The organism is Blastopirellula sediminis, assembly GCF_020966755.1.
Taxonomy (GTDB): Bacteria; Planctomycetota; Planctomycetia; order Pirellulales; family Pirellulaceae; genus Blastopirellula; species Blastopirellula sediminis.
In genome coordinates, this window is the sequence record NZ_JAJKFT010000002.1 from 692,057 (window position 1) to 749,727 (window position 57,671).

Annotated in this window: 47 protein-coding genes (2 of these 47 running past the window's edge); 27 read left to right on the plus strand and 20 right to left on the minus strand. The window is 59.4% G+C overall.

All coding sequences use genetic code 11. The features are described from left to right. The 4 genes from LOC68_RS03185 to LOC68_RS03200 form a co-directional block, all read left to right on the plus strand. Positions 1 to 770: the 3' portion of a Gfo/Idh/MocA family protein gene (locus LOC68_RS03185; protein WP_230215709.1), read on the plus strand. The gene continues 313 nt to the left of window position 1, outside the view; only the last 770 of its 1,083 coding nucleotides appear in the window; the start codon falls outside the window, past its left edge; its stop codon occupies positions 768 to 770. Positions 771 to 894: 124 nt separating this feature from the next. Continuing rightward, the gene (locus tag LOC68_RS03190) at positions 895 to 1,860 is read left to right on the plus strand and encodes a lysophospholipid acyltransferase family protein (protein WP_230215711.1); all 966 of its coding nucleotides are present in this window, start codon (positions 895 to 897) and stop codon (positions 1,858 to 1,860) included. A 32-nt stretch (positions 1,861 to 1,892) separates the two neighbouring features. After that, positions 1,893 to 2,210, plus strand: a complete 318-nt coding sequence (locus LOC68_RS03195) for a Rieske (2Fe-2S) protein (protein WP_230215713.1) — start codon at positions 1,893 to 1,895, stop codon at positions 2,208 to 2,210. Positions 2,211 to 2,289: 79 nt separating this feature from the next. Next, positions 2,290 to 3,243: a hypothetical protein gene (locus LOC68_RS03200; RefSeq protein WP_230215714.1), complete on the plus strand. Its 954-nt coding sequence runs from the start codon at positions 2,290 to 2,292 to the stop codon at positions 3,241 to 3,243. Here the strand turns inward: LOC68_RS03200 and LOC68_RS03205 are convergent. From LOC68_RS03205 to LOC68_RS03215, 3 genes are all read right to left on the minus strand, one after another. Then, positions 3,240 to 4,037: a DUF1570 domain-containing protein gene (locus LOC68_RS03205; protein ID WP_230215716.1), complete on the minus strand. Its 798-nt coding sequence runs from the start codon at positions 4,035 to 4,037 to the stop codon at positions 3,240 to 3,242. The two genes, LOC68_RS03200 and LOC68_RS03205, sit on opposite strands and share 4 nt — an antisense overlap. A 39-nt stretch (positions 4,038 to 4,076) precedes the next feature. Next, positions 4,077 to 5,222 (minus strand): (E)-4-hydroxy-3-methylbut-2-enyl-diphosphate synthase, encoded by a 1,146-nt coding sequence (gene ispG / locus LOC68_RS03210; protein ID WP_230215718.1) that lies wholly within the window; start codon positions 5,220 to 5,222, stop codon positions 4,077 to 4,079. Positions 5,223 to 5,686: 464 nt separating this feature from the next. Further along, on the minus strand, positions 5,687 to 6,358 hold the full coding sequence (locus LOC68_RS03215; RefSeq protein WP_230215720.1) for a DUF6891 domain-containing protein: 672 nt from the start codon (positions 6,356 to 6,358) through the stop codon (positions 5,687 to 5,689). Positions 6,359 to 6,507: 149 nt separating this feature from the next. Here LOC68_RS03215 and LOC68_RS03220 point away from each other — a divergent pair, with 149 nt between their 5' ends. Beyond that, positions 6,508 to 7,014 carry a tRNA (cytidine(34)-2'-O)-methyltransferase gene (locus LOC68_RS03220; RefSeq protein ID WP_230215722.1) on the plus strand — a complete coding sequence of 169 codons (507 nt, stop codon included), beginning with the start codon at positions 6,508 to 6,510 and terminating at the stop codon, positions 7,012 to 7,014. An 841-nt stretch (positions 7,015 to 7,855) separates the two neighbouring features. On the opposite strand, the gene LOC68_RS03225 is transcribed toward LOC68_RS03220, so the two are convergent. Further along, on the minus strand, positions 7,856 to 8,410 hold the full coding sequence (locus tag LOC68_RS03225) for a hypothetical protein (protein ID WP_230215724.1): 555 nt from the start codon (positions 8,408 to 8,410) through the stop codon (positions 7,856 to 7,858). Positions 8,411 to 8,646: 236 nt separating this feature from the next. Between LOC68_RS03225 and LOC68_RS03230 the strand changes: the two genes are divergently transcribed. From LOC68_RS03230 to LOC68_RS03245, 4 genes are all read left to right on the plus strand, one after another. Then, complete coding sequence (locus LOC68_RS03230; RefSeq protein ID WP_230215726.1) at positions 8,647 to 9,654, plus strand: DUF1559 domain-containing protein; 1,008 nt, start codon at positions 8,647 to 8,649, stop codon at positions 9,652 to 9,654. Then, positions 9,654 to 10,100, plus strand: a complete 447-nt coding sequence (locus LOC68_RS03235) for a DUF4198 domain-containing protein (protein ID WP_230215728.1) — start codon at positions 9,654 to 9,656, stop codon at positions 10,098 to 10,100. The genes LOC68_RS03230 and LOC68_RS03235 overlap by 1 nt, the downstream gene beginning before the upstream one ends. Before the next feature lie 531 nt (positions 10,101 to 10,631). Then, positions 10,632 to 11,639, plus strand: a complete 1,008-nt coding sequence (locus tag LOC68_RS03240; RefSeq protein ID WP_230215730.1) for a DUF1559 domain-containing protein — start codon at positions 10,632 to 10,634, stop codon at positions 11,637 to 11,639. A gap of 3 nt (positions 11,640 to 11,642) precedes the next feature. Further along, entirely contained in the window at positions 11,643 to 12,086 is a 444-nt protein-coding gene (locus tag LOC68_RS03245) for a carboxypeptidase regulatory-like domain-containing protein (protein ID WP_230215732.1), read from the plus strand. A 168-nt stretch (positions 12,087 to 12,254) separates the two neighbouring features. On the opposite strand, the gene LOC68_RS03250 is transcribed toward LOC68_RS03245, so the two are convergent. The 5 genes from LOC68_RS03250 to LOC68_RS03270 form a co-directional block, all read right to left on the minus strand. Further along, a complete protein-coding gene (locus LOC68_RS03250) occupies positions 12,255 to 13,568 on the minus strand; it encodes a PQQ-binding-like beta-propeller repeat protein (protein WP_230215735.1) in 1,314 nt (437 codons plus the stop codon). A gap of 253 nt (positions 13,569 to 13,821) precedes the next feature. Then, positions 13,822 to 14,310, minus strand: a complete 489-nt coding sequence (gene tsaE / locus LOC68_RS03255; RefSeq protein WP_230215737.1) for a tRNA (adenosine(37)-N6)-threonylcarbamoyltransferase complex ATPase subunit type 1 TsaE — start codon at positions 14,308 to 14,310, stop codon at positions 13,822 to 13,824. Beyond that, positions 14,307 to 15,227: a thiamine-phosphate kinase gene (gene thiL / locus LOC68_RS03260; protein ID WP_230215739.1), complete on the minus strand. Its 921-nt coding sequence runs from the start codon at positions 15,225 to 15,227 to the stop codon at positions 14,307 to 14,309. Before thiL ends, tsaE begins: the two co-directional genes overlap by 4 nt. A gap of 33 nt (positions 15,228 to 15,260) precedes the next feature. Continuing rightward, positions 15,261 to 16,241, minus strand: a complete 981-nt coding sequence (locus LOC68_RS03265; protein WP_230215741.1) for a CHAD domain-containing protein — start codon at positions 16,239 to 16,241, stop codon at positions 15,261 to 15,263. Next, positions 16,187 to 17,797 (minus strand): Ppx/GppA phosphatase family protein, encoded by a 1,611-nt coding sequence (locus LOC68_RS03270; RefSeq protein WP_230215743.1) that lies wholly within the window; start codon positions 17,795 to 17,797, stop codon positions 16,187 to 16,189. The genes LOC68_RS03265 and LOC68_RS03270 overlap by 55 nt, the downstream gene beginning before the upstream one ends. Before the next feature lie 200 nt (positions 17,798 to 17,997). Between LOC68_RS03270 and LOC68_RS03275 the strand changes: the two genes are divergently transcribed. From LOC68_RS03275 to LOC68_RS03290, 4 genes are all read left to right on the plus strand, one after another. Next, complete coding sequence (locus LOC68_RS03275) at positions 17,998 to 18,510, plus strand: SixA phosphatase family protein (protein WP_230215744.1); 513 nt, start codon at positions 17,998 to 18,000, stop codon at positions 18,508 to 18,510. Between the two features lie 148 nt (positions 18,511 to 18,658). Further along, the gene (locus LOC68_RS03280; RefSeq protein WP_230215746.1) at positions 18,659 to 21,832 is read left to right on the plus strand and encodes a DUF1549 domain-containing protein; all 3,174 of its coding nucleotides are present in this window, start codon (positions 18,659 to 18,661) and stop codon (positions 21,830 to 21,832) included. Between the two features lie 4 nt (positions 21,833 to 21,836). Next, positions 21,837 to 23,285: a DUF1501 domain-containing protein gene (locus LOC68_RS03285; RefSeq protein WP_230215748.1), complete on the plus strand. Its 1,449-nt coding sequence runs from the start codon at positions 21,837 to 21,839 to the stop codon at positions 23,283 to 23,285. Between the two features lie 347 nt (positions 23,286 to 23,632). Beyond that, positions 23,633 to 24,721 carry an isocitrate/isopropylmalate dehydrogenase family protein gene (locus LOC68_RS03290; RefSeq protein ID WP_230215750.1) on the plus strand — a complete coding sequence of 363 codons (1,089 nt, stop codon included), beginning with the start codon at positions 23,633 to 23,635 and terminating at the stop codon, positions 24,719 to 24,721. Positions 24,722 to 25,170: 449 nt separating this feature from the next. Here LOC68_RS03290 and LOC68_RS03295 read toward each other — a convergent pair whose 3' ends face one another. From LOC68_RS03295 to LOC68_RS28730, 3 genes are all read right to left on the minus strand, one after another. Beyond that, positions 25,171 to 25,512: a hypothetical protein gene (locus tag LOC68_RS03295; protein WP_230215752.1), complete on the minus strand. Its 342-nt coding sequence runs from the start codon at positions 25,510 to 25,512 to the stop codon at positions 25,171 to 25,173. A gap of 534 nt (positions 25,513 to 26,046) precedes the next feature. Continuing rightward, the gene (locus LOC68_RS03300; RefSeq protein ID WP_230215754.1) at positions 26,047 to 26,385 is read right to left on the minus strand and encodes a hypothetical protein; all 339 of its coding nucleotides are present in this window, start codon (positions 26,383 to 26,385) and stop codon (positions 26,047 to 26,049) included. 168 nt (positions 26,386 to 26,553) lie between these two features. After that, complete coding sequence (locus LOC68_RS28730; protein WP_390623336.1) at positions 26,554 to 26,736, minus strand: tyrosine-type recombinase/integrase; 183 nt, start codon at positions 26,734 to 26,736, stop codon at positions 26,554 to 26,556. On the opposite strand from LOC68_RS28730, the gene LOC68_RS03305 reads away from it, so the two are divergent. The 7 genes from LOC68_RS03305 (at position 26,695) to rpsU (ending at position 35,540) form a co-directional block, all read left to right on the plus strand. Further along, positions 26,695 to 27,033: a hypothetical protein gene (locus tag LOC68_RS03305; protein ID WP_230215756.1), complete on the plus strand. Its 339-nt coding sequence runs from the start codon at positions 26,695 to 26,697 to the stop codon at positions 27,031 to 27,033. The genes LOC68_RS28730 and LOC68_RS03305 overlap by 42 nt on opposite strands. A gap of 129 nt (positions 27,034 to 27,162) precedes the next feature. Beyond that, a complete protein-coding gene (locus tag LOC68_RS03310) occupies positions 27,163 to 27,654 on the plus strand; it encodes a fasciclin domain-containing protein (RefSeq protein ID WP_230215758.1) in 492 nt (163 codons plus the stop codon). A gap of 138 nt (positions 27,655 to 27,792) precedes the next feature. Then, entirely contained in the window at positions 27,793 to 29,163 is a 1,371-nt protein-coding gene (locus LOC68_RS03315) for a TIGR01777 family oxidoreductase (protein ID WP_230215759.1), read from the plus strand. A 30-nt stretch (positions 29,164 to 29,193) separates the two neighbouring features. Further along, entirely contained in the window at positions 29,194 to 30,678 is a 1,485-nt protein-coding gene (locus LOC68_RS03320) for a deoxyribodipyrimidine photolyase (RefSeq protein WP_315858812.1), read from the plus strand. A gap of 130 nt (positions 30,679 to 30,808) precedes the next feature. Then, complete coding sequence (locus LOC68_RS03325) at positions 30,809 to 34,603, plus strand: S8 family serine peptidase (protein WP_230215761.1); 3,795 nt, start codon at positions 30,809 to 30,811, stop codon at positions 34,601 to 34,603. An 81-nt stretch (positions 34,604 to 34,684) separates the two neighbouring features. Next, positions 34,685 to 35,155, plus strand: coding sequence for an SET domain-containing protein (locus LOC68_RS28825; RefSeq protein WP_230215763.1), 471 nt, complete (start codon positions 34,685 to 34,687; stop codon positions 35,153 to 35,155). Positions 35,156 to 35,342: 187 nt separating this feature from the next. Then, positions 35,343 to 35,540, plus strand: a complete 198-nt coding sequence (gene rpsU, locus LOC68_RS03335; RefSeq protein WP_002652995.1) for a 30S ribosomal protein S21 — start codon at positions 35,343 to 35,345, stop codon at positions 35,538 to 35,540. Positions 35,541 to 35,770: 230 nt separating this feature from the next. Here rpsU and LOC68_RS03340 read toward each other — a convergent pair whose 3' ends face one another. From LOC68_RS03340 to LOC68_RS03360, 5 genes are all read right to left on the minus strand, one after another. Continuing rightward, the gene (locus tag LOC68_RS03340) at positions 35,771 to 36,430 is read right to left on the minus strand and encodes an SGNH/GDSL hydrolase family protein (RefSeq protein WP_230215765.1); all 660 of its coding nucleotides are present in this window, start codon (positions 36,428 to 36,430) and stop codon (positions 35,771 to 35,773) included. Next, positions 36,430 to 37,701 carry a Gfo/Idh/MocA family protein gene (locus LOC68_RS03345; protein WP_230215767.1) on the minus strand — a complete coding sequence of 424 codons (1,272 nt, stop codon included), beginning with the start codon at positions 37,699 to 37,701 and terminating at the stop codon, positions 36,430 to 36,432. The genes LOC68_RS03340 and LOC68_RS03345 overlap by 1 nt, the downstream gene beginning before the upstream one ends. 160 nt (positions 37,702 to 37,861) lie before the next feature. Continuing rightward, the gene (locus LOC68_RS03350) at positions 37,862 to 39,925 is read right to left on the minus strand and encodes an AAA domain-containing protein (RefSeq protein ID WP_230215769.1); all 2,064 of its coding nucleotides are present in this window, start codon (positions 39,923 to 39,925) and stop codon (positions 37,862 to 37,864) included. Positions 39,926 to 40,133: 208 nt separating this feature from the next. Further along, positions 40,134 to 40,931 (minus strand): alpha/beta fold hydrolase, encoded by a 798-nt coding sequence (locus tag LOC68_RS03355; protein WP_230215771.1) that lies wholly within the window; start codon positions 40,929 to 40,931, stop codon positions 40,134 to 40,136. 166 nt (positions 40,932 to 41,097) lie between these two features. Next, positions 41,098 to 42,474, minus strand: a complete 1,377-nt coding sequence (locus LOC68_RS03360) for an MFS transporter (RefSeq protein ID WP_230215773.1) — start codon at positions 42,472 to 42,474, stop codon at positions 41,098 to 41,100. 248 nt (positions 42,475 to 42,722) lie between these two features. Here LOC68_RS03360 and LOC68_RS03365 point away from each other — a divergent pair, with 248 nt between their 5' ends. Genes LOC68_RS03365 through LOC68_RS03375 form a run of 3 tightly spaced genes read left to right on the plus strand, consistent with a single transcriptional unit; the run spans position 42,723 to position 47,923 of the window. Next, positions 42,723 to 43,274, plus strand: a complete 552-nt coding sequence (locus LOC68_RS03365; RefSeq protein ID WP_230215775.1) for a DUF2760 domain-containing protein — start codon at positions 42,723 to 42,725, stop codon at positions 43,272 to 43,274. 41 nt (positions 43,275 to 43,315) lie between these two features. Continuing rightward, positions 43,316 to 45,094 (plus strand): Hsp70 family protein, encoded by a 1,779-nt coding sequence (locus LOC68_RS03370; protein WP_230215777.1) that lies wholly within the window; start codon positions 43,316 to 43,318, stop codon positions 45,092 to 45,094. A gap of 9 nt (positions 45,095 to 45,103) precedes the next feature. Next, on the plus strand, positions 45,104 to 47,923 hold the full coding sequence (locus tag LOC68_RS03375; RefSeq protein ID WP_230215779.1) for an Hsp70 family protein: 2,820 nt from the start codon (positions 45,104 to 45,106) through the stop codon (positions 47,921 to 47,923). Positions 47,924 to 47,934: 11 nt separating this feature from the next. On the opposite strand, the gene LOC68_RS03380 is transcribed toward LOC68_RS03375, so the two are convergent. Beyond that, positions 47,935 to 48,798, minus strand: coding sequence for a phytanoyl-CoA dioxygenase family protein (locus LOC68_RS03380; protein WP_230215781.1), 864 nt, complete (start codon positions 48,796 to 48,798; stop codon positions 47,935 to 47,937). 191 nt (positions 48,799 to 48,989) lie between these two features. Here LOC68_RS03380 and LOC68_RS03385 point away from each other — a divergent pair, with 191 nt between their 5' ends. From LOC68_RS03385 to LOC68_RS03395, 3 genes are all read left to right on the plus strand, one after another. Continuing rightward, on the plus strand, positions 48,990 to 49,889 hold the full coding sequence (locus LOC68_RS03385) for an alpha/beta hydrolase (protein ID WP_230215783.1): 900 nt from the start codon (positions 48,990 to 48,992) through the stop codon (positions 49,887 to 49,889). A 258-nt stretch (positions 49,890 to 50,147) separates the two neighbouring features. Then, positions 50,148 to 50,984, plus strand: a complete 837-nt coding sequence (locus LOC68_RS03390; RefSeq protein ID WP_230215785.1) for a CBS domain-containing protein — start codon at positions 50,148 to 50,150, stop codon at positions 50,982 to 50,984. A 335-nt stretch (positions 50,985 to 51,319) separates the two neighbouring features. After that, positions 51,320 to 51,991 carry a GNAT family N-acetyltransferase gene (locus tag LOC68_RS03395; RefSeq protein ID WP_230215787.1) on the plus strand — a complete coding sequence of 224 codons (672 nt, stop codon included), beginning with the start codon at positions 51,320 to 51,322 and terminating at the stop codon, positions 51,989 to 51,991. 63 nt (positions 51,992 to 52,054) lie between these two features. On the opposite strand, the gene LOC68_RS03400 is transcribed toward LOC68_RS03395, so the two are convergent. Both LOC68_RS03400 and LOC68_RS03405 read right to left on the minus strand, forming a co-directional pair. Further along, positions 52,055 to 53,341: a hypothetical protein gene (locus tag LOC68_RS03400; protein WP_230215789.1), complete on the minus strand. Its 1,287-nt coding sequence runs from the start codon at positions 53,339 to 53,341 to the stop codon at positions 52,055 to 52,057. A gap of 216 nt (positions 53,342 to 53,557) precedes the next feature. Next, a complete protein-coding gene (locus LOC68_RS03405) occupies positions 53,558 to 54,592 on the minus strand; it encodes a DUF3500 domain-containing protein (protein WP_230215791.1) in 1,035 nt (344 codons plus the stop codon). 801 nt (positions 54,593 to 55,393) lie between these two features. On the opposite strand from LOC68_RS03405, the gene LOC68_RS03410 reads away from it, so the two are divergent. Then, on the plus strand, positions 55,394 to 57,671 hold the start of the coding sequence (locus LOC68_RS03410) for a beta strand repeat-containing protein (RefSeq protein ID WP_230215793.1). 4,313 nt of this gene lie beyond the right edge of the window; only the first 2,278 of its 6,591 coding nucleotides appear in the window; the start codon lies at positions 55,394 to 55,396; its stop codon lies beyond the right edge, outside the window.

Genomic DNA, 57,671 nt, shown 5'->3' on the forward strand with positions numbered 1-57,671 from the left:
AGCTGATCAGCGAATGTGAAAAGGCAGGGGTCAAACTCTCGACGATCTTCCCCTCGCGGTTCCATGGCCCGTCGGTCGAGCTGAAAAAAGCGATCGAAGCGGGGCGTTTCGGGACGCTGACGATGGGGGACGCCTACGTCAAATGGTTCCGCACCCAAGCCTATTACGACAGCGGCGCGTGGCGCGGCACGTGGGCGTTGGACGGCGGCGGCGCCTTGATGAATCAAGCGATTCACAGCGTCGACCTCCTCTGTTGGTTGATGGGGGATGTCGAGGAGATCTCGGCCTACACGTCGTTGCTCGCCCACGAGCGGATTGAAGTCGAAGACGTCGCGGTCGCTTCGCTGAAGTTCAAGAGTGGGGCGCTCGGCGTGATCCAAGCGTCGACGGCGTCGTATCCTGGCTTCCTGAAGCGGATCGAAATCAGCGGCTCGCAAGGCTCGGCCATCATGGAAGAGGAAGACCTGAAAAAGTGGGAATTCGCCAAGATGACCAAGAAGGATCAAGCGATCCAGGAACGTCTGGCCGGCAAAACCCATACCGGCGGCGGGGCGGCTGACCCGAAGGCGATCGGCCACCATGGCCACACCGCCCAGTTCAAGGATTTCGTCGACGCGATCAAAAAGGATCGCGAGCCGCTGATCAACGGCCCGGAAGGTCGCCGAGCGGTCGAAGTGATCCTGGCGATCTACAAAGCGGCCGAGACCGGCAAATCGGTCCAATTGCCGCTGAAATCGGACCCGGTGCTGAAAGCCCGCAGCGGAAAATAGCCGATTCTCTGAACATCCAGTTCCACCAAGGGCATTTTGCCGAATTCGGTAAAATGCCCTTTTCCTATTGGGCGTTTCTCGCCACAATACCGCCGGTTTGATAGCACCAAGCAGGGAAGCGGCGGTGAGTCTAAAGATAGTATTGGATTATCTGGTCTATGTCGCGGTTCGCTTGACGATTTGCATCGTCCAGGCGATTCCGCTCGATCGCTGCGCCGCAATCGCCCGATTTCTGGCCTGGCTGGTCAGCGACGTGTTGAAGATTCGCGCGAAGCTGCTCGACTCGAATCTCCGGCATGCCTTTCCCGAAATGTCGGCCGCTGAGCGGAAGAAGCTCGCTCGCCGAACCTGGCGACATCTGCTGCTGATGGTTTGCGAAATCGCGCATGCCCCGCGCAAGATTCACGAAACGAACTGGCGCGACTACGTCGACCTGAAAAACGCCGACGATAAGATTCGCCTGTTGCTGTCGAAACGTCCGGTGGTGATTCTCTTGGGGCACCTCGGCAACTTCGAGATGATGGGCTACATCGCCGGCATTCTCGGTTTTCCGACCTACACGGTGGCTCGTCCGCTCGATAACCAGTTCCTGCATGATTTCGTCCAACGGTTTCGTGGGGCGACAGGGCAGTTCATCCTGCCGAAGCAGGGAAGCGCCAACTTCATCGAGAAAACGCTGCAATCGGGCGGAACGCTCGGTCTGCTCTGCGATCAAAACGCTGGGCCGAAAGGTTGCTGGGTCGAATTCATGGGACGCCCGGCGTCGTGCCACAAAGCGATCTCGCTCTTCTCGATGGGAAGCGGCGCTCCGCTGGTAATGAGCTACTTCCGCCGCACCGATCGCCCGATGCACTTTGAAATGGGAATCCAAGGAATCTACGATCCCGCCACCGCTGATCCCCAACTGGGGGTCAAAGAGTTGGCGATGTGGTACAATAGTCATCTCGAAGCGATGATTCGTCGCAATCCCGATCAATACTGGTGGATCCACAATCGTTGGCGCGACGACCGTCCGCAAAAGCAGAAGAAAACTCCTGCCGCTGCGACGACCGCCGCTACCGAGACCGAAGGCGCACGCCGCGCCGCCTAGAGCATCTGCACCTCTGTTCTTCGCTGATTCGTATGCCAAATTGGGTTCATGCTGCGCACGTTGACGACGTCCCCGCCGACTGCGGATTGGAATTGGTGATCGCCAGTCGCATCATCGGACTCTATCGCGTGGGAGATCAATTCTTCGCGATGGATGGCATCTGCGCACATCAAGGAGGCCCCGTCGCCAAAGGGGGCATCTGCGGTTCGATCGTCACATGTCCCTGGCATGGCTGGCAATACGACGTAACGACCGGCAAGCATGAGTTGAGCGAAATTCGCCAGCAAACTTTTCCGATCGAACGTCGCGGCGACGAGCTGTTTATTGATATGCAAGTCCCCGGTATCTAGGGCGACATCTTTTGCGCAGGCCCGCGATCGGGTAGCCTGAAAGCATACCCCGACAACAATCCTCATTTGCTGCGCCCCCTTGATCGAAGTTCGCCGCTTTCTCAACTCCGATCCGCCGAAACTGGCGGAAATCTGGAACAGCCAACCGCTGGGCGCTCACCTCGCGCAACCGATGACGGTCGGTTCGCTCGAAACGTACGTATTCGCCAAGCCTTACTTCCGCCCCGAAACGTTCCTGGTCGCCGTTGAACCGGATGGCGCCGTCGCCGGCATGGCTCACGTCGCTCTCTCGCGCGATCTCTCCCCCGATGCGACGCCCAGCGGCGATGCGTTTCTCTCGATGTTGCTGGTCGCGGGACATGCCAACTACGACGCGACGAGCGACGCATTGCTCGACCAGGCCGAAGCCTTGGCGAGAGAATCAGGCGCCGCGCAACTGATCACCGGCGGCGCTCCGCCGCTCGGCCCGTTTTACTTCGGGCTGGCCGGCGGATCGCACAACCTGGGCGTTCCCTCGACGTTTGAAATCCTGCGCAGCCGACTCGTCGAGCGTAGCTATGACACCATCGGCGAATACTGGGCGATGCGGGCCAACATCCGCGGCTTTCGCCCTTCGGTCAGTCGCGACATGATGCAGATTCGCCGCGCTTACTCGGTCGAAGCGAACTTTAATCCGCCGCCGCTCGATTGGCTGCAGTCGTGCATCTACATGCACTTTGAACGCTCGCAGTTCGATCTGATTCCAAAACTGAAATCGGCCGTCGCGGCGACCGCCACCTTTATCGATTTGCCCCACTACAGTCAGCTTTGGGGCGTTCACGCCGCGGCCCTCGTCTCGGTCGAAACGCTCGAAGACGGCGACGAGGCGAAGTCAAGTTATCTGCTCGGCGAAGCGCTGCGGCAACTGTCCGAGACTGGCGTCGGCCGGATCGAAACGCAGGTCGACAAAAACGACCTCGGCGGCTACTCGATGCTGCGAACTCTTGGCTTCGACGAGGTCTACCAGTCGATTCGCATGGCGAAGTCGCTCTAGCGCTGCGAGATCGCGACCAAGTACTGGGTCGCGGCGATCTCCGCATTCGGATTGCCATGGCGGATCCGCAGCGAAATCGGGTCGACCAGTTCATGGCGACTTTCCGCCGCCAACTTCGAAGTGATCAAACCGCGCTGCGGACCGGACAAAAGGTAGTGCGTCCAGAGCCAAGCTTCGGCGTAGTCGAGTCGCGTCATCGCTTCCGGGCGATCAAGCGTCGACAGTCGATCCAGATTCGGACGCCAACCGCCGTTTTGCAGGGCGCCGTTTAAGGTCGGCAGATGTTCTGGATTGATCCGTCCCGGCTGCGGTGGAACTTCAAAGTACTCAGCCAGACCTTCGTCGAGCCACAACGGAATCTGACCGACGTTGGCGTGCAGGTAAGCGTGCGTCAGTTCATGACGCAGATCGGTTACCACATGATCCGACCAGTGAGCGTAAATGTGCGTCCCGCTCGAGTCGTTCACAAAGACCGCGCGGCGGCCGTTCAGTTGCGGAAATCGCTGGGCGATCACCTCGCGGTAGTCGCTTTCGTTGCGATACAAGTGCACCTGGATCGGCACGTCTTCCATCGGCACTTGTAACGTCTGGGCGAGATCTCCCCGGAGCGATTCGACCTGTTGGCGGGCCGCTTCATCTTCGGGAAGCGGGAAGTCGGCGATGATCACCAGGTTGCCCGACGCGATCGTCGGCATCACCAGCGTGCTCGGCGTCGGTCGATTCCAGAGGGCGCAGCCTGCCAGTCCGCAGAATGCGGTAAGCAAACCAAGCCGTAAAATCAGGCCGCACGACACTTCTGGCTTCCCTTCCCAGTGGTGCGAGTTCGGAGTCGGCTAGTTGGCGCCAACCCGAGTCGCAATCAACGCGTCTAGTTCATGTTTCAGCTTGCCGAGGATCTCGTCGTACGGAAACGCTCCCAGCTCTTCGCCGCCGCGTTTCAGATTGACGAAGTTCGGGCCGCACCACAGTCCCAGGTCGGCGTCATCAGTTTCGCCCGGTCCGTTGACGCGGCACCCCATCACGGCGATCGTGATGTCATGTTCTTTGGCGTACTGCGTCATATCCCGAACTTGCTCGGCAAGTTCGACGAACGCTTCGTTTTCGACCCGTGAGCAGCTCGGGCAGCTGATGATGTTCAGGGTGCTGAGGCCGTAATCAACGACGCTTCGCACGCGTCCCGCGGCGATGTCGGCCAGGATCTGCCGTCCGGCGGCGATCTCTTCCGGCTTGCGGGGGTTCGGCACGGTCAGCGAAACGCGAATCGTATCGCCGATGCCGCGGCTGATCAGTTGTTCAAAGGCGATCCGCGTTTTGATGATCCCATCCGGCGGCATACCGGCTTCGGTCACGCCCAGATGGAGCGGCACGTCCGGGCGTTTGTCGGCGAAGAGCTTGTTGACCTCGATCACCTTTTTCGGGTCAGAGTCCTTCAGCGAGACGCAGTAGCGTGTGAAGCCGAGCGAATCGAGGTGGGCGCAATGTTCCAGCGCGCTTTCCAGCATCGGCGTGATCGAATCTTCCGGATCGTACATCAACAGCTTGTCGGGATCGACGCTGCCGCAGTTAACGCCAATCCGCATCGCACAGTCGTTGTCCTTGGCGACGCCGACCAGGTACTCCACCTTTTCCTTCCACGGCTTGGTTCGCTCATGGTGGTATAAGTGACCAGGGTTGTAGCGGACCTTGTCGACGTGGGGAGCGACCAGTTCGGCCAAGCGGTAATTCTCTTGCAGGTCGACCGACAGGTTGGCGGAGGTTTGTTTGCGAATTTCGGCCAGCGCTTCGGCGTCCTTCTTACTGTCGACCGCAATCCGCACCACATCCGCACCGGCGGCCTCGAGCGCCCGGACTTGCGCGACGGTTGCGTCGATGTCCTGCGTCTTGGTGGCGGTCATGCTTTGGACGGCAATCGGATTGCCATCGCCGATGGCGATCGAACCAATCGCGACCCGGCGAGTCGAATTTCGCTGAATTTGCACCGAAAAGGTCTCCTGCGGCGTTATCTAAACTGCACGTATTCTCTTGTACCGCAACAGTTTTGGCAACATCACCATTTTTCCGGCTGTCGCCCCAGGGGCAAGCGGAACAGGACCGTATCGGGATCAAGCGAAGAGCAACTGAACGGCGCCCAGGATCAGCAACAGCGTTTCGACGAGCAGGGGGTACTGTTTCAACATTTTCGGGACTCCGGCAACGAGCAAAAATCGATGGGTCAGTCGATTTCAACTCAGGTCCCATCCGCAACTGCCGTGCCTTTCACGTCTTCGCCGCTCTTGCCTTCATTTGCGCTACTTTTTCGCGCGAATCGTCTCCGATACTGGCTCCGAAGCGATCAAGCTGGCATTTCCTCAGCCGAGCATATCCATCCACCTGTTTTCATTCTTTCGCCGCCGCCATCTACTCATTTCCCCCCCAAGAATTTGGGCACGTCAGGTATCAGCGATCATTCGATTGTCTCGCGGCGTCGCCAATTTAAGGAAACGCCAATCTTACGGGAAAAACTTCCATCCCAATTCGGTTCTAGCCCCTCGTCCTGCAAACAACGACAAACCTCCTGAGCGATGCCGAGGGCGTTCGCTTCGTAGAGATCCGGCGCCACTTCCGCCTGGTCGGTCGAAATCCAACCATAGCCCAAGTAGACCGTCAACTCGGTCTTTTCGGCCAGCATCTCGGGCATCGTTTGATCAATGAAGAAGGCGTATCCCCGTACGCGATCTTTAAAGCCGGGAAATCGACGCTCGATTTCGTCGATCCGATACGACAGTTCGCTGACGGTGCACGAATCGCAGCAAGGGGAGACCTGCCACAGCATGATTCCTTGGTCGCGCAACTTCGATTCAACGCGATCAAGGCGATCGCAGTCGGTCTCGTCGGGCCAGGTCGCCTCTTCCGCCGCAAGTTCAGCTGCGATTCGTTCCAACTCCGCTTCAGCGAACTGCTCGAAATCTTCCTCTTCTTCCTCGGGCGGCCCCTCCTCGACAAACATCTGGCAGCAATTGTCGAGGATTTCTTCGGCGTCATTTCGCTTGAGACGGAGTTGTCCCAGCAGAAACTGGCTGATCGACTCGCGCAGCTCCCGCCGCGTCTGGTCGCTCCACGGTACTTCTTCACTCATCAGCTTTCTCCCGAGCATTGCAGAGCCGGCGCTAGTTGACGGCGGTCCATCCTATCCTGCCTTCTAGCGAAGCGACTGCGGGTCCGGCAGAATAGCGAAGACCCCCAATCCCATCAAAGCCTCCTTGGACCGCTGAAACGCAAAATCCGTTGAAATACTCTCCGCTGCTCCATATCGTTCTCCACAATCCGGAAATCCCCCCCAATACTGGCAACATTGGCCGCACCTGCGTCGCGATTGGGGCCAAGTTATGGCTGGTCAAACCGCTTGGCTTTCGGGTCGACGATCGCGAACTGAAGCGGGCCGGGATGGACTATTGGCAGCACCTGGAATGGGAGGTGGTCGAAGACTGGGCTCATCTGCGGGAACGTCTTCCCAGCAAGCGACTCTTCTACCTCACGAAAACGGCGAAACGATCCTACACGACGGTCGACTTCCAGTTGGAAGACGCAATTGTTCTGGGCGCCGAGTCGAAAGGGCTGCCGCCGGAGTTGCTTAATGAAACGCCGGAAAACAACATCTCGGTCCCGATGCGAACCGAAGTTCGCAGCTTGAACCTGTCCGCCACCGCCGCAACGGTCGCCTACGAAGCGGTCCGCCAACTGACCTTGGCCGGTCAGGCGAAACTTCCGATCGGCGAATCGCCGATTGGTTAACGTCGGTGTGTCATCTCTTCTAACCGCCGGACTGGACTGGATCCGATTTTTTTTGCGAGATCCCAAGTTCGTTTGGTCAGTCCGACCACATTCCCCTCGGCTCGCGCCTCGGGCTACGATTGCCGGGGTGGACTGGACCGCGGCGCATCTTTTTTCCGTCTCCAAAGCTCAATTGATAAACCAGACAATTCTCGCCGCCTCGCATCCTGCCTAGTCCACCCATGATATGGACCGCTGCGCTCCATTTTTTTGATCCACCGACTGGACTGGACCACATTCAATTTTTTTCCGGGTGGCCCGTCCGGTTTTCCCAAACCGGGCGGGTCGCACAGCGACAAGATGCAGCGCCATCCGCGCGACCAACCAATCAACCATCGCCGGTGAGTGGACTGGACCGTTTCTATTTTTTTCCGCCGGCCGGAATGGCCGATTGGACCGGCATAATTCATTTGCGTCCGAACTAGCAGTGGACTGGACCGCGCACTTTTTTTTCTGCGGCGGTCTGGTTTGGACGAACAAACGGGTCAGGATTCCTTTTCGTGGCGACGGTGGTTGATGCGTCATGGTCCACACAGCGGACTTTACGGCGGCGTGGAGCTCCAAGCGGGTCATACGTTCCATCGATTCCGCCAGCGCGAATTGCGTTTTCGGCGGGATTCGATTTCCAATTCGTCATGGGGAAATCGACCACGAGTGCGTGCGCTTTGTCAAGCGACAAAGTTAGGGGCGGTGTGATGAGAAAGATGCTCCAACGCTCTCGTTTTTTTGCACGGTTTATTACTGATTTTCGAGCGTTTTCCCTCGGCTCGCGCCTCGGGTTAGTGTTGCAAAGGCCGCGTCCCTAAAGGCCATTCTCCCGAAACAGCTTCTCGATTTGCGTTTTGGTTTTTTCATCCGCCTGTGGATCGCGATAGTTCTTCTCAATCTCGGCGTCGCTCAGTTCGTAGCTGCCAACGGCATGTTCGATCAGCAACACGCCGCGCTTGGTAGTGAACCTCAAATTGTCACCCAGGGTGACGTATGCTTTCGATCCGGAACACTGAACTGACGCTTTGCCGCTTCCGCCTGACTTGCAGGCAATGATCACGTCCGACTTCACCTGGTGGACGTCGCCGTTGACGCTCGAGTAATTCACGAAGAAGTTCCAGGTGGTTCCTTTCCTCGGCAATTGGAACATTTCCGATCCAACATGCGAGCGATCGTCATCGCTAACTTCGTCCGATCGCGTCGGCGAGACGCCAAAACTTACCCAACCGAGCAGGACAAATAGAACTGTCGCAAACTGTGCATTGGTCATGGGGATGGCAATCACCTCATCGGAACCAGAAATCTCAAAAAAAATATACACGATGGCGGTTGATTTCTTTACCACTTTGAGGGGAATAGCTCCCTCCATCGAAGCAGGTCCCGTTTCGCTTAAATGGCTTATTTTGCCGATTCGTGACGCCTTACCTGCCCTTCATGTCGCAATAGTCCCCATTGCCGCTGCACTATGCACATGGACACCCCCTTAAGTCGGGGTGCAAAATCTAATTTTTCTTAATATATTTTCCCTGATCCATCCACGCCCATTTGTGGGTGCGTAATAGCACTCATTCGCTTTATTCTTCCTTCTTCACACTGGTTACCTACATGCGAAACAAGACCGCTCGTTCATCAGGTTTTACCCTGGTCGAACTCCTCGTTGTGATCGCCATCATCGGCGTTCTCATCGCCCTCTTGCTTCCGGCCGTACAGCAGGCCCGCGAAGCGGCCCGCCGGATGCAGTGCACGAACAATCTGAAGCAGCTTGGCCTGGCTTTCCATAACTATCACGACACCTACGGCAAACTGCCGCCGATGTACATCCAGATCGTGCCCGCCGTTCCGGACAACAAAGGGCACTGGGCTTGGTCGGTCTTCCTGTTGCCGTTCATTGAACAAACCACCACCTACGACGCGCTCTCGCCGAACACGTTAACTCCCAGCCAATCGATGGTGGCCAACAAGACGGTCTTCCAAAACGTCAACAACAGCTTCCGCTGTCCGTCGGCGCCGGGTCCCGATTTCCATGACCCCGCCCTCGACCCGGGCTACGCAATTGAGCCCGATAACAGCACGACCAATACGGGTCTTGGCCTCTCCAACTACATCGTCTCGGTCAATATCGCGAACGTTCGCCAGAGGAAGTCGACCGACGGCCGAACCGGAACGACCGGGAACATCGGTCCGTTCTTTCGCGATAGTGCGACCAAGTTCCGCGACTTTACCGACGGCTTGAGCAACACTTTCCTCGCCGGCGAACGTTCGTGGACGAAGAACGGCGTGCGTAACTCGGCCGGCGTGCTGTACGCCGTTCGTGACGCGAACATGACTGGTCCTTCGGCGCAAGACGTAGGCGCCTCCTGGAACCAAGGAGTGGTCACGATCGCCGGATCGGTTCGCTATCCGATCAACGTCATTCTTCCTTCGCCCAACCAAGAGCAGAATAACGCGTTCAGCAGCCAGCATCCCGGCGGCGCGCAATTCCTGTTTGGCGACGGTTCGACCCACTTTATCGCCGACACCGTTGACCTCAGCAACGACAGCGCCTGGAACACCAACAGCACGCTGGAACGACTGGTCGGCATGGCCGATGGCGACGTGATTGGAGAATACTAATGAAGCGAGCTGCAAGTCTATTTCTCGCCGCGGCGGTAGTCGTTGCGGCGATCGGTTGCGGCGGCGACGCCAATACGCCTCCGCTGGGCAAAGTGACCGGCAACGTCACGTTGAACGGCCAACCGCTGGATGGCGCCACCGTCGAATTTATCCCGCAAGGAGGTCGTCCTTCGACCGGCTTTACCGACGCCAGCGGCAACTACACGTTGCTGTTCCGCGCTGATGCGCCCGGCGCCGTCATCGGCAAGCATTCGGTCCGCATCACGTCGCAGCGCGGTCGTAGCGGCGGCGAAGGGGGAGAACCTCTGGTCGAAGCCCGCGCGGAAACGGTCCCGTCGCAGTACAACGACAAAACGACCCTCGAAGTCGAAGTCACCTCGGGAAGCAACACCTTCGACTTTCCGCTCGAAGGCAAGCGAACCGGAAAGGCTTCGTCGGGGGCGTAAAAGGCAGGGCGCGTAGGTACGCACCATACCTGGCTAACCAAGTGGAAACGAATTAAACGCGTGTCGGCGCAATTGCGTCGACACGCGTTTTTGCGTTCTTGATCGCAGCGTAGGTTCCGGCAGCTTTCTGCGCAACCTTCTTCTCGCCTCCGACTTCTTTGGACCGGCGGCCCGGATTCTCTTGCTTCCGCTGTGAACTAGTTGAAAGAGAAGACGCGATTCACGTATAGGTAAATCTTTAAAAAACCAAAGGTTTTTGTGGTTATTTTCGCCACCCCCTAAGAACCACCAACTCCCCGGTCTGCAGGGCCGACGCTGGACCTTAAGCGGCTGGATCCCGACTTTTTCGCCGCATTACCCGCCGCTCTGATGGCAAAGGAACACATCAGCGCTGAATCATGCAAACATACGCCCCCCTAAGTGCCTGTATAAAAATCTCCTTTTACTTAATATATTTCCCTTTCCTCCCCGGCTCAGGTGGCGAGGAACTCATCCTTTTTCTCTTTATCTTTTCCTTACGGGGTTATCAGCATGCGAAATAAATGCGTCCGCAGACCTGGTTTTACCTTGGTCGAACTTCTCGTCGTCATCGCAATCATTGGCGTACTCATCGCTCTCCTCCTTCCAGCCGTCCAGCAGGCCCGCGAAGCGGCTCGCCGGATGCAATGCAACAACAATCTGAAGCAGCTCGGTCTGGCGTTCCACAACTATCACGACACCTACGGCAAGCTGCCGCCGATGTACATCCAGATCACTCCCAGCGTCGACAACATCGGGCACTGGTCGTGGTCGGCCTTCATCCTGCCGTTCATGGAACAGCAAAACACGTACGATGCGTTGTCGCCCAACACGCGGACCCCTTCGGATGCGATCGTCGCCAACCAGAAGGTATTCCAGAACGTCAACGAAAACTTCCGTTGCCCTTCGGCCCCGGGGCCTGATTTCCATAACCCGAGCGTCGACCCGGGCTACGCGATCTCGAACAGCAGCGGCAGCGGCAACTACGGCTTGGGCCTGACGAACTACGTCGTGTCGGTCAACATCGCGAACGTTCGCCAGAAGCAAGCGTCTGACCTGACCAAAGGAACCACCGGCAACATCGGTCCCTTCTATCGCGACAGTGGGACCAAGTTCCGCGATTTCACCGACGGCTTGAGCAACACGTTTCTCGTCGGCGAACGATCGTGGCTCAGCGGCAAAGTGCGGATGTCGGCCGGAACGCTGTACGCCGTTCGTGACAAAGACACGAAAGGGCCCTCGGCTCAGGATTCAGGCAACGTGGCCTGGAACCAAGGGGTGATGACGATCGCTGGATCGGTTCGCTATCCGATGAACGTTGCGCTCACTTCGCCCAATGGCGAGCGAAGCATGGCGTTCAGCAGTCAACACCCGGGGGGCTGCCAGTTTCTGTTTGGCGACGGTTCCTGCCACTTCATCAGCGATACGGTTGACCTGAGCAACGACGGCTCTTGGACGACCAACAGCACGCTGGAGCGGCTGGTCGGGATGGCTGACGGCGGCGTGATTGGGGAGTACTAATCCATGCGAGCATCTACTCTATTTCTCGCCGCGGCAGTAGTCGTCGCGGCGATCGGTTGCGGTGGAGACGCCAATACGCCGCCGCTGGGCGAAGTGACCGGCCACGTCACCTTGAACGGTGAGCCGCTGGATGGCGCGACGGTCGAATTCATCCCCGAAAACGGCCGACCTTCGATCGGACTGACCGACGGCGGCGGCAACTATTCGTTGCAGTTCCGCGCCGACACGCCCGGCGCCGTGCTCGGGAAGCACTCGGTCCGCATCACCTCTCAGCGCAGCGCCAGCGGCGGCGAAGGGGGAGATGAGTTTGTCGCCGCTCGCAAGGAAACGGTCCCGGTCCAGTACAACGACGAGACGACGCTCTCGGTCGAAGTAAAGTCAGGATCCAATAAGCTTGACTTCCCGCTGGAAGGGAAACGAAGTCGCCGAGCGTCGGCGGGGGCGTAAGACTCGTCCCTGGTAACTAATCAGAAGCGAAACGATCGCGTGGCGATGCAATGGCGCCGCCACGCGATTTTGTTTTCTTGATCGTAATGCAGATAATGATTTCCTGCGGCCGCATTCCCTTGCTGGCGCTGCGGGCTAGTGGAAAGAGAGAGTAGCGAATCGAGTCGGTTATTTGTTCTCGATTCGGTAGAGGGCTTTCTCGGTTCGCAGCAGGATTGCGTTTTTGTCGATGCCGAAGCTGGCCAGCGCCCGTTCTTTCAGGTCGTTCTTGGCGACTTCCTGGTATTCGTCTCCCGCCTTTACGACGGTCGTCATGCCCGCTTCGTCCATCATGTAGATCAGATCGCCGGCGGCCAGCAGCGAGGTCGAGAAGTTGCCGCCGATCCGTTCCTTCCAACGGACATCGCCGGTCGCGCAGTCGAGACAGGAGAGAATCCCGTTGTCCGAGACCATGTAAAGCGCATCGCCAATCACGACCGGCGAAGGATTGTACGGAACGTTGCGATCGACGATGTACTCGACATGCGTTTCGGTCACGTCGCCATGGCCATCCGGACGAATGGCGACCAAGGTTGAGCGGTCGTAGCCGGTGCAGACGTAAACCAGGCCGTTGGCGAAGACCGGTCGCGGAACGATCGAGTAGCCAAGGTCATACTTAACGCGCCAGATCTCTTCGCCGCTGCTAGGATCAACCGACATGATGGCGCCGCTCCCTTGCGAAAGGAGCTGCGTCTGACCGTTCACTTCGATCAATAGCGGCGTGCTGAAGGTAAAGTACTTCGGCAGGTCTGGCACATTCCGCGGCGTTTGCCACGCAACCTTGCCGGTCGCCTTGTCGAGCGCGATCACTTCCTGCTTGTCTTGCCCGTCGATGCCGAAAATCAGCTTATCGCCGAACAGCACCGGCGAGCCGCCGTTGCCGTGCGTCGGCTTGTACGAGTTCTCCTGCGTCTGCCAGACGATCGAGCCATCCTTCTTCCGCAGGCAGGCGGTCCCCATGTGCCCAAAGTGGACATAGACGAATTCCCCTTCCAGAATCGACGTCGGGCTGGCGTGGCTGTTCTTGCTATGAATCTTCGGCGCGGTTTCGCCGGCTTCGAGGAAGACCTCGACGTCCCAGAGGATGTCGCCCGAGTCGGCGCTGAGACAAAGGGCGCGGAGCGATTGATCGGGCTTCTTCTCCTCACCGAGCGGAACGGCCGTCGTCAGGTAGATGCGGCCATCGGCCACCACCGGCGAAGACCAACCGACGCCGGGCAGCTCTTTCCGCCAGGTGACGTTTTTCTCGGCGTCCCACTGGGTCGGCAGCGCATGACCGTCGGCGATCCCTTGTCCGGTCGGCCCCCGGAATTGCGTCCATTCCGCCGACGTTTGCGCGGCGGCTTGGCTAAGGCTAAAGCCCCCGAGAACCAGCAGCGCTAACGTCAGACGCGCGAAGGAGGGGACGATCGATCCACACGAGAGGCGGCGTTTCGTTTTCATGGGATTTCCGCGAGGAAGGGAGGCGGTAGGAAGGGACTGGGTGGGGAGCATTCTAATCTAGTCGAGATTCTGGCGGGGTGATACTAGATTTTGTGCGCGATTGGGGGCGTTCCCGTTTCGTAGGGTGGGTGGAGCCGGGCGCCATGCTCTTATCGCGTCTTCGCGAGAAGAGCATGTCTTCAACGCGTCTTAATTGGGCCAAGACATGCTCATCCGGCGAAGACGCCGCAAGAGCATGGCGCCAGCTAATCGTTTACTGCCACCGGCTGGCTAGCGTCGCCAGCCATTCCGCCGGGGCTTTTCCCTTGGCGGCGATTACGACGCGGCGGTCGGTTTCGCCGGTTACGAAGATTTCGATCTCGACGTAGCTGCGCGGCATGCAGCCGATGACGCGGTCGGCCCATTCGACGAACGTGATCCCCTCGGAGTTGAAGTACTCTTCGGGACCGAGCTCGAGAAACTCGTCGTCATCTTTGATGCGGTAGGCGTCCATGTGGTAGAGCTGCCGCTTGGCGTCGTACTCTTGCACCAGAACGAAGGTCGGGCTGATCACCGCTTGGGGATCGATCTCGCAGGCAGAGGCGATCGCTTTCACCAGCCGCGTCTTGCCGGCGCCAAGCGTGCCGAGCAGCGCCACAGTCGTGCCGTCCGGAAGCAGTTCGGCCAACAGACCGCCGAGCCGATCGGTGTCGGCTTCCGAGGTGAGGGTCAGTTCCAGTTGTCGCGTATCGACGTCGTTCATTGATGCAAAAATCCTTGCGGCTCCAAGCGTTTTCCCCCTACATGATCGGCCCAAATCCCTTCGCCGGCAACAAGGGTTCCGATCACCGTGACCGAAGTCCCGAGCAGCCCTTCCGACGCCAACTTGGCAGCCGCCTCCGGAGACGCCGTAAAGAGCAACTCAAAGTCTTCGCCGTCGCTCAGGGCATGCTGAAGCGGCGTTTTGCCCGAGCTTTCGGCCAACTTCGCCGCGGCCGGCGAAACGGGAACCGCCGGCAGATCGACGACCGCCGAGACGGCGCTTTCTTTCAGCATCCGCGAGAGATCAAGCAACAGCCCGTCGCTGATGTCCATAGCCGCGTGAGCCAATCCCTCGACCGCCAACTTCCGCGCTTCGTTCACCCGCGGCGTGAAATCGAAATGATGTCCCACGATGCTGCCGCCAAGCTGACCGGTGACCAACAAGACGTCTCCTGGTTTCGCCGCGCTGCGGAGCAGGGGAGGCGCTGCGCCGCACGAACCAAACGCGGTGACGCTGATCGCCAGCGGACCGCTCCAGCTGTTGGTATCGCCGCCGGCGACGACGCAATCAAACTGTTCGCAGAGGGGAAGCATTCCTTCGTACAGTTTGGTGGCCAACTCAAGGGTTGTCCCTTGCGGCGGTCGCTTCGGCAGCAGCAGCGACACAACGGCGGCGATCGGCTCGGCGCCCATGGCGGCCAGGTCGCTCAAATTCACCGCCAGCGCCTTGCGGCCGACGCGACGCGGGTCGACTTCGGCGAGGAGAAAATCGATCTCGTCCGAAATCAAATCGGTCGTCACGACCAGGTCTTCTCGATCGTGCCAATGCAGGATCGCCGCGTCGTCTCCCAGGCCGATGCGCAGCCGCGGACTGGAGGCGAGCGAATTGCGCAGATGCTGAATCAGTTCCGGTTCCATGCGTTCTATTATCGCTACTCGCAGCGACCAGCGTTAGTCATTGGGAACGCGGAGATAGCGGTCGAAACGCTGTTTCAGGTCGGAGATCAGCCCCGGCGTCCACCATTGGCGGAACGTTTCGCTGCCGCGGTGATACGACTCTTCTTCGCCGGCGATGGCGGCCTGCAAGAATTCGGCGACGACGGCGTCGTCGGTCTTTTTCGCCCAGGCGCCGATCTTGTTGATGGCGGTCGCATGATCGTTGATCTCGCCGAGCCGTTCCTGGACGTTTTCGAAGTAAGGATAAAGGTCCTGACGAAAGCCGGGCTCAAAGGCGTCCGACATCAATTCCATCGCGTACCGCAACCGCTTCGCTTCGATCCGCAGTTGATGCAGCGTATCGGGCGCCGCCAGCGTTTGTTCGGCCTGGTAAAAGAACTGCAGGACGATCGAGTCGAGATAGAGCGGCGCGATCGTGCGAAGCGATTCTTCCTGGCCCGAGTCGCGCCAGCGCAAACGAGGAACGAACCGCGTGAACTTTTGTCCCAGATCTTTTTGGCTCGCCCACTCGGCGACTTCCAACAGCTGCGTTTGCGCCTCTTTGCGGAGCGACCGCAGAAACTTCAGCGTCCGCTGCGCCCCGTTCGATTCCCCTTTGTTCTTCTTCGCCGCAATCCGGGCGATGAAGACGTCCAGATCACGCGGTTCCCCGGCGGCACGGCGGATCTTTTTCAGACGCTTGCGCAGTTTTTCGCTGCGGCGCAGCGGCGCGAGCGGCTGAAACAGCTCGAGCGCCGCTTGCGAGCGTCGGACCGATACGCGCAGTTGATGAACGTACTCGACGTCTTCGTCGGGGCGTTTGGCGGCCAGCGGAAGATAATAGATCACCAGGCCGAGACGCTCTGCGAGTGCGACGCGCGCAACCTCAGAGATGAGCGTATCGGGTTTGATCCCCTCCAGCCATTTCGCTTTCTTGATCGTCAACTTGCCGGCGCTCCCGCACTTGCGCTCGTCGAAGTCGGCTTTCCTACGCAAACGACGACTTCCAAATTGAAGACCTTCTCAAAGAACTCGGCTCGGCTACGAGCGGCCCAGACGTCAACCTCGGCGTCTCCCTGGGCAGTAAGGATCAATTTGACTTGCGTCAGCGTCGTCTCCGCTTTGACCGCTTTCACATGCTGGCTATGGCTTCGATCGAGGGCGCCAGCCAGGCGCAAGATCGAAGCGAGTGCGCGAACGCGCTCCTGGTCTTCCGGCGACAGTCGCGTGAAGTTGCGATGCTTCCGTTTCGGGTTCGAGCCGCGATGGTACCGCGCGACGTTGGCGACAAGTTCCAGCTCATGCCGCGACAGCCCCGGCAGTTGGCTGTTGAGAATCAGGTTGTAGCTATGCTTGTGATGCTTTTCGTAGTTGATCAGGTAGCCGACGTCCTGCAGCACCGCCGACGCATAGATCAGCCGTGCGTCGGCCGGCGACAGCTTCAGCGGTTCGGCCAGTTGTTCGTACAGTTCGACCGCCAGGTTCGCCACATGCAGCGTATGCGGCATGTCGACGCCGCAGCTTTTGGCGAAGAACTCCATCTCCTGCTTCGAGTCTTCTTCCGAGACCCGCGCGTCGTCGGTCGGGTCGATCATCGAGATGATCAGCCCGTCACGGATGCCGCGATCATGGACGTGCAGCACGTTGACTTCCAAGCGGGCCATCATTCGATCGATGATGATCAAACCGGCGACGATGATGTCGGCGCGATCGGCGTTCAGTCCAGCGACGCTGCGGCGCTGCTTCATGTTCATTTTCTTCAGGGTATCGAGCATGTGACTGACGTCGGCATGCGTGATCCGATAACCCCATTCCGGCTGACCGACCTCTCCCTTGTGCGCCATCATCATCGCAGCGAGGGTCGTAAAGGTGCCGCCGGTGCCGTACATCGCCTGCGGGACGAACGGCTTCTTTTTGATCGTCTTTCTCAGCTCCCGATCGACTTCCTCGGTCATCCGCTTGTAATCGTCCGGCTGCTCGAACAGCGTCGTCTGCGGACCGTAGAGCTCAGTCATTCGCACCGCCCCCAACTGCGTCGCGAAGATCTGATCGACGTGCCCGGCCGAAGCCAGGATGATCTCGGTGCTGCCGCCGCCGATGTCGGCGATGGCGATGTTGCGGTCGGTAATGTCGAACGCCCGCGCGACGCTCAAGAAGGCGAGCTGCCCTTCTTGCTCGGCCGAGATGACGTCGATGTCCAGGCCGACGTCGGCCGACGCCCGCGCACAAAACTCGGTGCCATTTTCCGCTTCCCGCACGGCGCAAGTAGCGATCGTCTTCGTGAAGTTCACATCAAAGCCGGAGGCGATCTTCTTGAAGCGGCGGAGCGCGTCGAGCGATTCCTGAATCGACTCTTCGTCCAGGCGACCGGTCGAACTGACGCTGCGGGCCAACCGCGTCGATTGGCGTTCTTCGTCCAGCACGCGATAGTCAGGACCAGGCGTCACCTGGGCGACGACCAGACGCAAACTGTTCGAGCCAATATCGATCGCCGCGAGCTTATCGCCCGGCGATAGCCGCAGATCGGAGTGCGTGTCGACGATTTTCTTCATGCGGCGGCGCTTTATCCTTTCGCGGCGTCAGCGATCGACGATAATTCGAGAACTGGAAAGTACTTCCTCCGCTCAAGATAACAAATTCCGAAACTGTTCACGATGACCTAAATCGCGACCTTAGGGGACTCGACCCGGCGATTTGTAGCGCAGGGAACGATGCTCCTCATAATGTCCCCCACATTGGACGAATGCCCCCCATGCTGCAGCGAAGATTGATTGTGATGCGTCATGCGAAGAGCGCTTGGCCCCAAGGGATTTCCGACCATGAGCGCCCCCTGAACAAACGCGGACGCGCCGCCGCGCCGCTGGTCGCCGCCGAGTTGCAAAGCCGCGACTGGACGCCGGAGGTGGTCGTCTCGAGCGACGCGCAGCGGACCGTCGAAACATGGGAGCGGATGAAGGACCACTTTTCGCCGACGCCGCAAGTCATCTTCGATCAAAGTCTCTACCTCAGCGGCTATTCCGAGGTAGTCAGCGCCGCGATCCAACTTCCTGACTCTTGTGCGACCGCCCTCTTCTTGGGGCATAACCCCGGTTGGGAGATGCTCGCGAGCCAACTTGCCGGCGAGACGATCGACATGGCGACCGGCGTCGCGGTCCTGTTTCAGACCGCCGCCGAGAGCTGGAAAGGGGCCTTTTCTGGCCGGGAGTGGGAACTGGTAGGGATTATTCGTCCGCGTGAGCTCGAAAAGGAGTCCGAGAGGCACTAACTTGCGCGCAAACAAGTGATTTCCGAGGGACTTTCACCCATATTTCAATTGCAGTTTTGTACAAAAACAACTAGAATTAGCTCCCACCTTCCTCAATACCGCCCTCTTTTTTTACGGCGGCTAATCCCACCCTCTAACAAGCGAAGCTATGAACGCACCCAAGCATTACGCTGCGTTTTTCTGCTCTCTTGCCTTCCTGATTTCGACAGGCTTCGTCCGTGCGGAAGAAATCAGCAAGGAGCAAGCCGCTTTTTTCGAAAACGACATTCGCCCGCTCCTGATCAAGCGCTGTTTTGAATGCCACAGCGATGAGTCGGAGAAGGGGGGACTGCGCCTTGATTCCCGCGGCGCGATTCTCTCGGGCGGCGAAAGCGGGGCCGCGATTGAGCCCCACAAGCCGGAAGAAAGCCTCCTGATCGAAGCGATCAATTACGAAAGCTTCGAGATGCCCCCGGCCGGCAAAATGCCCGACAACGAGATTGCTTTGCTCACCAAGTGGGTGAAGATGGGCGCCCCGTGGCCCGGCGGCAATGACGCCCCGATTCGAACCACCGCCAAAGACAAGATCACCGAAGAAGATCGCCACTACTGGGCGTTTCAGCCGTTGGCCAGCGTCAACCCGCCGCAGATTGACGAAGAGCGCTGGAACCGCAACCCGATCGATCGCTTCATTCGCCAGCAGCAGTTGGCCAAGGGGATTACTCCCAACGCCAAGGCCGACAAGCTGACGCTCTTGCGTCGCGTTTGCTTTGACCTGACCGGCTTGCCGCCGACTCCCGAGCAAACCGAAAAGTTCATGGCGGACCAGTCCCCCAACGCCTACGAAACGCTGGTCGATTCGCTCCTCGATAGTCAACACTTCGGCGAACGGATGGCGACCCATTGGCTCGACCTGGTGCGCTATGCCGAATCGGACGGTTACCGCCAAGACGCCTATCGCCCTTATGCGTGGCGCTATCGCGACTACGTCATCAATAGCTTCAACCACGACAAGCCGTACGATCAATTTGTGCTCGAACAGCTGGCCGGCGATGAAGTCGCCCCGGACAATCCCGAAGCGATCGTCGCGACCGGGTTCCTGCGGCACTGGATCTACGAATACAACCAGCGCGACGTCCGCACCCAGTGGCAGATCATTCTGAACGACATCACCGACACGACCAGCGACGTCTTCCTCGGCGTCGGGATGGGTTGTGCGAAGTGCCATGACCACAAGTTCGACCCGCTGCTGCAGCGCGACTACTTCCAGCTGCAAGCCTTCTTCACGCCGATTTTGCCGCGGAACGACGTGCCTGCGGTCACGCCGGACGAACTCGCCAAGTACAACGCGGCCCTCACCAAGTGGGAAGAAGATACCCGCGAGATCCGGGCCAAGATCGACGAGATGGAAGCGAAGCCGATCGCCGGCGCGATCAAGAAGCAGACCGAGATGTTCCCGGACGACATCCAGGTCATGATGAACAAGCCGCCGGCCGAGCGTACGCCCTACGAGCATCAGATCGTCGAGATGGCGTACGAACAGGTCAACATGGAAATCAGCCGCCGCCGCGAGCAAGTTGGCGACGACGCGAAGAAAGAAGAGTACAAGAAGCTGAAGGAAGAACTGGCGAAGTTCCCCAAGCCGGCCGGTCTGCCGACCATCTATTCGGTCAGCGACGTCGGCCCGCAATCTCCGCCGACCTTCATTACCGGCAAAGAACGTTTGGGGGAAATCTCCCCCGACTTCCTGACGGTGCTCGACGCTTCTCCCGTTTCGATCGAGTCGTCTCTCAAGTCGACCGGTCGCCGCTCGGAACTAGCCCGCTGGATCACCAGCGACAACAACGCGCTTGCCAGCCGCGTGATCGCCAATCGCCTTTGGCAATGGTGCTTTAGCCGCGGTCTGGTCGAAACGCCGAACGACTTTGGCAATCTCGGCACGCCTCCCTCGCATCCGGAGCTGCTCGACTGGATGTCGCAGGAGTTCATCGACCAGGGGCGAAGCATGAAGTCGATGATCCGCATGCTGGTCACTTCGGAGACCTACCAACTGGCGTCGACGCGCATGCCGGAATCGGACAAGCTCGATCTCGAAAACAAAACCTATTGGCGCAACCAGGTTCGCCGCATGTCGGCCGAACAAGTCCGCGACGCGATGCTGGCCGCAGCCGGCAAGCTGGACCGAACCACCGGCGGTTCGAGCGTCAGCGGCACCACGCCGCGGCGGAGCGTCTACATGAAAGTGATTCGCAACACGCGTGAACCGCTGATGGACGCGTTCGATTTCCCCGAACGTTTCAGCAGCGCCGCGACTCGCAACACGACCACGACGCCGACCCAATCGCTGCTGCTGATCAACGGCGATTTCCCGCTACAGCAAGCGACGGCGATGACCGCCGCGATCCGCAAAGCCGGCAAGTCAAGCGAAGAGCGGATTCGCGCCGCCTACATGCTCGCCTACAGCCGACAGCCGACGACCGCCGAACTGGAAGGGGCGCAGGAGTTCATCCAGGAGCAACTCGCGATCACTCGCGAAAACTCCGCCAAAGAAAAGCCGCTGGCGATCGCCAAGTTTAAGAGCGTCGACAAGCAGGGAGTTCACCTGAAGCCGGACGCCGAAGTTTCGCAACTGTCAGCCAGTCTGCAAGACTTTACCGGCGCGTCGTTCACCGTCGAATCGATCGTTCAGCTTGATTCGCTCTACGAAGACGCTTCGGTCCGGACGATCGCGTCGCAGTGGAACGGCGGCAATAGCCAACCTGGCTGGAACTTCGGCGTGACCAGCAAGAAGTCGCGCTACACGCCGCGGAACTTGATCATGCAACTGGTCGGCGCCAACTCGCTCGACCAGACGGTCTACGAAGTCCTCCCCTCCGGCATTCACTTAGAGCTGGGGCGTCCCTACTATGCCTGCTTGCAGTACGCTCGCGACGACTCGGGCGCCGCGGAGGTTCGTTTCTTCGTCCAAGACCTCTCGGAAGAGAACGCGCCGCTGCAAACGGCGGTGGTGAAGACCGAAATCATCGCCGGGCTCCGCAATGAATACCCGCTGGTCATCGGCGGTCGCACCGGCACGAAAAGCTGCTCGTTCGACGGCTTGGTCGCCGAAGTTCGTGCTGTCCCTGCGGTCCTCAGCGAAGATCAACTGCTAATCCAAAACAGCGGCGACGTAGCCGAAGTGGTTGGCCACTGGAAGTTTGAAAAGCCGACCGGTTCGCTTCGTTCGCTCGAAGGGGGAGTCGATCTCGTCTCTGGAGACGCCGCGGTCAGTTCCGACAACGCCGCGTGGGTCGACTTCTGCCACATCCTGCTTAATTCCAACGAATTCCTTTACGTGCCGTAAGCCCATGTCATCGACTGTTTGCCAACAACACGGCGTCCCGCATCACGAACAGGTCATCGATCGTCGCCAAGCGCTGCTGCGCACCGGCGCCGGGTTCGGTTCGCTCGCCCTCTCGTGGATGATGGCGCAAAACGCGCGCGCCGATCACGGCAGTCTGGCCGAGAGCAACCAGATGGCGCACCTGGCGCCGCGGGCCAAGAACGTCATCTTCCTCTTCATGGAAGGGGGCCCGAGCCACATCGACCTGTTCGATCCGAAGCCGACCTTGAACAAGCTGCACGGGCAACCGCTCCCCAGCTCGTTCAAGAAGGTGATCCTGGCGATGGGGGAAGGGAAAGCGCCCCTCTACGGTTCGCCTCGCAAGTGGAAACAACATGGCGAGAGCGGCCTCTGGATTTCGGATTGGCTGCCGCATACCGCCCAGCATGCCGACGACCTGGCGGTAGTCCGCTCGTGCCATAGCGACGGGATCAACCATGCCGGCGGCGTTTGCCAGATGAACACCGGCGCGATCATCGGCGGTCGTCCTTCGCTCGGCAGTTGGGTCAGCTATGGCCTGGGGACCGAGAATGAAAACCTGCCGGCCTTCGTCGTGCTGCAAGACAACAATGGCACGCCGGTCAACGGTCCGCGTAACTGGGGAACCGCCTTCATGCCGGCCGTTTACCAGGGCACCCGCTTCCATGCCGGCGAAACGCCGATTCGCAATCTGGAAAACCCGGACGGCGTCACCGATCTTCGCCAAAAATCGAAGCTCGCTTACCTGAACCGGATGAACCAAGGGTTCGCCCACGAGCATCCCGGCCAGAGCGAACTCGACGCGCGGATCAAGAGCTACGAGCTCGCTTTCCGCATGCAGGTGCACGCTCCCGAAGCGATCGACCTGGCGCAAGAAACCGAAGAGACGAAGAACCTGTACGGCATGGACGACAAAGAGACCGAAGCGTTCGGCCGCAACTGTCTGCTCGCACGCCGCCTGGTCGAACGGGGCGTTCGCTTCGTGCAGCTCTATCACGGCACCGGCAGCAAGTGGGACGCCCATAACAACATTGAAAAGAACCACTCCGAAAACTGCCGTTCGTCCGACAAACCGGTCGCCGGGTTGCTGACCGACCTAAAGCGTCGCGGGCTGCTCGACGATACGCTGGTCGTTTGGGGGGGCGAATTCGGTCGCACGCCGATGAGCGAGCAAGGAAACGGTCGCGACCACAACCCGACCGGCTTCACCATGTGGTTCGCCGGCGGCGGCGTTCGCGGCGGTCAGACGATCGGCGCCACCGACGAAATCGGCCTGCACGCGACCGAAGATCGGATGCACGTCCATTCGCTCCATGCGTCGATCCTCTACCTGATGGGGCTCGACAACATGAAACTGACCTACTTCCACAAAGGTCGCCCCGAACGCCCGACGGTGAACGAAGGGGAAATGAATATGAAGCTGATCACCGGGTAGTTTCTAATTCCTGGCGCCACGTCATATCCTGGTGCCTGGTGCCATGCTCTTGCGGCGTCTTCGCCGCATGAGCATGTCTTCGCCCTCCTGGCGAAACGCATGGAAGACATGCTCTTCTCGCGAAGACGCGATAAGAGCATGGCGCCACGTGCAGGCTAATTGACCGGCGAATTCGCCCCTCTGCTAGAAACGCTCAAAAAATTTTTCCCCTGAGCGGCATCGATCATTCCGTCTCGTAAACGTAGCGGATCGCATCTTTCCACTACGTCCGTTTTGCGCAGCTGGCGCTTGCTCTTGCGCCTCGCTAGATCTCGACGACAACCCTCGCCAGCGCAAATAATCGGTAAATGGCCCGACGAAAACCGTTCGTCTGGCCCGACACGCAGCAGCATACGAAGACACTATCCGAGGGGCGTACGATGGCGCACAACGTTTGTTTGATTGACGGCGACGGCATTGGTCCCGAGATTACCGCCGCCGTAAAACGGATCATCGAAGCGGCCGGCGTTTCGATCGATTGGCGCCCCGTTCTGGCCGGCGTGACCGCCGTCGAAAAGGAAGGGGTCCCGCTGCCGAAAGAGACGATCGCCGCGATCAAAGAGACCGGCGTCGCCCTGAAGGGCCCGCTCGCCACCGCGATCGGTAAAGGATTCCGCAGCGTCAACGTCGGGCTCCGTCAGGAACTGCAGCTTTACGCCAACTTCCGCCCGGCTCGCACCATCCCCGGCGTAAAGACCCGCTTCGATAACGTCGACCTGATCGTCATTCGCGAAAACACCGAAGGGCTCTACAGCGGCCTGGAGCATACGGTCGTTCCCGGCGTCGTCGAAAGCCTCCGCGTCATCAGCGAAAAAGCGTCGCGCCGCATCGCCGTCTTCGCCTTTGAGACGGCCCGCAAGTACAACCGCAAGACGGTGACCTGCGTCCACAAGGCGAACATCCTGAAGCTAAGCGACGGGCTCTTTCTCGATACCGTCCGCGACGTCGCCACGTCGTATCCCGACATTGAACTGAACGACTGCATCATCGACGCCGCCGCGATGAAGCTGGTGATGGATCCGACGCAGTTTGAAGTTCTGGTGATGGAAAACCTGTTCGGTGACATCGTCTCGGACCTGGCCAGCGGCCTGGTCGGCGGCTTGGGAGTCACCCCGAGCGGCAACTACGGCGAAACCGCCGCCATCTTCGAAGCGGTCCACGGCACGGCGCCCGACATCGCCGGCAAAGACCTGGCCAACCCAACCGCGCTGCTGCTGAGCGCCACGATGATGCTCAAGCACCTGGGCGAAACCGAAGCGGCCGACCGAATCGAAGGCGCACTGCTATCCGTGCTGCAGAATCCGGAAACGCGAACCGGCGACCTGGGCGGGAAGTTGTCGACGTCGCAGTTCGCAGAAACGGTGGCGGAAGCTTGTGCGGTGGGGAGCTCGGGGTAAGGGTAGCGTCGAACTCTGAGCTCTTCCGGAGTTCCACAGTTGAACGGAATGACAAAACCTCGCGACGATTGACAACTACTGTTGGACATTCGCCAGCGTAGCGCGGGTGCCACGGCCACGGCTCTGCGCGGCCATGATTGTGCGCGTCCCAAGCGATGAATCTCCCGCCGCTTGTCCCCCGACTTTGCATCGCAACTGCGACGCCTTAGATGCGGAATTCATGGCCACACCAAGCCGTGGCGCGCGCAGATCGATTTCATGCTCAGGACACCGCCCTCCTTACGTATTTTGAAGTGGCGGGACTCACAACGATCAGCCAAGTACCTGGGAAGCCCAACGCTGGCCATCACCCGGCACGCGCGAGGGAAGCTACCATGTCAAAAACGGCTGATCGCGTGCTCGGCGTGCATGGCTTGGTTATCCGACCAGTTCGTGTTCCAGCCCTATGCCTATGGTACCATCAGAATCAACAGAGCCCACGAAGCCGCCAATAATGCAAGCTTGATGAATAGCCAAATCGGCGTTCGGTCGGCAATAAGTAACACATGCAGTAGGTAGCCGCCAACACCAAACCAAAAAGTTCCAATCATCAAGATATTGTAGAGAATCGAATGCGGTTGGCCAGGTGCGGGAGCAACCATCATCGCGTCTGATAGTCCAAGGTAGCGGTGAATCGCAAGCATCAACGCGAAAGGAAGAAAGAACGCGAGTGCAGTGAGGTGCCAACGCAGCGGCTGTAGCCAACGCTTCCCAAGCGGTTCATTTACAACGATTGGCGGATCATATGTCAATGGCATTTCCAAGTGCGTGCTGTAGTTCTATTCGGATAACGACCAAGTTCACCCGCCGCCGGTGGATTGTACCATTTGACAAGGCATTTTGGCGGTCGGGTGCAACGCCTTGTTATGCGGGATGAGTAACGAGTAAGTCCGCAAACACCTCGAATTGACTCTTACCGTCTATCGACTCAACGTCCCAAGGACGCTCAGTATCAACCAACACGACTTCACGTCCCGATTTGTCACGACTGCGGCTGACAATCGCTCCTGCGATGACACCTGGGCGTGGATAGATTGTCTGGGCCGTCAAGTCTTCCGAACTGAATATCGCGGTTTTGTCCACGAATCGCCAAAGTTGCCCGTTGGCGTCGGTTAGTTCACATTCAACGAATCCCGGCTGAGGGACATCGCTGACATATCGCGTAATCGATACGTTGAGGTAGACATGCAACGTAATAACTGCCTCCGAATAACGACTAAGTTCACCCGCCGCCGGTGGATTGTACCATTTGACAAAACGTTTTGGCGGTCGGGTGCAACGCCTTGTTATGTGCGAAACTCGGATTCGATCGCCGCGTCAACCAGTGAAGCGTCAACGAAACCGTTCCGTAGAAACCGCTCGAACATTGCAAAGTCGTTCTTTAGGGAACATAACGCAAGGGCGCGAGTCTCAACAGTTGGCGACTGCAATGCGTCTCGCATGACGGCTTCTACGACGGAAGGTTCGCAATCTTGAAGCAAATGAATTGCGATGTCCTTTTGGCCCCAGTCGGCGGTGCCCAAGTACAGCGCGATGACATCAGATACTTGCTGCTCATCAAGACTCCCCCGCAGGCTCTCGGCAGCCTCAAAGTCACAGTTGACGATAGCGGATACTGCATCCATAGCCAGGCACATAACTAGTGTTTATTCAGAACCTTTCCGAATAACGTGCGCACGTTAATCGGTAACCCGGACGTCGAAATCAGCCAGGCTGCGGACGCCACGTCCTCCCTGGCTCAAAACATGAGCATAAATCATTGTCGTCCTAACGTCACTGTGACCAAAGAGTTCCTATATCGTGCGGATGTCATAGCCCGCCTCGATCAGATGGGTTGCGAACGAGTGACGGAATGGACGAGCCGTCCCTCGTTTCGTGATATGCATTCGACGGGCCGCTGCGGATATTGCCTTCGATAGGGTGGATTCGTGCAGGTGATGACGCCGCCGAATACGACTGCGAGGATCAACGCTCAATCCAGCGGCGGGAAAAACGTACTTCCCGCGAAAATCGAAGGCCGCCTGTGGAGATTTACGCTCAATGGCATGGGGCAGTTCGACGCTGCCGAAGCCTGCGGCAAGATCGTCCTCATGGGAATGCCGGGATATCTCGATCTGGCGCCGGAGATCGGACTCCGCAGCTTTTGGAAACATCGTGCGGCGATCCTTTTCGGATCAGGGTTCGTGGTTTTTCGACGCCCATCAGTCCCGCGAAATCTCTCTAAAAAATTCCTCGCGGCAATTCTTCTTTTCGACTGGTCACCGACGCCCTGACCGCTACAACGCCAACAGAAGTCAACGACGCGTCATGACAAGTCCCTTATTCCCCGTGCTGGAACTTGGCGAAATCTTAGGTCGCCCGGTCCTAGTGTGATTCCTCAATCGCTACCAGGAGCTTAACTCATGCGTGCTTTGCAATGGATTCTTGCCCCGATGATGCTGATTGCCGCCGTCGCTGTCGTTCGTCCCGCGATGGCTGCCGAGAAGGCGGAAAAGGATATTGTTGATACGGCGGTCGCCGCCGGACAATTTGAGACGCTGGTCACCGCAGTCAAAGCGGCGGGGCTGGTAGACGCTTTGAAGAGCGATGGACCATTCACCGTCTTTGCCCCGACCGACGAGGCGTTCGCGAAACTGCCGAAGGGTACGGTCGAGAGCCTGCTGAAAGACAAAGAGAAGCTGGCCATGATCCTGAAGTATCATGTCGTCGCCGGTAAGGTCATGGCGGCCGATGCGGCGAAGGTCAAATCGGCCGATACGTTGGCCGAGCAGCCGATCAAGATCTCGGCGAAAGATGGCGCCGTCATGATCAACGACGCGAAAGTGGTGAAAGCCGACATCGTCACCTCCAACGGCGTGATCCATGTGATCGATACCGTATTGCTGCCCCAGTAAGGCGCGGAACGTTCGCCTCGGCCTGGTGCTGACTCGCAATGTTCTGGAGGGGACGGCGAGAGTCGCAGCGGTCGGGGCGAACCTTTTTTCCTTTCGAGAATATCGGGCGGGACTTTCCCGCCTTTATGCATATCACCGATGACGCATCAAGTTTTCCAGCGGCGTAGTGAAATCCCTGTTCCTGTCGAAGTCGCCTTTGCGTGGCATTTGCGTGAGGGGGCGCTTGCTCGTCTGACGCCTCCCTGGGAATCGGTCACGGTGGAAAAGTACGAGGCTGGTCTGGCCCCTGGTTCGCAGGCGGTGCTGAAGACCAACATCGGTCCTGTTCCCGTTCGGTGGCTGGCCGAACATCGCACGTTCATTGAGAACGAACTCTTTTCCGACGTGCAGCTTTCCGGGCCGTTCGCCCATTGGGAGCATGAGCATCGGTTCGGCTCGATCGACAAGCGGCATTGTTATCTCGAAGACCATGTCGAATACTCCGTTCCCGGGGGTGAACTCGGTAAAATGCTGGGTGGAGCCTATGTTGCGGACAAGCTGGAGCGGATGTTTCGCTATCGCCATGCGACGCTGCTCGCCGACTTGGCCGCCCATCAGCCGTACTTGGAAAGGGAGGCCATGAAAATCGCCATCAGCGGAGCGTCAGGCTTGGTCGGCAAGTCGCTCACCGCGTTTCTTACGACCGGCGGACATGAAGTCGTGCCGCTGACCCGCAGCAAAAGCAAATCCGGCGTCTACTGGAACTACGAACAAGGCGAGATCGACGCCGCTTCGCTGGCCGGCATTGACGCCGTCGTCCATCTGGCCGGCGAAGGGATCGCCGAGGCTCGCTGGACCGACAAGCAAAAAGCGAAGATCCGCAACTCGCGAGTCGACGGGACGACGTTTCTCGCCACCCAACTTGCGGCGCTGCCGCAGCCGCCGAAGACGTTGGTCTGCGCGTCGGCGATCGGCTATTACGGCGACTCCGGCGATCAGATCGTCGATGAGAAGAGCATCGCCGGCGAAGGTTTTCTGCCGGACGTTTGCCGGGCATGGGAGCTTTCGTGCGAACCGGCGGCGATGGCCGGCATTCGGGTCGCAAACGTGCGGCTCGGCATCGTGCTGAGCCCGCAGGGCGGGGCGCTCGCCAAGATGCTGACTCCGTTCAAGCTAGGGGTCGGCGGCGTGATCGGCAGCGGCAAGCAGTACTGGAGCTGGATCACCTTGGACGATGTGATCGGCGGCATCCACCACTGTTTGATGAACGACGAGCTGATCGGCCCGGTCAACCTGACGGCCCCCAACCCGGCGACCAACCGCGAGTTCACCAAAACGCTCGGTCATGTGCTGCATCGCCCGACGATTTTGCCGGTCCCCAGCTTCGCCGCCAAGTTGGCGATGGGGGAAATGGCGAACGACCTGTTGCTCGCCAGCAGCCGAGTCATGCCGACGCGACTGTTAGAAACGAACTACACGTTTCGCGATCCCGAACTGGAGCCGGCCCTGCGGCGCATTCTTGGACTCTAGTATCTCCTTGCCTCCAGAGACGCACCTCCCGTGGAAGATTTCCCGCAGCTTCGACTCACCTCGTGTAATGACGCGCCGATCCGTAGTGACGGCGACTTCGTCCTCTACTGGATGATCGCCAACCGCCGGACGCGGTGTAACTTCAGCTTGCAGCGTGCGGTCGACTGGGCGCAGCATCTGAACAAGCCGCTGGTGATCTTTGAGGCGCTCCGGATCGACTATCCCTGGGCGAGTCGCCGTTTCCACCGCTTTGTCATGCAAGGGATGGGCGCCAATGCGGCGGCGATTGGGCCGACGCCGGCTCTTTATTACCCGTACGTCGAACCGACGAAGGATGCCGATCACGGCCTCTTGGCGGCGCTGGCGAAAAAATCGTGCGTGATCGTCACCGACGACTTTCCCTGCTTCTTCTTGCCCCGGATGGTGCGGGCGTTCGCGCGGAAGGTCGACGTGAAGCTGGAAGCGATCGACTCCAACGGGCTGCTGCCGATGAAGGCCGGCGACCGGACCTTTACCGTCGCCCACAGCTTCCGCCGCTTTCTGCATCACAACCTGCGTGATTACCTGGTCGAGTTCCCGCAGGAAGAGCCGCTCATCAATGCCAAGATCCCGCGGGCCGAAGCCAGCCTGATCGCCGACATTCAAAAGCGCTATCCGCCGGCGTCGGACGAGCTATTGAAGGCGACGTCCGATGCACTCGATGTGCTGCCGATCGATCAATCGGTGGGGGACGCCGTCATGGATGGAGGAAGCGTCGCCGCGCAACAGACGCTGACGAGCTTCCTTTCGAGCAAGCTGGAGCGGTACGGCGACGAGCGCAATTCCCCCGAAGCAGACGTCGCGAGCGGACTTTCGCCGTATCTCCACTTCGGCCATCTCTCGGCGCACGACGTTTTCGCCCAGTTGGCCTCCCAAGAGAAGTGGGACGTCTCGATGCTGAGCAGCAAGGCGACCGGCTCCCGCGAAGGTTGGTGGAATATGTCCCTGAGCGCCGAGTCCTTTCTGGACGAGCTGATCACGTGGCGCGAGATCGGCTACAACATGTGCTCCCGCGAGTCGAATTACGATCGCTACGAGTCGCTTCCCGATTGGGCCCAGGAAACGCTGCAGGATCACGTCCAAGATAAACGCCCCCACCTGTATGACCTGGACCAGCTCGAACAGGGGCGGACCTACGACGACCTCTGGAACGCCGCTCAGGGGCAGCTGGTATTAGAAGGGCGAATGCACAACTACCTGCGGATGTTGTGGGGGAAGAAGATTCTGGAGTGGTCGCCAACGCCGCGAGAGGCCCTGCAGGTGCTAATCCACCTCAACAACAAGTACGCCGTCGACGGGCGAAACCCGAATTCTTACAGCGGCATTTTCTGGTGTCTGGGTCGGTACGATCGGGCCTGGGGGCCGGAACGGCCGATCTTTGGCAAAATTCGCTACATGAGCAGCGATAATACGGCAAAGAAGATCCCTGTTCGGCGGTATATCGAAAACTACGCGCCTAACCGTCTTTTCCGGTAACTCCCCCAAAGGCGAATGGGCGCAGTTTTTCGGATGAACCTCCGCTCCCGCTCGTTGACTAAAGTAAGATAGAAAGGCTCCCGCCCGACAACATCGCTACAATCCTCCCTCTCCAACCCGATCGATCACCATGATTTTGCGTTCTCTTCTGTCGATCGTCATCGGCTCGTTTCTCTCGGTCGCCCTCCTCGGCGAAGAAGCGAAGTTCCCCAGCTACGGCCTGATGCCGAAGTCCGAAATCGGCGCGATCCGGTTCCTGGAAAAACATGCCGAAGCGGACGGCCGCGGCGTGGTGGTCGCCGTCTTCGACACTGGGGTCGATCCTGGCGCCGTCGGTTTGCAGAAAACGCCTGACGGTCGGCCGAAAATCATCGACATGGTCGACGCCTCGGGCAGCGGCGACGTCGATACCTCGACCGTTCGCAAGCCGAACGAAGAGGGGATTCTGGAAGGGCTGACCGGCCGCCAGTTGACGATTCCCAAGAAGTGGAAATGCCCCAGCGGCGAATATCACGTCGGCATGAAGCGGGGGTACGATCTCTTCCCCGGCGGGCTCGTCAGCCGTTTGAAGACTGAGCGGAAAAAAGAGTGGGACGAGGCGTTCCGCGCCCAACAGGCGAAGCTAAGCGACGAAATCGAAGCGTTTAACGCCGCTCACGCGAAGCCGACTGACGAACAAAAAGAAGAGCTGGCCGAGCTGAAAACGCGGCAGAAGGAGCTCGAGAAAGCGCACGGCGCTTGGGATGATCCCGGCCCGATCTACGACTGCGTCGTTTTCTTTGACGGCAAAATGTGGCGTGCGGTTTTAGATACCGACGAAGATGGGAAGCTCGACGACCAAAAGCTGATGACCAACTTCCGGGCCGAGCGGCAATACGCCACCTTCGACGACGAGGGGCTCCTCAACTACGCGCTGAACATCTACGACGACGGCAATATCCTCTCGGTCGTGACCGACTGCGGTACGCATGGCACCCACGTCGCCGGCATCATCGCCGCCTACCATCCGGAACATCCCGAGCAAAACGGCATCGCCCCCGGCGCCCAGATCGTGGCGGTGAAGATCGGCGATACGCGGGTTGGCTCCAACTCGCTCGGCACCGGCGAAACGCGGGGGATGCTCGCCGCGATCGACAACAAGGTCGACCTGATCAACATGAGCTACGGCGGCGCGGCGCCGATTCCGAACGTCGGCCCGCTGACCGAACTGCAAAATGAAGTCGTCTACAAACATGGGATCATCTGGGTCGCCAGCGCCGGCAACGACGGACCGGCCCTTACCTCGGTGACGGCGCCTGGCGGTACCACCTCGTCGATCATCGGCGTCGGCGCCTATGTTTCGCCGGAACTGGCCGAAGTGAGCTATTCGCTTCGCGACAAGCTGGAAGAAGTGCCGTACACGTGGAGTTCGCGTGGACCGGCGTCCGACGGCGATCTGGGGGTTGATATCTGCGCTCCCGGCGGCGCGATCGCTCCCGTTTCGCAATGGGCGCTTACTCCGAAGCAGCTGATGAATGGGACGTCGATGTCCTCGCCTAACGTCTGCGGCGGTTTGGCGGTCCTCGTTTCGGCCTTGAAACAAGACAAGATTCCCTATTCGCCGACGCTGGTGAAGCGAGCGATCCAGAACAGCGCCCGGGCTTTGAAAGATGGAAGTCCGTTCGCGATGGGGCAGGGGCTGTTGCAAGTTGACGCCGCCTACGACTGGCTCGCGGAAAACTCGCACCAGATTGACGCCCGACTCCGCTACGACGTGAAAGTGACCTCCCATCACAACGACCGCGGCATCTACCTGCGGGAAGCGGTTGATCTGGCGACGACGACCCAGGCCAAGATTGAAGTCGAGCCCCGCTTCCCCGAAGACGTTCCGAGCGCCGACAAGTCGTCATTCGAGATGAAGGTTCGTCTGGAGTGCGACGCCGAGTGGGTCAAGTCGCCGGAAGTCTTCTTCCTGGCGTACGGCGGCCGCGACTTTGAGATCGAAGTCGACCCGACGGCGCTTCCGCCGGGCGCCCACTACACCGAAATCCGAGGCTACGACGCCGACAATCAGGCCGCCGGGCCGTTGTTCCGCGTGCCGATCACCGTGACGCAGACCGTCAAACTGAAGTTGAAAAACACGTGGCAAGAGAAACTGAAATCGTCGGCCGGGCAAGTGGAACGCCGCTTTATCAATGTTCCGGTCGGCGCGACCTGGGCCGACCTGAAGATCTCGGCCGGCGAGTTCGCTGGTTCGCGTCTGATGGTCGCTCATACGAAGCAACTATTGCCGCAAGAGGATAGCCGCGATCAGGAAGAACGCACCTACCTGCGGTTCGTCGAAGGAGAAGTGAAGAACGTCAGCTTTGCGGTCGTCGAGGGGCGGACGCTGGAGCTTTGTTTGGCCCATTACTGGAACAGCCTCGGCGACGCCGAATTCGACTGCCAGCTCACGTTCCATTCGCTCGATCCGGTCAATCAGACGATCGTCTTTGACGGCGTCGACTATGCGAAGCGGGTCGAAGTGGTCGGCGCATTTGGCCTGGAACATCTTGGCCCGAAAGCGGAGCTTTCGACCTGGCGGCGGGTGGTTGAGCCGAAAAAAGCGGAGCTGAAACCGCTGTCGGCCGAACGTGATCAGCTGTCGGAGGAGCGTCGCAACTACGGTCTGACGCTAACCTACGACTTTACGATGGCCGAAGAAGGGGAGGTCAGTCCTCGTCCGTCGGTGATGTCGGACGACTCCGCCTTCGAGATCTGGTCAGGCCGGCTCTGGATGATCTATGACAAGAACAAGCAACAGATGGGGGTCGGCGTCTCGGGTCGCTCGGCGAAGCTGCCGAAAGGGGATTATACGCTCCGGCTCTTTCTGCGGCATTTCGATCGCGAGTCGCTCGAGAAACTGGAAGGGATGCCAATCTTCCTGGATCAAGACCTGAAGTCGAAAGCGTCGCTGCCGGTGCGGCAAAGCTTCGATCAGGTGATGAGCGGATCGGGCCGATTGTCCGGCCAGAAGATCGCCGACGGCGAGATGGAAGCCTTTTATCTGGGACGTCCGTCCGATAGCGCATTGCCGAAAACGATTGGCGCGCGGGATCGCTTCCTCGGCAAGATCTACTTCGGCGAAGAGCAGAACCAGGTCGCCGGCGCAGGGCGTCGACCGGGCGGGTTCGAGCTGATTTACCTTCCCCCTCCGCCGGCTCCGAAAGAGGAAGCCGCGACGGCCGACAAGCCGAAAGAAAAAACGCTGGAAGAGAAGATGTTCGACTTACAGGTCGCTGAACTGAGCGTCCTGGCGAAAAAGAAAAACAAGGAGCAGTTCGACCAACTGGCTGACAAGCTGCTCAAAGAAAGTCCTGACAATTTCAAGGTGCTTCAGGCGCGTCTCCACATGCTCGACGGGGACGACCGGAAAGCGCATTTGCCGGCCGTCGTCAAAGCGGCCGACAAGCTGATCCGTCTGATTCCGCAGAACAAGTTAGCCCGCTACTTCGGCCGGAAACAGGATCCGAAAACCGAGGAAGAAAAAGAGCGGAATACGGAGATGACCAACCAGAAAGACGTCCTGACCGACGCGCTTTATCGCAAATGCCGCGCGATCGCTTATATGGACCTGCCTGACGAAACCGATCCCAACATCGAAAAGAGCCCCGCTGATCCAGAGAAACGGGGGGAGCTTTTTGAAAAGACCTACCAGCAACTCGCCAGCTGGGTCGACACGACCGAAGAGAAGTACGCGCTGGTGCATGATCGCCGGTTGCGGCGAAAGGATCGTCAGGGAGAAGCGCTGGAGCTGCTCAACAAGTTGATCAAGCAAGAGCCGACCAAGCTGATTCTGTACAAGAAGCGCGCCGACATTTACGGCGAACTTGGTTGGACCTTCCTGCAGAAGTACGAAAACCAATGGCGCCTGTTGCGACAGAACGGCGATTACGCGCCGTTCTAGTCAACGCCCCTTCCCGAAATCAAGTCGCTCGTTAGCATGGATGAATCGAACGGCAACGAGTTGTAGAACGGGGCGAAGGTCTTGGACGATCTGTTTCAGGTAGGCGACACTCCTTATGGAAAGGGTTTGTTCGCCGCTCGCGCTTTTCCGAAGCGCCACTTAATCGCCATGGTCACCGGCGAAGTGATCGACGACGAACATTACTCCAGCAGCTACTGCATTGATCTGGGGGACACGTTCTCGCTCGAACCGGGCGAACCGTTCCGCTACTTGAACCACAGCTGCGAGCCGAACTGCTGCCTGGTCTATCTCGAAGAGGACGAGCCGCCGGCCGAAATCTGGCTCGAAACGATCCGCCCGATCGCCGCCGGCGATCAGCTGACGATTGACTACGCGTGGCCCGCCAATGCGGCAATTCCTTGCGGGTGCGGCGCTCGCCGTTGTCGCGGCTGGATTGTCGACCCGGCCGAGCTGAAACAACTGAAATCCGCGCAAGATCGTAAAACAAAAGGACTTACGAGCCAGGGCGATCCGTCGGCTTTGCCAATCTAGAGCGGCCCAGGTTTGGCGTAAAGCGTTCAATATTCTTGAGATAGGTCTAGGCGGAGTGACCTATAATCCGCTATATTGGTCGTTTCGCACTAGCTTGCTGGCGAGACTAGAAGGGTTTCTGGTCTCTTGAAGCGTTGGTTTTCCAACCAACGATAAATTCGTTCACGCTACGTTATTCAGGAAAGACATGGTCAAAGTTCTGGTTCGCGAGAAGGAGTCGATTCAAGAAGCTGTTCGTCGCTTCGGTAAACTTGTCATGCGCAGCGGTTTGAAGAAAGAAATGCGCCGTCGCAAGTTTTACGAAAAGCCGAGCGATCTGAAGCGTCGTGCTCGTCTCCGCGCTGAACGTCGTTCCGCCAAAGAACGCTCCCTCTACCTCGACTAGTTTTCGCGCAGCGATCGCTGCGTTGGAGAACGTCTGGGAGAGACGAAACGTACAAAGAAAAAGCCCGCGTGAGTTTCACGTGGGCTTTTCTCGTGCGCTATGCGTCTCTGGTGCCATGCTCTTGCGGCGTCTTCGCCGGATGAGCATGTCTTTGACCTGGTAAACAATTCGAAGACATGCTCTTCTCGCGAAGACGCGAGAAGAGCATGGCACCCGTGCCAAGAGACGCGTTACTTCGCGATCGCCGGCTGGACCGCTTTCGTCCAGATCTGATACCCGGCGTCGGTCATGTGCAGGCCGTCATTCTTGAACAACTCTTTTCGCGGCTTTCCATCTTCGCCGAGCATCGGCTCGTCGATGTCGATGAAGGTGAGCAGGTCTCCCTTTTCGCACTCGGCGGCGATCAGGCGATTCGTCTCGCGAACTTTGTCGACCAGGTTCCACCGCGACAAACTTGGTTTGACGGCGATGTAGATGATCTTCGTTTCGGGCAAGGTTTCATGAACCTTGGCGACGAACTTCAGGAAGTCGTCCCGCACACGCTCCGGTTTGTAGCCATGACTGATGTCGTTGTCGCCGGCGTAGACGACCACGGCATACGGCTTCAGGGGAGTCACCAGTCGATCGGCGTAGTGAACCGAGTCTTCCAGGTGCGAACCTCCGAAGCCATGGTTAACGACCGGCTGGTCCGGGAAGTACTTCGGCAGATCCCACATCCGAATGCTGGAGCTGCCGATGAAAACGACCCCTTCTTTGGCTGGCGGCGTCTTGGCGTCGCGAGCTTCAATTTTGGAGATCTCCGCATCCCAGCGAGCCGGGTCAAACTTTTCGGCCAGCGCCGGCGACGCGAAGGCCGCCAGCGCGATCAAGATCAGACAAATGCGTTTCACTAGGTCAACTCCCACGGAGCGCGATACGGACGCGAGAGCATACCGGCCGCTTCGTCGTCGCCGCTGATCGTTTCGGACTTGGCGTCCCACGCGATCTTGCGGCCGAGACGGCACGAGATGTTCCCTAGATGGCAAGCGGTCGCGGTGCGGTGACCGATTTCCGCATCGCAGATCGGCAGTTCACGCGACTTGATGCAGTCCAGGAAGTTCTTGTGGTGGTCCGAGCTGTCGTAGAGATGGACGTCGCTGTCGGTCAGCTTGATCTCGCCGATTTCGCCCGGCGTCGCTTTGAACTGGCCGCGATTGACGAAGATCTGACCCTTTTCGCCGATGAAAGTCGTTCCCTGCGGGATGTCCTTCTCTTTCTGGCCCAGGATCATCGTCACGTCGTTCGGATAGACGTAGGTGATGCGGCACGTTTCGGTGACGTCGTGCCAATGTTCCGGGTGGAAGGTCGCTTTGCCGTCGACCGAGATCGGGCCGCTGTCGTCCATTCCCATCCCCCAGTGGGCGATGTCGATATGGTGGGCGCCCCAGTTGGTCATCTGACCGCCCGAGTAATCCCAGAAGAAGCGGAAGTTGTAGTGGACGCGGTTCTTGTTGTAAGGCCGTAGCGGAGCCTGACCGAGCCAGAAGTCGTAGTCGAGTTCGGCCGGCGGATCGGAATCGGGAATCGGCTTGCCGGGGTGATTCGGTCCCGGAATGCCGACCAGCACCGTCTGCAGCTTGCCGAGGTAACCGGAGCGAACCAATTCGCAAGCCTTACGGAAGTTGCTGGCCGAACGCTGCTGCGAACCGGTTTGCACAATCCGTTTGTTGGCGCGAGCCGCTTCGACGATCTTCCGCCCTTCAACCACAGTCAGGGTCAGCGGCTTTTCGCAGTAGACGTCTTTACCCGCCTGGCAAGCTTCGATGGTCGGCAGAGCGTGCCAGTGATCGGGAGTCGAGATGACGACCGCATCGATATCTTTGCGATCGAGGATCTTACGGTAGTCGCCGTAGATTTCGCACTCGGTCCCCGCTTTATCTTTGACGGTCTTGGCGGCTTGTTCGGCATGTTTGCTGTCGACGTCGCAGATGGCGACCGCATTCTTGATGAACTTGCCGAGGTTGCCGCGACCTTGTCCCCCGAGGCCGATATGGCCGGTCACGATCCGTTCGTTAGCGCCGAACGCCGTCGAAGGAACAAAAGCAGGAGCGACAGCCAAGCCGGCCGCCGCAGCAGCCGAGGTCTTGAGAAACTGACGACGACTAGCGACAGAATGCGTCATGAAAGAACTCTCTTACGCGGGTAGGAGTAGAAAGGCTCGAAACCTTAAGAATAACCCAATCGGTCAAAATCGCAAAGTCTCGCGGTGATCCCGCAACCCTTTGCATAGCCAAAAAATGCTACATAAATCGGGAGTTAGAGTGGGCCACCGCCGCGATAACCTACTCCACTTCCTCCCAGACCGAGTGGTACGCGTCGATTGATTCTACATATTCGAGCAGCCGGGCATAGAACGGGTTCCCCCCGATTGTGGAACTGTCGCCGATCACGATCAGTTTCCGCTTGGCCCGTGTCATCGCGACATTCATCCGGCGAACGTCCGCCAAAAAGCCAATTTCGCCGTTTTCGTTCGAGCGGACGAGCGAGCAGATCACCACTTCCTGCTCACGTCCCTGGAACCCGTCGACCGAATCGCATTCGACGCCGGCCGGCAGGCTCTCGCGCAGCAAGCGAACTTGCGCCGCGTAGGGAGTAATCACGGCGATCTGTTCCGGCCGCATCTCCAGCGCGAGAAGCTGATTCACTTTGCGGACCGCCAGTTCCGCTTCGCGCGGATTGGAGCGACTTGACGAGTCGTCATCCGCCTCTTGATAGTCGGCTCCGGCGGTGTCGATGAACTGCACCGGCTTGGCCCAGATCTCGTCGGCGGCGATCAAATCGCTCAAGCTATGCCCGGCGACCGCTTCGTCCGCTTCCAGGGCGCCGTCGTAAAACTCGAGCGAGCTGAACTCCATGATGTGGTTGTGCATCCGGTATTGCCGCTCGAGCCGCTGCGCCGCTTTCGGATAGCGAGCGATCAGTCGCTCCAGCAGACTGACGCCAAAGCCGGCCGCTTCGGCCTTTTGCGAAACGACCGTCGGCGGCAACTGGCAATGGTCGCCGGCGATCACCAGCCGTTTGCTACGCGACACCGGAATCCAACAGGCGGGCTCAGTCGTTTGACATGCTTCGTCGATGACCGTCAGATCGAAAGTGCGAGCGCCGAGCAAGTCGTCATCGATGCCGGTCAGCGTGCAGCAGACGACCGGCGCTTCGTCGAGCAAACGTTCTAGAGTCTGTTGTTGAATCCGCGCGGCGTCGTCAAGCAGCGCCCGGGCTTCTTCCCGCAATGACTTCTTTTCGCCCGGCGCCGGTTTCGCACGGGTGAAGCGATCGGCTTTGCGGAAGAGCGTCTTCGCCTCGCTGACCAGTTTTTCGGCCAGCTTGGCGTCGGGATGTTCGCGAACCAGCGATTCGAGCAGCGCGTCATGCAGCGACTCGCTCACCCGCGCCGGATGTCCTAAGCGAACCGCTTTGATACCGCAGGCCCAGAATCGCTCAACCAGGTTGTCGACCGCCAGGTTGCTCGGCGCACAGGCCAATACCTTTTCGCCGCGGGCAACGGCGGCCTGAACGATTTCGGCCAGCGTGATTGTCTTACCGGTGCCGGGAGGACCATGAATGATGGCGAAATCGCGGGCCGAGAGAGCGAGTTGCACGGCCGCTTGTTGCGATGGATTGAGTCGCGCGGAGGCGAGACTTTCGTCCGGTTTGGCGAACGCGGGCGCCTGAAGTTCTAAGAGGACGTCACGCAGTTCGGCGGTTCGATTTCCGCTGGCCGACGTCGCTTTTAGCAGGGCCCGCTCTTGCCGACCGCGGGCGACGTCGTCGGTCGAGATGGCGACCGCCAGACGATCTTCTTCCCCTTCCCACAGGTCGCCGATCGCCAGTTCAACCGAAGTCGCCGTCAGTCGCGTCACCACGCCGCGGGCGCGATCTTCGCCGCTGTCGGAAAGCAATACGATTGGCGTGCCGACGCGCAGACCGTGCATCGGCAGTTCGGCCTGCGGATTCTTGCCGGTCAGCTTGCAGACGACGCGTCCACCTAAGGCCGACCATTGATCCTGCAGGCGAAGTCCCTTCAGCCGCAGGGCGGAGGGATCGTTGGCGATCCGCTCTTGCTGCTCTTGGGCTTCCCACTTCAGGCATTTCTCGAACTGGCGGAAGATCTGCGGCGTCTCGACATCGTCAGGTTCGACCCAAGCGGTCAGCTCCGGCGCGGTCTCGGCCAGTTTTCGCTGGGCTCGACCGCAAACGTCGGCCGGCAACTCGACCGCCGCCGTGCGGCGCTGCAATTGAATACGGCCGATATCGCGATTGTTAACGCCGGCCTCTTCGATCAGCAGCTTGAAGACGCCGCCGCTGGTCGTGCCGTGAGGAAGCGATTCGAGATGGAGCTTGGCCATGGGATAATTTAATGAACGTAGTTAGCACGAAACTCTCTTCCACTAGCCCGCAGCGCAAGCGAGGGAATGTGGTCGCAAGCAAATGACTAATGACTAATGACTAAGCCCTAATGTCTAATGGAAGACGTTGCTCTCCGAATTAGACATTAGTGATTAGTCATTAGACATTTCCGAATCCATTCCCTCGCTTGCGCTGCGGGCAAGTGTTTTACCCAACCTGTTGGAGGAAGTCGACGATGTAGTTCCCCAACTGCGGCTTCAACAGTAGCGTAAAGTGGTCGGCGCCGGAGACATCTACGCGAGTGGCGTGGGATGAGTCGTCGCACAGCCGATCGGCGTCGAGTCGCGCCGCGGCGTCTTCTTCTCCGATCACCACTTGCAGCGGCGTTTGGATGGCGGCGACTTGTTCGGCGGTGACGCCCAGTTCCCAATAACCGCGCGCGACGGCGGCCAAGGCCAGCGGATCGTTCCCTTCCATCAAGTTGGCGTTCATCGCCGCCAACTGACGTTCGCTGGGAGGATTGCGGCTCGACCAGAGAACTTTCATCAGCGGGTGAAGCTGGCCATGGCTAGTGAGCGAATCTTGGAGGTCTTCCCACAACTCGACCGCGTCGCCCGGCCGACCAGCGCCGGCGGCCAAGAGCAGCGTCGAACGAACGCGCTCCGGAAAATGGATCGTCGTATTGAGGGCCATCCGGCCTCCCATCGAATAGCCGACCAGGTTGGCCGATTCGATCTTCAGGTGGTCGAGCAGGCGCACGACGTCGCCGTACATCTGCTTGCCGTAAACGTCGCCATGCGGTTTGTCGCTCTTGCCGTGCCCGCGGGCATCCATCGCGATGACGCGATAAAGTTCGCTCAGGTGGTCGAACAGCTTGTAGTTGATCCAGCCATGTTCGATATTCCGCGTGAAGCCATGCAACAGCACGACCGGTTCACCGTACCCTTGCTCGACGTACCGAATCTTCACGCCGTCGCTATCAAAGTACTCATCAACGGCAGCCATACGACAACATCCTGACAATCAGCGGCGGAATTGAATGCGAAGAAATGGAACACGGAGGCCACGGATATATCACGGAAGGACACGGTAGAGAAAATGAAATCTCTCTTTCTTACCGTGGTTTTACCGTGCTCTTTCCGTGGCCTCCGCGTTCTATTCTTACTCTTGTTTAGAACTCAGGCTGGGGATACTTCACGCGGGGGGGCGTGCAGAACATGCACGCGACCGCGAGCGACGCGAAGATCGCCGTGAACAGCCACAAGACCGGCTCGTAACCGCCGAGATTGGCGGCCCCTAGATTCAACAAATAGGGGCCCGCGGCGCTACCGGCGACGATCCACGTCATCGAGCTTCCCTTAATCTTACCGAGATGGGCTCGACCGAAATACCGGGCCCACGCGCTGCTGGCGCCTGAGACGGCGACTCCCTGGGCCGCGCCAAAGACCAGTCCGAACAAGGCGGCGCCATAGACCGAATTGATGTTGGCGTAGCAAATCACGCTCATCGCCAGCCCCACCGCTCCGGCCGCCATCAGCCAGTGCAGCCGGACATGGTCGGCCAGCCATCCGCCGATGAATTGGCAAATCGCCATCGTCAAAGCGGTGCAGAGGAAGATGACCGGCGCCTCGTCTTCGCTCAGGCCGCGGCTTTCCAGGAAGCGGACCATCACAAAGGTAAGCGCGGTCGCGATCATCGCCCAGCACGACATCAGCGCCACCAGAATCCAATACGACCGGGTCAGCAGCGCTTCCCCCATGGTGAACTGCGGCAAATGCAAATCAGGGTCGACCGGTTTCTGGTCGAGATCCCCCGGCTCGGCCGGCAAGCTCTTCACCCCGTCCGGCAACTGACCGATATCTTCCGGCTTGTTGCGAAAGAAGACGAAGAGCAACGGCAGCATCAAGCCGCAGACGCCGATGCCAAGCACGACGTAGGTCATCCGCCAACCGATGTTCTCGATCAGCGATTCGGACATCAGCGGGAAGAGGGCGAGCGCGATCGGCATTGACAGATTTCGAATTCCGACGGCAAAACCAAGTCGCTGGCGAAACCACATGTCGACCGAGGTAGTCGCCAACAGGGTCAGCGCCCCTTGGCCGAACATCCGAATCAGCAGGAAGCCGAGAAACAGCGTCCAAACGCCGCTCACTTGCGACATGAACAAACAGGAGCCGCCGAAGATCAACACCACGATGGTCATCGAGCTCCGCAGTCCAAATCGGTCCGCAATTCCGCCGATCAGCGACATCGGCAGCGACGCGATGATCGTTCCCCACATGTAGGCGAACGACACGTCGAGCGGGCTCAGCGCCAAGTCGCGTGAGAAATGGGTATTGAACAGCGAAACGCCGTAGGTTTGACCCGGACTGGTCGCGAATTGGGCGACCATCGAGATCGGCAGGATCATCCAGCCGTAGAAGAAGGGAATCGCACGGACCACCCAATCCGGTTTCGCTGCGTGGGTCGACTCCGACTTCGCTTCGGCGGGCTTAATAATCCCTTCCTGCTGCGGCGGCTTCGACTCCAACTTGGCGACGGTGGACATGTGGTCCTCAATAAATAATGGATGCCAGGAAAGTTCATATCCTAACGGTCACGGCGCCGTCTCGATATGCCAATTTGTCTGCGGGTTAGCGTGACTAGGGAACTTGTAAGCGTTGTTTCCCTAAGGGCGGCATTAGGTTGCGTCGATTCCCCTTCGCGAGTTGGTAATTGCGGTAAGCAACGACGTTCGATAGGTTGGACAATCTGTTGTCGCCGTTTTTTCCCGCATTAGAGGACATACGAAATTCCATGGGCCGTCTGGGTACTGCAATAAGTCTGTTCTTTAAGGTCTTGTTCAATCGCGAAACGGCGGAAAAGGCACAGGCCGTCTTGCTGCTGCCGCCGGCGAGCGAAGCTCCCGCGAAAGAAGCCAAGCCAGAGCCCCCCAAGCCAGCGGCGCCTCCGAAGCCGGAAGTTCCGCCAGGCGTCGATGCGCTGGTGCTGCTCGCAGCGCTGCAGCGCGAAGCGCGGTTCCTCGATTTGTTCCAGGAAGACCTCAGCAGCTTTGCAGACGCGCAAATCGGCGCCGCGGTTCGCGACGTTCATCGCGATACCAAAGCGACGCTCGATCGGATCTTCGGCATCGAGCGGCTCCGGGGCGAAGAGGAAGGAACCAAGATCGCGATTCCGGCCGGCTTTAACTCGCTCGAACTGCGCCTGGTCGGCTCGGTTGGGGCGACGCCTCCGGAAAGCGCCCGCCTGGTCCATGCCGGCTGGAAGGCGACCAAGTGCGAATTGCCCAAATGGAATGGCGAACCGGAAGCGGCGAAGATTCTTGCCCCGGCGGAAGCCGAGGTTTAAGCTTCCCTTCGGCGGACTCACTCTGAATTAGGAACTGAAAGATGCCTGCCAACTTCGTCGTCGGGATTGACCTCGGCACGACCAACAGCGTCGTCGCTTACGCCGCGCTCGATACCGAGCAGGCCGAAGTCGAATTGCTCGAACTGCCGCAACTGATCGCCACTAGCACCGTCGATAAACGTCACTCGCTCCCGTCGTTCTGCTACCTGGGGGGAGACGCCGAGAAGTCGCAGCACGCGCTCGATCTTCCCTGGGCGGCGGACCGCGACTTCGCGGTCGGCGAAATTGCGCGTCGTCAATCGGCCGACGCTCCCGATCGAACCGTCGGCGGCGCCAAGAGCTGGCTCTCCCATCACAAGGTCGATCGCCAGGCGCCGATCTTGCCCTGGAACGCACCCAATGGCCTGCCGCAGATTTCGCCGGTCGAAGCGACCCGGCGTTATCTCGAACACCTGGTCGCCGCCTGGAACGAGAAGTTCCCCGAGTCGCCGCTCGCTGAACAGACCGTCGTGCTGACGGTTCCGGCGTCGTTTGACGCCAGCGCTCGCGAGTTGACCCGCGAAGCGGCCAAAGGCGCCGGTCTGCCCGAAACGCTGGTGCTGCTCGAAGAACCGCAGGCCGCCGTTTACGCCTGGTTGAATCACTGGGGAGACAAGTGGCGGAAGCAGCTGAAGGTGAACGATCGCCTTTTGATCTGCGACGTCGGCGGCGGTACGACCGACTTGACGCTGGTCGAAGTCGATGAAGAGGGGGGCGAACTATCGCTCCGCCGCGTCGCGGTCGGCAATCACTTGCTGGTCGGCGGCGACAACATGGACCTCGCCCTGGCGTTCGACGTCTCGACGTTGTTCGCCGATAAAGGGGTGAACCTCGATCCGTGGCAGTCGATCTCGCTCTGGCACTCGTGCCGCGCGGCGAAAGAGACGCTGCTGCAAGACGAAAACGCCGCGGCGCAGCCGATCTCGGTTCTCGGCCGCGGCAGCAAATTGATCGGCGGTACCGTGACCGTCGACGTTCCCCGCGATCGTGCGCTGGCGCTGTTGCTCGACGGCTTCTTCCCGAAGTGCGGCGCTGACGCGCATCCGCAGCGCGGGCACGCTTCCGGTTTCCAGGAACTGGGCCTGCCGTACGAATCGGACCCGGCGATCACGCGTCACCTGGCGGCGTTTCTGCAGGCACATCGCGAAGAAGGAAAAGCTCCGGTCACGCATGTCTTGTTCAACGGCGGCGTTTTCAAGAGCGATGCGTTCCAGGATCGCTTGATGGAAGTGCTGGCCGATTGGTCGAGCGAAGCGCCGCAGCGGTTGGCTGGCCCGCACGACTTGGATTACGCCGTCGCCCGCGGCGCCACTTACTATGGCTGGGCGAAGAAGCATGGCGGGATTCGGATCCGCGGCGGTACGGCTCGCGCTTACTACATCGGCGTCGAACGAGCCGGCCTGGCGATCCCCGGCGCCCCGCGACCGCTGAATTTGGTCAACGTGGTGCCGATCGGGATGGAAGAAGGGACGTCGATCCATGTTCCTTCGCAAGAGGTTGGACTGGTCGTAGGCGAGACCGCCAAGTTCCGCTTCTTCTCTTCGCCGATCCGCAAGGATGATCAGCCTGGACTCGCGCTCAGCCGCTGGGATGAAGAAGAGATCTCCGAAACCGATCCGCTGGAGACGCTGTTGCCGAAAGACGACGCGATTCAGGAATCGTACGTGCCGGTCAACTTCGAATCGAAGATCACGGAACTGGGGCAGCTCGAGCTGTGGTGCGTCAGTCCGCGAACCGGGGGACGCTGGAAACTGGAGTTCAACGTTCGCGAAGACGATTAGGCGGAAACTGTGGCGAAACATCAGGCAGAACCGGCGCTGCTCGACGAAGAGGCGCCGAGTCGTTACGTCGTAGGGATCGATCTCGGTACGACCAACTCGGCCGTCGCGTACGTCGATACGGAAGCGGCGCCGGGGCAATTGCAGTCGTTCTCGATCCCGCAGATCGTCGCGCCGCAGCAGGTCGAAGCCCGCTCGACGCTCCCTTCGTTTCACTACGAAGCGGCGACCAGCGAGTTCACGCCAGACGCGCTGAAGCTTCCCTGGAGCAAGAAGGACGAGTCGTACTGCGTCGGCATGTTTGCCCGCGATCACGGGGTGACCGTTCCGTCGCGGGTGATTAACTCGGCCAAAAGTTGGCTTTCCCATACCGGCGTCGATCGAACCGCGGCGCTGTTGCCGTGGCATGGAGCGTCCGACCTGGAAAAGCTCTCGCCGCTCACCGTCAGCGCGCGGCTTCTCGGCCATGTTCGCGCCGCTTGGAACGACGCCCATCCGGATCATCCGCTTGAGCGGCAAGATATCGTGCTGACGCTCCCGGCGTCGTTTGACGAAATCGCCCGCGAGCTGACGATTGCGGCGGCGGCGGAAGCAGGTCTAAAGCGGGTCGTCTTGATTGAAGAGCCGCAAGCGGCGTTTTACGCGTGGCTCGACAAGCACAAGGAGAACTGGGAGTCGCTCGTTTCGCCCGGTCAGACGATCCTGGTCTGCGACATCGGCGGCGGCACCTCCGACTTTACGCTGATCCGCGTTCGTCAGGGAGAAGACGGCAAAGTTCAATTCCACCGGGTCGCGGTCGGAGAGCATTTGATCCTCGGCGGCGATAACCTCGACCTGACGCTGGCGACCTACCTGGAACAAAAGCTCACCTCCGGCGGCAAGCTCTCGCCGGCCGAATGGTCGACGCTGGTCCGGCGCTCGCGCGTCGCGAAGGAAGAGATGCTAACCGACGATGCGCCGGCCGAGATCACGATCAACTTGCCCGCCAGCGGTTCAAAGCTGATCGGCGGCGGCCGCCAAGTAACGGTCACTAAGGAAGAGATCGAGCAAGTCCTGGTCGAAGGCTTTTTGCCAAGCGGTACGATCGAGACGCCGCTCGAAAAGCGCAGCTCTGGCTTTCAAGAATTCGGTCTGCCGTTCGCCAACGATCCGGCGATCACGCGACACTTAGCGGCGTTCCTCCGCAGTCATCGGCATGTGCTTGACGAGGAAGGCGCCACCGCCGTTCGGCCCGACATCGTGTTGTTCAACGGCGGATTCTTTGAGTCGACCCGCCTGCGCCGCAAGTTGATCGAGCAGATCAACGCCTGGTTCCGCGCGACCGATCCGCAGTACGAGTTGCAGATCCTCGACAACGATCGGCTCGATCTGGCGGTCGCTCGCGGCGCCGCCTATTACGGACTGGTTCGTCGCGGCGAAGGGGTCCGGATCGCGGCGAATTTGGCCCGCACCTATTACATCGGCGTCGGACACGACGACCAGGGGCGCTCGCAGGCCCTCTGCATCTTGCCGGCGACGACGCAGCCGGGCGAAGAGATCGACCTGCAAGAGCGGACGTTCAAACTCCGCATCTCCGAACCGGTTGAGTTCCCCCTCTTCATCTCCAGCATTCGCTTGATCGACAAGGCAGGAGAGATCGTCACGGTCGATCATGAGCAAATCCGCTCCCTCCCGCCGATTCGAACCGTGCTGCGAGCCAAACGTCGCAGCGAGGCAACGGAAGTCGCCGTCAAGCTCCATGCGCGACTGACCGAGATCGGCACGATTGAACTCTGGTGCGACGAGCAAGAGAGCGATCGGAAGTGGCGGTTGCAGTTTGACGTGCGTAGCGCCACGCAGACCGACGTCGCGGCGCATGTTTCGGACCGGGAAGCGGAAGGGGTGCTCGACGAAGAGATCTGGTCGGCGCTGCAAGCCGACCTGACCGCGACCTTCGGCGACAAGTCGACGCAGAAACCGCAGCAGCTACTACAAACGCTGGAAACGACCAGCGAGATTCCCCGCGACAAGTGGCCTGCCAGTTTGCTGCGGCGGATCTGGGGAGAACTGCTCGATCTAGAACCGGGTCGTCGCCGCTCTAGCAGTCACGAAATCCGTTGGCTCAATCTGGCCGGGTTCGCTTTGCGTCCCGGCTATGGACTGGCGCTCGACGACTGGCGCGTCTCCGAAACGTGGAAGGCGCTGCAAGGGAAAGTGGTTCATAACGACGCCAACTGCCGCGCCCAGTCGTGGATCTTGTGGCGACGAATCGCCGGCGGTCTCAATCGCGGACAACAGCAAGCGGTCGCGCAGCCGTTGATCTTGGCGCTGCGCGCGCTTCACAAACGGATCATGACAGGGCAGGGGAGCGCCACCTTCACGCCGCAAGAATCGCTCGAAGCTTGGAGGTTGCTCGGGAGTTTGGAACTGCTCGACGTCCCGATGAAGCAGGAAATCGGCGGCTGGATCGTCGACTTGCTCGGCAAACCGAAGATGGCGTCGGCTCGCTCGGCGATGGCGTGGGCCTTGGGACGGCTCGGCAGTCGCACGCCGGTCTATGGTCCGCTCAACCTGGTCGTCTCGGCCGAGATCGCCGCCGATTGGCTCAGCGCGATCTATCGCGACGCGAATCGAGATCCGATGGACCAACTAGCGGTGATGCAGATCGCGCGGCGGACCGACGATCGTTATCGCGATCTGTCGGAAGGAGAACGAACCGAAGCGGCGCGGTGGCTGGAAACGGAGAAGGCCCCGGCTCACTTTGCCCGGATCGTTCGCGAAGGAGGCGCCCTCGACAACGAAGAGCGCGACCAGGTCTTCGGCGAAGCGCTGCCGATTGGCTTGACGCTATAACTGCGTTCGCCTTACGTCTTCGACAACATTGGGAAGAACTGGCCTTCCATCTTTTCTCCCTTCGGAATCGGCGGGACGCCGACGAGCAGGACGTCGTCGCTATCGCTGCAAACGCCGTCGCGGAAGACGTTGATCACCGCCGCGCGGCGCGGGCGATTGGTTCGATTGGCGAACGAACCGTGCACCATCAGCGGATGATGAAACGTCGCTTCTCCCATTTTCAATTCCGCCGCGACCGGGTGCTGGAACTGCTCCCACTGCTCATCGGTCAGCACTTCGCGAATCGCATCCATATTTCCGGCCAGACCAGTAATCGGCAGTAGATCCCATTTGTGACTCCCCGGGACATACTGCACGCAGCCGTTATCCCGATCGGCGTCATCCAGGCCGATCCAACAGGTCAGGTGAGCCATCGGTTTGGTGCGGGTCCAATACGAGTAATCCTGATGCCATGCGACGACGCCGCCATGATTGGCCGGCTTGCAAAAGAGCTGGTCGTGCCAGAAGCGGACCTTCCCTTCGACCAGCTGTTCGGCCGCTTGCACAAACCGGGGCGACCAAAGGATGTCATGAAAGCCAGGACCGACGCGCCATGCGCCAAGCGCGTGAAATAACACCGTGTCGGGCGTCGCCGATTCGTTCGTATGATACTCGTACCACAACTCGCGGCCGTCATGATCGGCGTGGAAGAACTTCTCCAATTCTTCTCGCAGCATTTCGACTTGCTCGTCTTCCAAAATCTTCACGCCGGCCAGATAGCCGTTTTCGTGATAGAACGCGATTTGCTCGTCGGTCAGGCGAAAGTCGCCGACGGGAAACTTGCTGAAAAACGACGAGGAAACCGGAGCGTGCTGGAGAGACAGATCGGCGGCCATGCGTGATATCCAGGAAGGCGAGAAGGATGGTGGTGAGACACACGTTTTCCCCTGTGCGGCGGCAAAAATCAAGTCCGCACGTCCCCCCAGATTGATTCCCGCGCTGGGGAGGTTACCCTAAGGACTTGGCCTTTCGAGGCTGAAACACCCCCAAATCTCCGTTCCCCCTTCCTTCAAAGCGAGTTTGCCTCATGTCCAAAATCGTCTCGCCGCTAGCCCTCGTCCTCCTTCTTCCGCTTGTCGCTCTGGCTGCCGAACCGAAGCGTGAATTGCTGTGGCCGACCGGCGCACCGGGCGCCAAAGGAGACGCCGAGAATGACAAGCCGGTCGTCACCGTTTACCTGGCCGATGGCCCGAACAAGACCGATTGCGGCGTCGTCGTTCTGCCCGGCGGCGGTTACGGTCACTTGGCGCTGGGGCATGAAGGGGTGGATATCGCTAATTGGTACAACTCGTTCGGCGTGTCGGCCTTCGTCGTCGAATATCGTCACAGCGGCAAAGGCTACGCTCATCCGGCGCCAATGCAAGACGCGCAGCGGGCGATCCGCATGGTTCGCGCAAACGCCAAAGAGTTCGGCGTTTCGCCTAACAAGATCGGCGTGATGGGTTTCTCGGCCGGCGGTCACCTGGCTTCGACCGTAGCGACCCACTTTGACGCTGGCGACGCTAGCGCCGAAGATCCAATCCAGCGCGTCTCGAGTCGCCCTGACTTTGCGATTCTCTGCTATCCGGTGATCGCCTTCGATCAGCCGTTCACCCACCGCGGTTCGCAGAAGAATCTGATCGGCGAAAACGCGGATCCCGAATTGGTGAAGAGCCTCTCGAACGAATTGCAGGTTACCTCCGATACCCCGCCGACCTTCCTGTTCCACACCAGCGAAGACACCGGCGTGCCGCCGCAAAACAGCATCGTCTTCTACGAAGCGCTGCAGAAGGCGAAGGTTCCGGCCGAGATGCACATCTTCGCCAAGGGACGCCATGGCGTCGGTCTGGCCGCCAACATCCCCGGCACCAACGCCTGGCCGAAGTTGTGCGAAGCCTGGATGACGGGCCTTGGCATGCTGCCGGCCCAAGCGGACGCCGGCAAGTAACGAGCGCAGCGACAATCCTGCACAGAGGGGCGATTGGATGACAATCGCCCTTTTTTTTGCGCGAATACCAATGCCATTCTGCGGCGCCAGGCAGCGACGCAACTAGGACCGGAATAATCGTTTCTATCGCGCCAACGCCTCCAGGCAGTCCTGAAATCGACAGTTTCCCGAGGGCAATTCCCGCTTGCGTCTGCGGCGCAACCTAAAGTTGATTGAATCCCCTTGTACCGATGCTCCGCCATAGCCGCTGATTAAGACATGGCTACCGCCAAGCCCATTTTGGACCAATCGCTTAGCACCATCGTGACTTACAATCCGATGAGCGCTTCGCTCGATACGACGCTGGAAGAACTGCTAGAGCAGGTCTACATGGTCGGCTTCCATCATTGGCCGGTGATCGACGAAGATCGCCATGTGGTCGGCATCATCTCGGACGAAGACGTCGTGCGAACCGCGGCCGCTCATGAGGCGGCGAACATGTCCAACCGCTTCCACAACGCCGGCGGACCGGTTCGCGTCTCGGAGTTCATGTCGCGGCGCGTCTACTCGATCTCATTCGACACCGACGTCGCCTCCGCGCTGACGTTGATGCTGGAGAAGGGGATCAACTCGCTGCCGGTCACCGAAGACGATCGTTTGTCGGCGATGGTCACCACCAGCGACTTCCTGCGTGAGTTTTCGTTTTCTGACCATGAGGCTTGCCGAGCGGAAGTGAAGCCGCACGTCGACACGACGCCGGTTCAGGTGCCGTTCGACGCGAGCATTGAACATGTGAAGTTCGCGTGCGAGGCGGAAGGAGCGATCTACGCCGTGGTGATGAACGGCGATTTCCCGCTGGGAGTCGTCTCACGCCGCGATATCCGCCGCGCCAAAAGCCGCGACCTGGCCCGCGTGATGTATCTGAAAGAAGATCCCAAATCGATTCGCGCCAGCGACATCATCCGCGAAGCGCACTTTATACTAGCGACCGATTCGCTCCGCAGCGCCGCCAACACGATGCACGAGATGCAACTGCAAGCGCTGGTCGTCGCCAATCGTCAGAACGACCTCGTCGGCATCCTGACGCAAGAGCACATCATGCAGGCGATGCTGTAGTTCTTCACTAGCCCGCAGCGCAAGCAAGGGAATGGGGCTGCGTAGGTTCGCCGTAGATGGACGTCTTACTCCTTCATCGTCCATTCGCTCAAACTCGCCAAAATCGACCAGGCTGCTGCAACATCGCGATGGCATCCAGAAGGGTTATACGGCTTCGATACATGAAGAGCCTCCGGGATGGCAGCTTTTTCAACTTGCTCTCGCTAGAATACTGGCGAAGACTTCGAAACCGCGATTCTGGTTGCGACGGGAAATGCCAAGCAGTAATTCATCTCGCCCGCCAAACGCGACAACGATCTTGAGTTCTGTCCAAGCCCTCCGGGAAAAGCCGCGCCATGCTTCCGCCTAACTACAGCATTCGACAAGTCGCCCCGAAGGATTACGAAGCGATCATCGAGATTTGCAAGCTGGTTTATCCCGCGGAAACCCCTTACACGCTCGAAGAGCTCGAAGACCATCGACAGGTCTTTCCACAGGGTCAGTTCGTGGCGGTCGAGAACAGCCGAGATGAAGTAGCGGGAGTCCACTTCACGCTGCGGCTGCGGTTGCTCGATTTTCACATTGACGACTCGTGGGATATTCTCACTTCCGGCGGATCGTTCCTGGATCACAATGCCGACGGGCATACTCTTTACGGCGCCGACATCATGGTCCATCCCTCGCATCAACACCACGGGCTCGCCCACGCGTTGACCGATCAGGCTCGATTCCTGGTGCAAGAGGAAGGACTCTGGCGATTGGTCGGAGCTAGCCGCTTGCCGGGCTACGGCCAACACAGCTCGGACATGAGCGTCGAAGCTTATGTCGAGGAAGTCGTGGCGGGAACTCGTTTCGATCCCGTACTGAGCATTCACCTCAAAGATGGTTGGACGGCCGTGAAACCGATCCACGGTTACTTGCAGCACGATCCCGACAGCGCAGGTTGGGCCGTCGTTATTCAGTGGGTGAATCCCGATTGCCCTCCGCCGCCGGAATTCGATTTGTCGAAGTTAGAGTCGGAATCGTAAGCCGGAATCCAACGGATTCCACTGGCGGACGCATTCCCTTGCTGGCGCTGCGGGCTAGCGTTATTACGGCCCTGCCGTTAGTAGCTTATGGCGTTCCAGTTCCAGCGGGAAGTCGGCGTAGGTTCGCAGGCTCGTCGCCTTGGCGCCCATGACGCGGACCTGCGGCGTGTTTCCCTTGGCGGGTCGATTGACTCGTTTTTCTTCCAGGTCGGTTCGCTTTTCTCGCCGCGCGAGATTCGCCTTCACGTCCTGCGTCTCTTTGATGTCGGTTTCAAAGCGCCGGTTCGATTCGGCACGACTCGCTCGGACGGCGTCGCGGCGCTGCGTGAGTCGGTTTCCTTCCGCCAGAATGATCTGGTTGTCGCGCTGGTATTGCCCCAGCAAGATTTCGGCTCGGGCCATGTCGCGGCGGAGATTCTCTTTGCGGCGAGGATCTTTCGTTTGATCAAATTCCGACTGCATCCGATTCAGGTCGTCGGTCACGTTTAGAATTTCGCGGCGAACGACCGACAGCTGCACTTCCAGCCGGCTGATCGCGTCATTGAGGGGCGCCTCCATCTGATTGAAGGCCTGCATCTCTTTTTCGTACTCGCTACGGAGCCCATCGAGACGCTCCTGCGCTTCAAGCTGATCGACTTCGAGCCGTTCACGCAGGTTCGCGAGATCCTGCTTCTCCTGCTCCTTCGCCATTTTTTGGTCTTCGACCGCCTGATCACGGGCCTGATCACCTTCCGTCGTGAGGTTCTCAAACTCCAGCGTCACTTCGTCGTAGTTGTTCTTGAACTCGACCGCGCGGGCGCCGACCATCAGCTTGTCGATCTTGCCGCGGACCAGCTTTCCGACTCCCTTCGAAACCTCTCCCGACGCCGGACCATCGAGATAGGCGAAGATGCGACCGAGAAACCGCGCCGTGGCCTGCGTCTCCACTTCGATCGCATCATCCGCCTCCGTCGGGCGAATCGTGTCAGACATCGCATCGATCTTCAGCAGGGCAGACTCCGACTTCTTTTGCAGCACGTAGAGCCAGATCAGCGCTCGCCAGGCGACTTGGTTGTCAGGATGGCTGGTCGCGACGCTCTCGAACAGGGTCGTCGCCTCCTCGTACTTGTGATGCTTGATCAGCACCAGGCCGAACGCCGTATCGAGCGATTCCCGATCGTCCGCCGAGCCGATGAACGACGCGCGAGCCTTGCGAGCTTTTTCGAGCGAATCCGGCCCGATCGCCCATCCCCCCTCCAGAATCTCAGAGACGCCGCTGGAAGCGGCCGCGAAGCTGGGCGAGGCCAAAGTCAACAGAAGCAGACCAACGCCGCAGGCAGCCGCGATCGGACGAGTGAATCGAGCGAGCATCTGCACGCCTCTTTTCTGGAGAAGATTGCCGAGAAGACCTTCTGTCATGTTAGGGACAACCGGGCAAACTAGCAACAAAACGACGCTGAAGCCTGCGACTTAGCGAATTGGGCAACTTCTGCCGCGATACGGCGTCCCCTTCGAACGAAAAAACGCTGCGGATCGATGTCGATCCGCGGCGTTTCAAGTTTTGTCATCTTTGGCCTGCGATCGAAGCTATTCGATCGGCAAGGCAAAGTCGCCCGCCATGTCGCGGAAGATGCAGTGGACGTGGTTGGCGATGTTGCCGGCGACGTCGGGTTGCGTGTTGACCAGTTCGATCACGAAGCTGGGACCTTGCACGCGGTAGTAATGACCAACGCCCGGCTTGGTCGCGCCGGCCCAAGCGAAGTGAACTTTGTCAAATCCGCCCGCTTCGATTTGCTGCAAACGATCTTCCGCCACATCGGCCGGCATCGCGGCGCAGTAGACGTCGATCAGACCGCGGAGCAATTGCTGCTGCGAAGCGCTCAGGTCCTTGGCGGCGACCCCAACCGGCGCGTCGGTCGGCGCGTGCGCCTGACCCGGGTTACGAATCTCGGCCGGGGCCTTCGGCGCGATCACCGCGACCTTGGCTTGATCGGCCGACAGGCTGTTGACCAGTTCAAACGCGATCGTCTCTTCCAACTTCAGAATGCGATACCCCTTCGGGAACTTGTCCGAATAGTTCTCTTTCAGCTCGGCCGGATTGGTGCACAGCGCTTGCGGCGTCGACGAGATCACCTTGTTCCCTTCGACGACGAAGTTGAGCGACAAGTGATGCCCTTCGAAGCTGAAACCCCAACGCGCGTCCGCTTTCGGCTCGCCGAAGATGGTGACGTAGTAGCGATACGGATCGCGAATCGGGCCCGACTTCTGCAGTTGCTTCAGCAGGTTTTCGAGGTCCATGATTTTGGTCGTCTTGTCGTAACCGACGTCGCTGAGCGCCGACTTCAGGAGAGCGTAAGCCAACTTGCGTTGATCTTCGCTCATGTCGCCGATCTTCAAACCTTTGCGTTCGTCTTTCGGAATGAAGTGCCAATCGACGCGCTTCGGCGAGTCGTAGTCTTGCAAGGCGACCCCTTTTTCTTCGCCGCTAAGCGAAGCGAGAAACGCATTGGCCGCAACCGCCATCGCGGTACCGGTCGTCGCCGGTTTGAACAGCGCGACGCCGACGGCGGTCATCGAGAAGGCAAGAACGAGAGTCAACGCTAGGTAGGCAGGTCGTCGCATGGCGGGCTCTTTGTGGAGGGAAGATACATTAGCGGAATCGTATGCATCATAACCTGCGGCGACTGCGAAATCTACGCGTCGCCGCAAGGTCGCCCCCCTTTTTGCGCATCGGGAAAAACCATCCGAGATTTCCCTGATTTCTCGGCGAACCGGGCCTAAACCAGGGACGTACCGTATCCCAATCCCCAACCGAAAAGCCCAGCCAACCAACCGCCAGACGCACACCCCGGCCGAACTCCGCTCGAAAGAGCGGTCCCAACAACAGCAAGACATATATATATCTACTACATTGTTATAATCATGAAAAAATACCACACAGGGCCTTGCACATCTCATATCGCACTGATTAACCTATCCCTCGTCGCAAATCGTCGTTACTGAGAACGACAGGGCAAGCGACGACTTCATTGCCAGCGCCAGCTTAAGGAACCAAAAGCGCAGCAGATCGCAAAGGATGCTATCGCCATCGCTGCCGCTTTTTATCGCCGCGCCGAACTGACCAGAAGCAGAAGGAGCTCCCCCAAATTCAGTTCACAGCGCACTCTCGCGAATGATTGCAACGCGTGCGTTTCTTTGCCGTCGGATGAATCGCTTCGAGCGTGGATGAACCGCCTGGAGCTTTTCAATTCTTTGCCCATCCGCCTGATTCCCCCAGTCTAACTGCGCACGTTGCGTGGCCGGCTTTAGGGAGATGGTCTGCGCGGATGGCGCCGCTACCCAATATTTCTTTTGCCATATCTATTTGAAGGATTCGATATGACGATGAAGAATAAGAATCGCATGCGCCGTAACGCATTCTCTATGGGTTCTGAACGCCTGGAAGAACGCCGCGTGATGGACGCGTCGGCGCCCAACTTCGATCTCTCCGGCGTCGAGCCCGAAACCGCCTATGTGGGCGATCAATATTCGCTCGACCTGATGTCGGCCGGGGGAACCATTAGTGAAGGTCAGTTCACCTTCGTCCTTGATCCCGATCCGGATCAAACCCCTTCTGGCGCCACGATTTCGCCCGATGGCGTCCTGAACTGGACTCCCTCGATGGATCAGGTCGGCTCGCACACGATTCGCGTGATCGCGATGAATAACGAGTCGCCGATGAAGGGGGACTTTGAGTCGATCACCATCGAAGTGCAAGTCGGCTCGCCGACCGTCGATCTGAACGGCGAAGACGCCGAAGGGCTCGATTTCCAAACGACCTTCCAATATGGCCAAGGTCCGGTCAGCGTCGCCGACAGCGATATGACCGTCGCCGATCCGAACAACGAAACGTTGATGTCGGCCACCGTCACCATCACCAACCTGGCCGACGGCGCCGCCGAATCGCTGCTGGTTGACACCGAAGGGACGAGCATTACCGCCGAGTATGCCGACGGCGTGTTGCAACTGACCGGCGAAGCTTCGCTCGAAGAATACCAACAGGTCCTTCGTTCGGTTCGCTACAGCAACAGCAGCTCGACGGCCGACGTGACCCCGCGCGTGATCGAGTTCACCGTAAACGACGGCGTCTCGGACAGCGAAGTGGCGACCAGCACGGTCAACGTCAATCTGCCGCCGAATCTGGCGACGATCGCCGATCAAACGCTCGACGCGGGAACCGAACTGATGTTCGAGATCTCGGCGACCGATCCGAACCCAGCCGACGAACTGTCGTTCATGATCGATCCCGAATCTCCTACCTTCGTTTCGTTGATCCAGGAAGTCGGCAGCCGCACCGCGCAGCTGTTGCTCACGCCGGGGATCGACGTTACGCCGGGGATCTTTTCGATTTCGATCCTGGTGTTCGACAACGCCGGCTTGGCCGACGTCGAATCGTTCTTCGTCGAGGTGACCGCCAACGAAGCGCCGGTTTCGCTTGATGACGCCTACATGACGAATGAAGACGTCGCACTGAACGTCGCGGCGCCGGGCGTGCTGGAAAATGATACCGACGCCGATGGCGATCCGATCGTGGTCACCGAAGTGAACGGCGAAGCGGCCAACGTCGGGACGCAGATCACGCTCGACTCAGGCGCCTTGCTGACGCTCAACGCCGACGGCAGCTTCGACTACGATCCGAACGGCATGTTCGCGTCGCTGGCCGAAGGGGAGACCGCCGAGGAAACCTTCACCTACACCATCGCTGATATCGCCGGTCAGGTGAGCACCTCGAGCGTCGTTATCACCATTGCCGGCGTCAACAATGCTCCCGTTAGCGCCGACGACGCCTACGAAACGACCGAGGATACCGCCATCAGCATCTCGGCGCCCGGCGTGCTCGAAAATGATACCGACGCCGATGGCGACAGCCTGACCGTTGTCGACATTAATGGCGAAGCGGCCAGCGTTGGCACGCAAATCACGCTCGACTCGGGCGCCTTGCTGACGCTCAACGCCGACGGCAGCTTCGACTACGATCCGAACGGCGCCTTCGCCAGCCTGACCGAGGGAGAATCGGCCGAGGATAGCTTCACCTATACCGCCGCCGATAGCAGCGGGTTGATGAGCACCTCGACCGTGGTGATCGCCATCGCCGGCATTGATCATACCCCGGTCAGCGCCGACGACGCCTACGAAACGACCGAAGACACCGCGCTCAACATTTCGGCGCCGGGCGTACTCGAAAATGATACCGACGCGGACGGCGATAGTCTGATGGTCGTCGATATCAACGGCGAAGCCGCCAACGTCGGGACGCAGATCACCCTCGACTCGGGCGCCTTGCTGACGCTCAACGCCGACGGCAGCTTTGATTACGATCCGAACGGCGCCTTCGCTGCTTTGGCTGAGGGAGAAACCGCCGAAGAAAGCTTCACCTATACCGCCGCCGACAGCAGCGGTTTGATGAGCACTTCGACCGTTATCATTACGATCGCCGGCGTGAACAACGCCCCGGTCAGCGCCGATGACGCCTATGAAACCGCCGAGGACACCGCCCTCAACATTTCGGCGCCGGGCGTACTCGAAAATGATACTGACGCGGATGGCGACAGCCTGACCGTCGTTGACATCAACGGCGAAGCGGCCAATGTCGGCTCGCAAATCACCCTCGACTCGGGCGCACTGCTGACGCTGAACGCGGACGGCAGCTTCGACTACGATC

What these genes read in the sequence shown, in the direction of transcription:
- LOC68_RS03400 (WP_230215789.1), bottom strand. Translation starts at nt 53,341, where the DNA reads ATGCTCGCTCGATTCACTCGTCCGATCGCGGCTGCCTGCGGCGTTGGT.
- LOC68_RS03395 (WP_230215787.1), top strand. Translation starts at nt 51,320, where the DNA reads ATGCTTCCGCCTAACTACAGCATTCGACAAGTCGCCCCGAAGGATTAC.
- LOC68_RS03275 (WP_230215744.1), top strand. Translation starts at nt 17,998, where the DNA reads ATGCTGCAGCGAAGATTGATTGTGATGCGTCATGCGAAGAGCGCTTGG.
- LOC68_RS03380 (WP_230215781.1), bottom strand. Translation starts at nt 48,798, where the DNA reads ATGGCCGCCGATCTGTCTCTCCAGCACGCTCCGGTTTCCTCGTCGTTT.
- LOC68_RS03385 (WP_230215783.1), top strand. Translation starts at nt 48,990, where the DNA reads ATGTCCAAAATCGTCTCGCCGCTAGCCCTCGTCCTCCTTCTTCCGCTT.
- LOC68_RS03225 (WP_230215724.1), bottom strand. Translation starts at nt 8,410, where the DNA reads ATGGAGGGAGCTATTCCCCTCAAAGTGGTAAAGAAATCAACCGCCATC.
- LOC68_RS03270 (WP_230215743.1), bottom strand. Translation starts at nt 17,797, where the DNA reads ATGAAGAAAATCGTCGACACGCACTCCGATCTGCGGCTATCGCCGGGC.
- thiL (WP_230215739.1), bottom strand. Translation starts at nt 15,227, where the DNA reads ATGGAACCGGAACTGATTCAGCATCTGCGCAATTCGCTCGCCTCCAGT.
- tsaE (WP_230215737.1), bottom strand. Translation starts at nt 14,310, where the DNA reads ATGAACGACGTCGATACGCGACAACTGGAACTGACCCTCACCTCGGAA.
- LOC68_RS03355 (WP_230215771.1), bottom strand. Translation starts at nt 40,931, where the DNA reads ATGGCTGCCGTTGATGAGTACTTTGATAGCGACGGCGTGAAGATTCGG.
- LOC68_RS03250 (WP_230215735.1), bottom strand. Translation starts at nt 13,568, where the DNA reads ATGAAAACGAAACGCCGCCTCTCGTGTGGATCGATCGTCCCCTCCTTC.
- LOC68_RS03290 (WP_230215750.1), top strand. Translation starts at nt 23,633, where the DNA reads ATGGCCCGACGAAAACCGTTCGTCTGGCCCGACACGCAGCAGCATACG.
- LOC68_RS03230 (WP_230215726.1), top strand. Translation starts at nt 8,647, where the DNA reads ATGCGAAACAAGACCGCTCGTTCATCAGGTTTTACCCTGGTCGAACTC.
- LOC68_RS03310 (WP_230215758.1), top strand. Translation starts at nt 27,163, where the DNA reads ATGCGTGCTTTGCAATGGATTCTTGCCCCGATGATGCTGATTGCCGCC.
- LOC68_RS03195 (WP_230215713.1), top strand. Translation starts at nt 1,893, where the DNA reads ATGCCAAATTGGGTTCATGCTGCGCACGTTGACGACGTCCCCGCCGAC.
- LOC68_RS03370 (WP_230215777.1), top strand. Translation starts at nt 43,316, where the DNA reads ATGCCTGCCAACTTCGTCGTCGGGATTGACCTCGGCACGACCAACAGC.
- LOC68_RS03235 (WP_230215728.1), top strand. Translation starts at nt 9,654, where the DNA reads ATGAAGCGAGCTGCAAGTCTATTTCTCGCCGCGGCGGTAGTCGTTGCG.
- LOC68_RS03300 (WP_230215754.1), bottom strand. Translation starts at nt 26,385, where the DNA reads ATGGATGCAGTATCCGCTATCGTCAACTGTGACTTTGAGGCTGCCGAG.
- rpsU (WP_002652995.1), top strand. Translation starts at nt 35,343, where the DNA reads ATGGTCAAAGTTCTGGTTCGCGAGAAGGAGTCGATTCAAGAAGCTGTT.
- LOC68_RS03240 (WP_230215730.1), top strand. Translation starts at nt 10,632, where the DNA reads ATGCGAAATAAATGCGTCCGCAGACCTGGTTTTACCTTGGTCGAACTT.
- LOC68_RS03215 (WP_230215720.1), bottom strand. Translation starts at nt 6,358, where the DNA reads ATGAGTGAAGAAGTACCGTGGAGCGACCAGACGCGGCGGGAGCTGCGC.
- LOC68_RS03405 (WP_230215791.1), bottom strand. Translation starts at nt 54,592, where the DNA reads ATGCGACGACCTGCCTACCTAGCGTTGACTCTCGTTCTTGCCTTCTCG.
- LOC68_RS03365 (WP_230215775.1), top strand. Translation starts at nt 42,723, where the DNA reads ATGGGCCGTCTGGGTACTGCAATAAGTCTGTTCTTTAAGGTCTTGTTC.
- LOC68_RS03345 (WP_230215767.1), bottom strand. Translation starts at nt 37,701, where the DNA reads ATGACGCATTCTGTCGCTAGTCGTCGTCAGTTTCTCAAGACCTCGGCT.
- LOC68_RS03280 (WP_230215746.1), top strand. Translation starts at nt 18,659, where the DNA reads ATGAACGCACCCAAGCATTACGCTGCGTTTTTCTGCTCTCTTGCCTTC.
- LOC68_RS03350 (WP_230215769.1), bottom strand. Translation starts at nt 39,925, where the DNA reads ATGGCCAAGCTCCATCTCGAATCGCTTCCTCACGGCACGACCAGCGGC.
- LOC68_RS03245 (WP_230215732.1), top strand. Translation starts at nt 11,643, where the DNA reads ATGCGAGCATCTACTCTATTTCTCGCCGCGGCAGTAGTCGTCGCGGCG.
- LOC68_RS03390 (WP_230215785.1), top strand. Translation starts at nt 50,148, where the DNA reads ATGGCTACCGCCAAGCCCATTTTGGACCAATCGCTTAGCACCATCGTG.
- LOC68_RS03285 (WP_230215748.1), top strand. Translation starts at nt 21,837, where the DNA reads ATGTCATCGACTGTTTGCCAACAACACGGCGTCCCGCATCACGAACAG.
- LOC68_RS03360 (WP_230215773.1), bottom strand. Translation starts at nt 42,474, where the DNA reads ATGTCCACCGTCGCCAAGTTGGAGTCGAAGCCGCCGCAGCAGGAAGGG.
- LOC68_RS03315 (WP_230215759.1), top strand. Translation starts at nt 27,793, where the DNA reads ATGACGCATCAAGTTTTCCAGCGGCGTAGTGAAATCCCTGTTCCTGTC.
- LOC68_RS03325 (WP_230215761.1), top strand. Translation starts at nt 30,809, where the DNA reads ATGATTTTGCGTTCTCTTCTGTCGATCGTCATCGGCTCGTTTCTCTCG.